Annotated in this window: 54 protein-coding genes and 2 pseudogenes (2 of these 56 cut by a window edge); 34 read left to right on the top strand and 22 right to left on the bottom strand. The window is 69.6% G+C overall.

Going from position 1 to position 56597, the window contains the following annotated elements; all coding sequences use genetic code 11:
* On the bottom strand, positions 1-1165 hold the 5' portion of the coding sequence (gene aroA, locus ACWDUM_RS16465) for a 3-phosphoshikimate 1-carboxyvinyltransferase (RefSeq protein ID WP_450134796.1). 131 nt of this gene lie to the left of the window's left edge; the window shows 1165 of its 1296 coding nt (coding positions 1-1165); its start codon is at positions 1163-1165; the stop codon falls past the left edge of the window.
* Positions 1166-1263: 98 nt separating this feature from the next.
* On the opposite strand from aroA, the gene ACWDUM_RS16470 reads away from it, so the two are divergent.
* Complete coding sequence (locus ACWDUM_RS16470; protein WP_450134797.1) at positions 1264-2043, top strand: SOS response-associated peptidase; 780 nt, start codon at positions 1264-1266, stop codon at positions 2041-2043.
* 141 nt (positions 2044-2184) lie between these two features.
* On the opposite strand, the gene ACWDUM_RS16475 is transcribed toward ACWDUM_RS16470, so the two are convergent.
* The gene (locus ACWDUM_RS16475) at positions 2185-3180 is read right to left on the bottom strand and encodes an LLM class flavin-dependent oxidoreductase (RefSeq protein ID WP_450134798.1); all 996 of its coding nucleotides are present in this window, start codon (positions 3178-3180) and stop codon (positions 2185-2187) included.
* Positions 3181-3260: 80 nt separating this feature from the next.
* Positions 3261-3755: a Cys-tRNA(Pro) deacylase gene (gene ybaK / locus ACWDUM_RS16480; RefSeq protein ID WP_450134799.1), complete on the bottom strand. Its 495-nt coding sequence runs from the start codon at positions 3753-3755 to the stop codon at positions 3261-3263.
* Positions 3756-3985: 230 nt separating this feature from the next.
* Here ybaK and ACWDUM_RS16485 point away from each other — a divergent pair, with 230 nt between their 5' ends.
* Complete coding sequence (locus ACWDUM_RS16485) at positions 3986-4636, top strand: sigma-70 family RNA polymerase sigma factor (RefSeq protein WP_450115756.1); 651 nt, start codon at positions 3986-3988, stop codon at positions 4634-4636.
* Positions 4633-4914: a mycothiol system anti-sigma-R factor gene (gene rsrA, locus ACWDUM_RS16490; protein WP_450115714.1), complete on the top strand. Its 282-nt coding sequence runs from the start codon at positions 4633-4635 to the stop codon at positions 4912-4914. Before ACWDUM_RS16485 ends, rsrA begins: the two co-directional genes overlap by 4 nt.
* A gap of 129 nt (positions 4915-5043) precedes the next feature.
* Here rsrA and ACWDUM_RS16495 read toward each other — a convergent pair whose 3' ends face one another.
* Positions 5044-5961: a hypothetical protein gene (locus ACWDUM_RS16495; RefSeq protein ID WP_450134800.1), complete on the bottom strand. Its 918-nt coding sequence runs from the start codon at positions 5959-5961 to the stop codon at positions 5044-5046.
* A gap of 244 nt (positions 5962-6205) precedes the next feature.
* On the bottom strand, positions 6206-6280 hold the full coding sequence (locus ACWDUM_RS16500; protein WP_095887907.1) for a 50S ribosomal protein bL37: 75 nt from the start codon (positions 6278-6280) through the stop codon (positions 6206-6208).
* A gap of 98 nt (positions 6281-6378) precedes the next feature.
* Here ACWDUM_RS16500 and ACWDUM_RS16505 point away from each other — a divergent pair, with 98 nt between their 5' ends.
* Both ACWDUM_RS16505 and ACWDUM_RS16510 read left to right on the top strand, forming a co-directional pair.
* Positions 6379-6594, top strand: coding sequence for a biotin/lipoyl-binding carrier protein (locus ACWDUM_RS16505; protein ID WP_450115711.1), 216 nt, complete (start codon positions 6379-6381; stop codon positions 6592-6594).
* Positions 6595-6606: 12 nt separating this feature from the next.
* Positions 6607-8121: a sensor histidine kinase gene (locus ACWDUM_RS16510; RefSeq protein ID WP_450134801.1), complete on the top strand. Its 1515-nt coding sequence runs from the start codon at positions 6607-6609 to the stop codon at positions 8119-8121.
* A gap of 66 nt (positions 8122-8187) precedes the next feature.
* On the opposite strand, the gene ACWDUM_RS16515 is transcribed toward ACWDUM_RS16510, so the two are convergent.
* Together ACWDUM_RS16515 and ACWDUM_RS16520 are read right to left on the bottom strand one after the other, a co-directional pair.
* Complete coding sequence (locus ACWDUM_RS16515; RefSeq protein ID WP_007537924.1) at positions 8188-8442, bottom strand: WhiB family transcriptional regulator; 255 nt, start codon at positions 8440-8442, stop codon at positions 8188-8190.
* 352 nt (positions 8443-8794) lie between these two features.
* The gene (locus ACWDUM_RS16520) at positions 8795-9751 is read right to left on the bottom strand and encodes a diacylglycerol/lipid kinase family protein (RefSeq protein ID WP_450134802.1); all 957 of its coding nucleotides are present in this window, start codon (positions 9749-9751) and stop codon (positions 8795-8797) included.
* Positions 9752-9827: 76 nt separating this feature from the next.
* Between ACWDUM_RS16520 and ACWDUM_RS16525 the strand changes: the two genes are divergently transcribed.
* The gene (locus tag ACWDUM_RS16525) at positions 9828-10253 is read left to right on the top strand and encodes a hypothetical protein (protein WP_450115708.1); all 426 of its coding nucleotides are present in this window, start codon (positions 9828-9830) and stop codon (positions 10251-10253) included.
* 9 nt (positions 10254-10262) lie between these two features.
* Here the strand turns inward: ACWDUM_RS16525 and ACWDUM_RS16530 are convergent, their stop codons facing one another.
* Both ACWDUM_RS16530 and ACWDUM_RS16535 read right to left on the bottom strand, forming a co-directional pair.
* Positions 10263-10736: an N-acetyltransferase family protein gene (locus ACWDUM_RS16530; protein ID WP_450134803.1), complete on the bottom strand. Its 474-nt coding sequence runs from the start codon at positions 10734-10736 to the stop codon at positions 10263-10265.
* A 48-nt stretch (positions 10737-10784) separates the two neighbouring features.
* A complete protein-coding gene (locus ACWDUM_RS16535) occupies positions 10785-11396 on the bottom strand; it encodes an acid phosphatase (RefSeq protein ID WP_450134804.1) in 612 nt (203 codons plus the stop codon).
* Between the two features lie 61 nt (positions 11397-11457).
* Here ACWDUM_RS16535 and ACWDUM_RS16540 point away from each other — a divergent pair, with 61 nt between their 5' ends.
* The gene (locus ACWDUM_RS16540; RefSeq protein ID WP_450134805.1) at positions 11458-12246 is read left to right on the top strand and encodes a ParA family protein; all 789 of its coding nucleotides are present in this window, start codon (positions 11458-11460) and stop codon (positions 12244-12246) included.
* A gap of 3 nt (positions 12247-12249) precedes the next feature.
* Here ACWDUM_RS16540 and ACWDUM_RS16545 read toward each other — a convergent pair whose 3' ends face one another.
* Both ACWDUM_RS16545 and ACWDUM_RS16550 read right to left on the bottom strand, forming a co-directional pair.
* Positions 12250-13482, bottom strand: coding sequence for an Rv3212 family protein (locus tag ACWDUM_RS16545; RefSeq protein WP_450134806.1), 1233 nt, complete (start codon positions 13480-13482; stop codon positions 12250-12252).
* Positions 13483-13491: 9 nt separating this feature from the next.
* Positions 13492-15075, bottom strand: a complete 1584-nt coding sequence (locus tag ACWDUM_RS16550; protein WP_450134807.1) for a DEAD/DEAH box helicase — start codon at positions 15073-15075, stop codon at positions 13492-13494.
* A 357-nt stretch (positions 15076-15432) separates the two neighbouring features.
* Between ACWDUM_RS16550 and ACWDUM_RS16555 the strand changes: the two genes are divergently transcribed.
* Positions 15433-16113 carry a ferritin-like fold-containing protein gene (locus tag ACWDUM_RS16555; protein WP_450115702.1) on the top strand — a complete coding sequence of 227 codons (681 nt, stop codon included), beginning with the start codon at positions 15433-15435 and terminating at the stop codon, positions 16111-16113.
* Between the two features lie 135 nt (positions 16114-16248).
* Complete coding sequence (locus ACWDUM_RS16560; protein WP_450115701.1) at positions 16249-16476, top strand: DUF3107 domain-containing protein; 228 nt, start codon at positions 16249-16251, stop codon at positions 16474-16476.
* 65 nt (positions 16477-16541) lie between these two features.
* Here ACWDUM_RS16560 and ACWDUM_RS16565 read toward each other — a convergent pair whose 3' ends face one another.
* Positions 16542-17189 carry a TetR/AcrR family transcriptional regulator gene (locus tag ACWDUM_RS16565; RefSeq protein WP_450115700.1) on the bottom strand — a complete coding sequence of 216 codons (648 nt, stop codon included), beginning with the start codon at positions 17187-17189 and terminating at the stop codon, positions 16542-16544.
* A 483-nt stretch (positions 17190-17672) separates the two neighbouring features.
* Between ACWDUM_RS16565 and ACWDUM_RS16570 the strand changes: the two genes are divergently transcribed.
* On the top strand, positions 17673-18614 hold the full coding sequence (locus ACWDUM_RS16570) for a DUF3152 domain-containing protein (protein WP_450135188.1): 942 nt from the start codon (positions 17673-17675) through the stop codon (positions 18612-18614).
* A 47-nt stretch (positions 18615-18661) separates the two neighbouring features.
* Here the strand turns inward: ACWDUM_RS16570 and ACWDUM_RS16575 are convergent, their stop codons facing one another.
* Positions 18662-19105, bottom strand: a complete 444-nt coding sequence (locus ACWDUM_RS16575) for an acyl-CoA thioesterase (RefSeq protein ID WP_450115698.1) — start codon at positions 19103-19105, stop codon at positions 18662-18664.
* Between the two features lie 121 nt (positions 19106-19226).
* Between ACWDUM_RS16575 and moeZ the strand changes: the two genes are divergently transcribed.
* Both moeZ and ACWDUM_RS16585 read left to right on the top strand, forming a co-directional pair.
* Positions 19227-20465, top strand: coding sequence for an adenylyltransferase/sulfurtransferase MoeZ (moeZ, locus tag ACWDUM_RS16580; RefSeq protein ID WP_450134808.1), 1239 nt, complete (start codon positions 19227-19229; stop codon positions 20463-20465).
* A gap of 106 nt (positions 20466-20571) precedes the next feature.
* The gene (locus ACWDUM_RS16585; protein ID WP_450115696.1) at positions 20572-21420 is read left to right on the top strand and encodes a TIGR02569 family protein; all 849 of its coding nucleotides are present in this window, start codon (positions 20572-20574) and stop codon (positions 21418-21420) included.
* 144 nt (positions 21421-21564) lie between these two features.
* Here the strand turns inward: ACWDUM_RS16585 and ACWDUM_RS16590 are convergent, their stop codons facing one another.
* Positions 21565-22185, bottom strand: a complete 621-nt coding sequence (locus ACWDUM_RS16590) for a TetR/AcrR family transcriptional regulator (RefSeq protein ID WP_450134809.1) — start codon at positions 22183-22185, stop codon at positions 21565-21567.
* A 368-nt stretch (positions 22186-22553) separates the two neighbouring features.
* On the opposite strand from ACWDUM_RS16590, the gene ACWDUM_RS16595 reads away from it, so the two are divergent.
* From ACWDUM_RS16595 to ACWDUM_RS16645, 11 genes and pseudogenes are all read left to right on the top strand, one after another.
* Positions 22554-23777: a DegT/DnrJ/EryC1/StrS family aminotransferase gene (locus tag ACWDUM_RS16595; RefSeq protein WP_450115809.1), complete on the top strand. Its 1224-nt coding sequence runs from the start codon at positions 22554-22556 to the stop codon at positions 23775-23777.
* A 236-nt stretch (positions 23778-24013) separates the two neighbouring features.
* Positions 24014-25249: an amidohydrolase family protein gene (locus tag ACWDUM_RS16600; protein WP_450134810.1), complete on the top strand. Its 1236-nt coding sequence runs from the start codon at positions 24014-24016 to the stop codon at positions 25247-25249.
* On the top strand, positions 25246-26106 hold the full coding sequence (locus ACWDUM_RS16605; protein ID WP_450134811.1) for an SDR family NAD(P)-dependent oxidoreductase: 861 nt from the start codon (positions 25246-25248) through the stop codon (positions 26104-26106). The genes ACWDUM_RS16600 and ACWDUM_RS16605 overlap by 4 nt, the downstream gene beginning before the upstream one ends.
* Positions 26103-26966 (top strand): amidohydrolase family protein, encoded by an 864-nt coding sequence (locus tag ACWDUM_RS16610; RefSeq protein WP_450115806.1) that lies wholly within the window; start codon positions 26103-26105, stop codon positions 26964-26966. Before ACWDUM_RS16605 ends, ACWDUM_RS16610 begins: the two co-directional genes overlap by 4 nt.
* 7 nt (positions 26967-26973) lie before the next feature.
* Positions 26974-29175: an acyl-CoA dehydrogenase gene (locus ACWDUM_RS16615; protein ID WP_450134812.1), complete on the top strand. Its 2202-nt coding sequence runs from the start codon at positions 26974-26976 to the stop codon at positions 29173-29175.
* Positions 29172-29961: pseudogene (locus ACWDUM_RS16620) on the top strand (SDR family NAD(P)-dependent oxidoreductase). Before ACWDUM_RS16615 ends, ACWDUM_RS16620 begins: the two are co-directional and overlap by 4 nt.
* The gene (locus ACWDUM_RS16625) at positions 29958-30578 is read left to right on the top strand and encodes a TetR family transcriptional regulator (protein ID WP_450134813.1); all 621 of its coding nucleotides are present in this window, start codon (positions 29958-29960) and stop codon (positions 30576-30578) included. The pseudogene ACWDUM_RS16620 and the gene ACWDUM_RS16625 overlap by 4 nt, the downstream one beginning before the upstream one ends.
* A 162-nt stretch (positions 30579-30740) precedes the next feature.
* The gene (locus ACWDUM_RS16630; protein ID WP_450135189.1) at positions 30741-30920 is read left to right on the top strand and encodes an alpha-hydroxy-acid oxidizing protein; all 180 of its coding nucleotides are present in this window, start codon (positions 30741-30743) and stop codon (positions 30918-30920) included.
* Between the two features lie 82 nt (positions 30921-31002).
* Positions 31003-32151, top strand: a complete 1149-nt coding sequence (locus tag ACWDUM_RS16635) for a steroid 3-ketoacyl-CoA thiolase (RefSeq protein WP_450134814.1) — start codon at positions 31003-31005, stop codon at positions 32149-32151.
* A gap of 31 nt (positions 32152-32182) precedes the next feature.
* Positions 32183-33829: a class I adenylate-forming enzyme family protein gene (locus tag ACWDUM_RS16640; RefSeq protein WP_450134815.1), complete on the top strand. Its 1647-nt coding sequence runs from the start codon at positions 32183-32185 to the stop codon at positions 33827-33829.
* A 180-nt stretch (positions 33830-34009) separates the two neighbouring features.
* Positions 34010-34636, top strand: coding sequence for a malonic semialdehyde reductase (locus tag ACWDUM_RS16645; protein WP_450134816.1), 627 nt, complete (start codon positions 34010-34012; stop codon positions 34634-34636).
* 71 nt (positions 34637-34707) lie between these two features.
* Here the strand turns inward: ACWDUM_RS16645 and ACWDUM_RS16650 are convergent, their stop codons facing one another.
* Genes ACWDUM_RS16650 through ACWDUM_RS16660 form a run of 3 tightly spaced genes read right to left on the bottom strand, consistent with a single transcriptional unit; the run spans position 34708 to position 36926 of the window.
* On the bottom strand, positions 34708-35730 hold the full coding sequence (locus tag ACWDUM_RS16650) for a pirin family protein (RefSeq protein WP_450134817.1): 1023 nt from the start codon (positions 35728-35730) through the stop codon (positions 34708-34710).
* 7 nt (positions 35731-35737) lie between these two features.
* Complete coding sequence (locus ACWDUM_RS16655; protein WP_450134818.1) at positions 35738-36208, bottom strand: GNAT family N-acetyltransferase; 471 nt, start codon at positions 36206-36208, stop codon at positions 35738-35740.
* Between the two features lie 19 nt (positions 36209-36227).
* Positions 36228-36926: a FadR/GntR family transcriptional regulator gene (locus ACWDUM_RS16660; protein WP_450134819.1), complete on the bottom strand. Its 699-nt coding sequence runs from the start codon at positions 36924-36926 to the stop codon at positions 36228-36230.
* 123 nt (positions 36927-37049) lie between these two features.
* On the opposite strand from ACWDUM_RS16660, the gene ACWDUM_RS16665 reads away from it, so the two are divergent.
* From ACWDUM_RS16665 to ACWDUM_RS16700, 8 genes are all read left to right on the top strand, one after another.
* A complete protein-coding gene (locus ACWDUM_RS16665; protein ID WP_450135190.1) occupies positions 37050-38336 on the top strand; it encodes a CynX/NimT family MFS transporter in 1287 nt (428 codons plus the stop codon).
* 172 nt (positions 38337-38508) lie between these two features.
* Positions 38509-39942: an MFS transporter gene (locus tag ACWDUM_RS16670; RefSeq protein ID WP_450135191.1), complete on the top strand. Its 1434-nt coding sequence runs from the start codon at positions 38509-38511 to the stop codon at positions 39940-39942.
* A gap of 12 nt (positions 39943-39954) precedes the next feature.
* Positions 39955-42096 carry a molybdopterin oxidoreductase family protein gene (locus ACWDUM_RS16675; protein WP_450134820.1) on the top strand — a complete coding sequence of 714 codons (2142 nt, stop codon included), beginning with the start codon at positions 39955-39957 and terminating at the stop codon, positions 42094-42096.
* Positions 42093-43592 carry an NAD(P)/FAD-dependent oxidoreductase gene (locus tag ACWDUM_RS16680; protein ID WP_450134821.1) on the top strand — a complete coding sequence of 500 codons (1500 nt, stop codon included), beginning with the start codon at positions 42093-42095 and terminating at the stop codon, positions 43590-43592. Before ACWDUM_RS16675 ends, ACWDUM_RS16680 begins: the two co-directional genes overlap by 4 nt.
* The gene (gene nirB, locus ACWDUM_RS16685) at positions 43589-46123 is read left to right on the top strand and encodes a nitrite reductase large subunit NirB (RefSeq protein ID WP_450134822.1); all 2535 of its coding nucleotides are present in this window, start codon (positions 43589-43591) and stop codon (positions 46121-46123) included. Before ACWDUM_RS16680 ends, nirB begins: the two co-directional genes overlap by 4 nt.
* Positions 46124-46226: 103 nt before the next feature.
* Positions 46227-46646 carry a nitrite reductase small subunit NirD gene (nirD, locus tag ACWDUM_RS16690; RefSeq protein WP_450134823.1) on the top strand — a complete coding sequence of 140 codons (420 nt, stop codon included), beginning with the start codon at positions 46227-46229 and terminating at the stop codon, positions 46644-46646.
* An 8-nt stretch (positions 46647-46654) separates the two neighbouring features.
* The gene (locus ACWDUM_RS16695) at positions 46655-47872 is read left to right on the top strand and encodes a uroporphyrinogen-III synthase (protein ID WP_450134824.1); all 1218 of its coding nucleotides are present in this window, start codon (positions 46655-46657) and stop codon (positions 47870-47872) included.
* Entirely contained in the window at positions 47869-48651 is a 783-nt protein-coding gene (locus tag ACWDUM_RS16700) for a sirohydrochlorin chelatase (RefSeq protein ID WP_450134825.1), read from the top strand. The genes ACWDUM_RS16695 and ACWDUM_RS16700 overlap by 4 nt, the downstream gene beginning before the upstream one ends.
* On the opposite strand, the gene ACWDUM_RS16705 is transcribed toward ACWDUM_RS16700, so the two are convergent.
* The 4 genes from ACWDUM_RS16705 to ACWDUM_RS16720 form a co-directional block, all read right to left on the bottom strand.
* Positions 48593-50344 (bottom strand): NTP transferase domain-containing protein, encoded by a 1752-nt coding sequence (locus ACWDUM_RS16705; RefSeq protein ID WP_450134826.1) that lies wholly within the window; start codon positions 50342-50344, stop codon positions 48593-48595. The genes ACWDUM_RS16700 and ACWDUM_RS16705 overlap by 59 nt on opposite strands.
* A gap of 136 nt (positions 50345-50480) precedes the next feature.
* On the bottom strand, positions 50481-51134 hold the full coding sequence (locus ACWDUM_RS16710) for an LppP/LprE family lipoprotein (RefSeq protein ID WP_450134827.1): 654 nt from the start codon (positions 51132-51134) through the stop codon (positions 50481-50483).
* A 95-nt stretch (positions 51135-51229) separates the two neighbouring features.
* Positions 51230-51943 carry a transglutaminase domain-containing protein gene (locus ACWDUM_RS16715; RefSeq protein ID WP_450134828.1) on the bottom strand — a complete coding sequence of 238 codons (714 nt, stop codon included), beginning with the start codon at positions 51941-51943 and terminating at the stop codon, positions 51230-51232.
* 18 nt (positions 51944-51961) lie between these two features.
* Positions 51962-52387: a PaaI family thioesterase gene (locus tag ACWDUM_RS16720; RefSeq protein ID WP_450134829.1), complete on the bottom strand. Its 426-nt coding sequence runs from the start codon at positions 52385-52387 to the stop codon at positions 51962-51964.
* Between the two features lie 53 nt (positions 52388-52440).
* Between ACWDUM_RS16720 and ACWDUM_RS16725 the strand changes: the two genes are divergently transcribed.
* The 3 genes and pseudogenes from ACWDUM_RS16725 to ACWDUM_RS16735 form a co-directional block, all read left to right on the top strand.
* Positions 52441-52908 (top strand): winged helix-turn-helix transcriptional regulator, encoded by a 468-nt coding sequence (locus ACWDUM_RS16725; protein ID WP_450134830.1) that lies wholly within the window; start codon positions 52441-52443, stop codon positions 52906-52908.
* A 188-nt stretch (positions 52909-53096) separates the two neighbouring features.
* Positions 53097-53390, top strand: a complete 294-nt coding sequence (locus tag ACWDUM_RS16730) for a hypothetical protein (RefSeq protein WP_450115786.1) — start codon at positions 53097-53099, stop codon at positions 53388-53390.
* 327 nt (positions 53391-53717) lie between these two features.
* Positions 53718-55634 (top strand): annotated as a pseudogene (locus ACWDUM_RS16735) (thioesterase domain-containing protein); the annotation flags it as partial.
* A gap of 149 nt (positions 55635-55783) precedes the next feature.
* Here ACWDUM_RS16735 and murJ read toward each other — a convergent pair.
* Positions 55784-56597: the 3' portion of a murein biosynthesis integral membrane protein MurJ gene (gene murJ, locus ACWDUM_RS16740; RefSeq protein WP_450134831.1), read on the bottom strand. 668 nt of this gene lie beyond the right edge of the window; only the last 814 of its 1482 coding nucleotides appear in the window; its start codon lies beyond the right edge, outside the window — the gene reads right to left on this strand; its stop codon occupies positions 55784-55786.

The following is a 56597-nucleotide window of genomic DNA, read 5'->3' on the forward strand; positions in this document are numbered from 1 at the left end:
CTGTGGCCATCCGGTGGTCGGCATACGAACGCCACACGCCGCCGTGCAGGGGGCGGGGATCGATGTGCAGGCCGTCCGGGGTCTCGGTGACCGCGCCGCCGAGATTGTTGATCTCGGTGGACAGCGCCGCGAGCCGGTCGGTTTCGTGACCGCGCAGGTGCGCGATGCCCCGCAGGGTCGACGGGGAGTCGGCGAGGGCGGCCAGTGCCGCCACCGTCGGCGTCAGCTCGCCGATGTCGTGCAGGTCGATGTCGATGCCGCGCAGGCGTTCCGGCCCGGCCACCGTCAGCAACGAGTCCTGCAGGGACACGGTCGCCCCCATGTCGGTGAGGATGCCGCGGATCGCGTCGCCCGGCTGGGTGGTCACCGAAGGCCACAGCGGCACACTCACGGAGCCTCCGGTCACCGCCGCCGCGGCGAGGAACGAGGTCGCGTTCGACAGGTCCGGCTCCACGACCCAGTCGACCGCGGCGACGGGGCCCGGCTCGACCCGCCAGGTGGCCGGCTGGCCGGCGCCCGGCGTGTGCACCCGGACCCCGGCCAGGCGGAGCATCTCGACCGTCATGTCGATGTGCGGCATCGACGGCACCGACGCGCCGTCGTGGTGCACGGTCACGCCGTCGGTGAATCTGGCGGCCGACAGCAGCAGGCCCGACACGAACTGCGAGGACCCGGACGCGTCGATCGTCACCTCGCCACCGGCGACGGAACCGAGGCCGGCGACGGTGAACGGCAGGCCGTCGCCGTCGATCGTCACCCCGAGTCCGCGAAGCCCGTCGAGGATCGTGGCCAGCGGGCGGGTGCGGGCCTGCTCATCGCCGTCGAATGCGACGACGCCGTCCGCGAGGGCGGCCACCGGGGGCAGGAACCGCATCACCGTTCCCGCCAGCCCGCAGTCGACCGCCCCGCCGTGCAACGCGCCGGGAGTAACACGCAGAGTGGTGGGGGAGCCGACCTCGGTGATGTCGACGCCCAGGGACCGCAGGCCGTCGATCATCAGATCGGTGTCGCGGCTGCGCAGGGTCCCGGTGACGGTGGACGGCCCGCTCGCGAGCGCCGCGAGGATCAGGGCCCGGTTGGTGATCGACTTCGACCCGGGCAGGGTCACGGTCGCGTGCACGGGCGATTCGGCGAGGGGCGCTCTCCACAGACTCACGGGCTCCATCTTCCCGCATCGCGCCGCGAGCCGGTGCAGGGGCACACAGCGCATGTCGGTGGGCACGCCCACTGCGCATGTCGGTGGGCACGCCCACAATGGGTGGCATGTGCGGCAGATACGCGACGACCGTCGACCCGGCCCTGCTCGCGGTCGAGCTGGACGCGATCGACGAGACGGGGTCGGCGCCACCCCAACCGTCGGAGCGCTACAACGTCGCGCCGACCGACCCGGTGCTGGCCGTGGTCGCCCGCCACGATCGCGAACATCCGGAGGACTTGGCGACCCGGCGGATCCGCCGGATGCGGTGGGGACTGCTGCCGCCGTGGACGAAGGCCGGCGACGACGGTGCGCCGGTGCGGTCGGCGCCGCTGTTCAATGCCCGCGCCGACACCGCCGCCACGAAGCCGGCGTTCCGGGCCGCGCTCAAGACCAAGCGCGCACTGGTGCCGATGGACGGCTGGTACGAGTGGACCAGCGAACCACGCCCCGGCGGCAAGGTCGCCAAGGTGCCGCACTTCATGACGCCCGCGGACGGGTCGCGGTTCTTCATGGCCGGCCTGTGGTCGGTGTGGCGCGCGCCCGGCTCCCGCGCCGCGCCGCTGCTGAGCTGCACGATCCTGACGACCGATGCGGTCGGGGACCTCCAGTCGGTGCACGACCGGATGCCGCTGATCGTGACTCCGGAGCACTGGGACCGGTGGCTCGATCCCGATGGCGACGTCCCGGTCGAGCTGCTCGCCGGCGTTGACGAGCACCTCGCCTCGGGTATCGAGATCCGACTCGTCTCGGATCGCGTGAACAGCGTCCGCAACGACGGCCCCGACCTGATCGCTCCTGCCGGGCCGCCCGGCTCGGCGGTCGGGGAGCAGATCAGCCTGCTCTGACCGCGGGCCGCCCGGTGCCAACCCGAGCCCCTGTCCGACCCTGCCCGTTGTCCCGAATGGCCCATTCGGTCGGTTGAACCGACCGAATGGGCCATTCGGGAAGAAGACGAGGGAAGGACAGGGGCGGGCCTCCGAGCAGGGTCAGCGGGCGAGGGCGGCGAGGTCGCTGACCTCGGCGACCAGCTCCAGGGACCGCAGCCAGGCCGCACGCTCCGTCGCGGAGGAGACGACCATCAGCTCGTCGGCGCCGGTTCGTTCGGTGAAGGTGTCCAGATACTCGCGCACCCGTGTAGGTGTGCCGACGGCGGTGAAGCGCAACATCTGCTGCACCTGCTGACCGGCGGGGGACTCGAGCACCAGGTCCGTCTCCTCGGGCGTGAAGGTTCGGCCGCGACCGACGAACAACTGGACCCGCTTGCGCTTCGTCGCGGTGAACAGTCGCTGCGCCTCGTCCTCGGTGTCGGCGGCGATGACGTTGACGGCGGCGATCACGTACGGCTCCGCGAGCTGCGCGGAGGGCCGGAACTCGCGACGGTAGATCGCGATCGCGTCGTCGAGGGCGTTCGGCGCGAAGTGTGAGGCGAACGCGTACGGCAGGCCGAGCATCGCGGCCAGCTTCGCGCCGAACAGTGACGAGCCGAGGATGTACAGCGGCACGTTCGTGCCCTTACCGGGGGTGGCCTCGATCCCCGGGATGCGGGAGGGCCCGGTCAGGTAGCCCTGCAGTTCGAGCACGTCCTGGGGGAACGAGTCGGCGGACGCCGGGTCGCGGCGCAGCGCCCGCATCGTCTGCTGGTCGCTACCCGGGGCGCGGCCGAGGCCGAGGTCGATGCGGCCCGGGTGCAGTTCGGCCAGGGTGCCGAACTGTTCGGCGATGGTCAGCGGGGAGTGGTTCGGCAGCATCACGCCGCCGGAACCGAGGCGGATGGTCTCGGTGTTCGCGGCGATGTGCGCGATCAGCACACTCGTCGCGGACGACGCGATGGACGGCATGTTGTGGTGCTCGGCGTACCAGATCCGTTGGTAGCCCTGCCGTTCCGCGGCCTGCGCCATCTGCACGCTGGCGCGGAAGCTGTCCCGGGCGCTCTCGCCCTCGCCGATCTGGGCGAGGTCGAGGATGGAGAGGGGGACGGTCACGAGGCACCCGCTTTCTGACACGAACAGACTTTGTTGTGAGGTGCAACAGTCCTCGCGGAGCGGATTGTTCCCCGGGTGCCTCAGCCTGCGGTGATCGGGGCGAGAACCGCACCCGTCAGTCGCACCAGGTCCCGCGGATCGAGGTCGATCTCCAGTCCACGCCGGCCCGCGCTGCACAGCACCCGGTCCCAGTCGGTGGCCGATGCGTCGATCACCGTCGGCAACTTCTTGCGCTGGCCGAGCGGGGAGATGCCGCCCAGCACGTATCCGGTGGAGCGCTGAGCCTCGGCCTGGTCCGCCATCACGGCCTTGCCCGCGCCCAACGCCGCCGCGGCCGCCTTCAGCGAGAGCTTCGCCGGCACCGGCAGGACCGCGACCGCGAGTTTGCCGTCGGCGGTCTTGATCACCAGCGTCTTGAATATCTGCGCGGCGTCGAGACCGAGTTCGCCGGCGAGGGCGTCGACCGCCTCGGTGCCGTAGGAGGCGCTGGACGGGTCGTGGTCGTAGCTGTGGACCCGATGCGCAACCTTCGCCTTGACCAGGGCCTGTGTTGCCGGTGTCGCGGAACCTGCCATGTCTCGACACTGTAGAACTGCGCCTCGTGCCGGCTGTCGGCGGGAACACTCGGCGCCTCGTGGGTGTTGCACCGTGCACGTTGGTCCGTGTCGGAAAGGAGCCGCCCGTGTCGGTGAAGTGCCTGGAGCGTCCCGCTGGTCGCCGTGAGGGGAACCGTGTGGCGGTAGCCTGGATCTCTGACAAGAGCGAAGGGATCACCGTGCCCAACGACCTGAGCGAACCCCACGACATCGACCCGCCGGAGCCCTTGGCCTCCGATCCGGTCGTCGAGTCCGAGGCAGAGCTGACGCAGCGCTTCGAGCGCGATGCCCTGCCGCTGATCGATCAGCTGTACGGCGCCGCACTGCGGATGACGCGCAACCCGGCCGATGCCGAGGACCTCGTGCAGGAGACGTATGTCAAGGCGTACTCCGCGTTCCGGTCCTTCAAAGAGGGCACCAACCTCAAGGCGTGGCTGTACCGGATCCTGACGAACACCTACATCAACTCGTACCGCAAGAAGCAGCGGCAGCCGGCGCAGTACCCGACGGACGAGATCACCGACTGGCAGCTCGCCGCGACCGCCGAGCACACCTCGCAGGGTCTGCGCTCCGCGGAGGTCGAGGCGCTCGACGCGCTGCCCGACGACGACATCAAGAACGCGCTGCAGCAACTGCCGGAGGAGTTCCGGATGGCGGTGTACTACGCGGACGTCGAGGGCTTCCCGTACAAGGAGATCGCCGAGATCATGGGCACCCCGATCGGGACCGTGATGTCGCGGCTGCACCGCGGCCGCAAGCAACTGCGTGGACTGCTCGCCGACGTGGCCCGCGAACGAGGATTCAATCGAGGGGCCGCCGCCGCGGCCGCGACAGGCCAGGAGCAGGAGGCGTCCCGGTGAGCGAGCAGAACGAATTCGAGCGGCTCGACTGCTCCGCCGTGATCGCCGATGTATGGCTGATGCTCGACAACGAATGCGACGACCGGACCCGCGCCCGGCTGCAGCAGCACATGGAGGACTGCGGCTCCTGCTTCGAGGCGTACGGCATCGAGGCGAAGGTGAAGTCGTTGCTCGCCCGCAAGTGCGGTGGGGAGCACGCGCCGGACAGCCTGCGCCAGCGCCTGCGCATCCAGCTGAGCCAGACCACGATCATCACCCGGGTCGACCCGGGACAGTAGGCCCGACACAGCGAGCGACCCCGAGGAAGCCTCGGGGTCGCTCCCTGCCTGTTCGGGACGGGACCTGTCGACGGTTGTCGGAAAGCGTTCGAGCGGGTGTCGTCGAGCTGCACGAACGACCCGGACGGGTCAGCTGCCCAGCATCATTGAAACGAGATTGAGTGTCTCGTTGTCTCCCCGCCCGAGGTCGGCGCTACCGAAGCCCCAGAAGCCGTTGTCCCAGTCACCGCCACCGTAGTCGACGCAGAGGAAGCAGGGCTCGGCCTCGTAGCTGCGGATGTGAAACTGCAGCCCGATCGGATTCCAGGTCTGTTTGCCGAGTCCGTCGATGTCGACCGTCAGCCCGCTGTCGACGGACGAGCCGATTTCGTAGCTGTCCGGCGGGATGAAGAAGGACACCGAGACCGAGAGATGGCCGTGTTCGGTAGCGGGTATGTAGAAGCCGGGATCGGCGAAAGTGACGGTGTTGGCCGCTGCGTCGAACACAGGGGTGAGCTTCCAGTGCTCCTCGACATAGGGCTGGGTGAACCGCGTCACCGCCGCGCTGTCCGTGAAGTACTGGAGTTCGGGTGGCACATGGAAGGCGACGAGGGCCCAACCTGGGCCCACCCAGATGTCGCCCGGGCGGAAACTCACGTGTGGGGTGTCGCCTTCGGGTGAGACGTACGGGGAGGTGTCGAGCGCGGTCTTCGTGCCGTTCGTGTCGGACAGGTAAAGGGTGCCCGTGACGAAGGTGAGACCGGGAGCGTACTCATCACTCACCCAGTTGAAGTACTCGGGCGCGTCGGTGGGTGAGAAGCTCGTCCGATACGTGACAGTCGATCCGGGGACTTTCTCGTTGCTGCCGACGACCTCCTTGTCGACGCGGTATTCGTCGGTCGTGACGGTGACGCTGCGATCGTCCTCGAGCGGTGCCGCGGCCGCGGCACCGGTGACGAACGCGCCCGCGATCAGGGTGGTGGCCGTTGCTGCGGTGGCGAGGCGGGCGAGTGTGCGGTTGTGAGTGTGCCGGAAGGCTGTCCGGAGTGGCGTGCGGGTGTGGGGCATGTGCCGCCTGTCGGGGCGGCATCGGCGGGTGTCCCTCGTGCCGCTGGGTGAGTGTCCGCGGCGGAGGTCGAGCTGCGCCGGTGCCCGACGAAGCCGAAACATACCGAGTGGTCCCCCGACCGCGTGCGCGCAATCGTAGGGGCGAAGGGCATGTCGTGGGGGCGAACCGTGGAAATGGTCCGCGTACGACACAGGGCCGGACTCCCGAAGGAATCCGGCCCTGTGTGAGGCTTCGTCTACGCGCTCAGGCGTTGGGACGCTTGCCGTGGTTGGCGGCACTGCCCTTACGGCTGCGCTTCTTGCGACCACGCTTACCCATGGTTGTCTCCCTTCTATCCGATCTCGCTCGGGGACATTCTTCCACGTGTGGTTGGCTGTACTTCCACTGGTAGGTCTCCAACACAAGCGAGGTGCTCGATGGCCGAAGACGTGCGCGCCGAGATGGTCTCCACCGTCTTCCAGGTGGTGGTGTCAGCAGGCGACGAGGTGAAGGAGGGGGACACCCTCGTGATCCTGGAGTCGATGAAGATGGAGATTCCGGTGATCGCGGAGATCGACGGCACCGTCACCTCGGTCGACGTCACCGTCGGCGACGTCATCCAGCAGGGCGACCTGATCGCCGTCATCGCCTGACCCGACCGTCCGATGTCGACGCTCAGCGATCTGCTCGCCGAACACACCGACCTGCCCGGGGAGGGCGTCGACCACCTGCAGCGGGTGGTCGGGGAGTGGCAGTTGCTGGCGGACCTGTCGTTCGCCGACGTCCTGCTGTGGGTGCCGACCGACGCCGGCGTCGCAGAGCCGGCCGACGGTCCCCAGTTGGTGTGCGTCGCGCAGTGCCGGCCGACGACCGCGCCGACAGCCTTCGCGGAGGACGCGGTCGGCTGGGTCGCCTCGGACGTCGAACACCCGCACGTGCGCCAGGCACTGGCCGAGTGGCGGATCGTGCGGGTTCCGGACGGCCCGCCCGCCGAGGGAGCCCCGGTGCGGCGGGAGGCGATTCCGGTGCGTTGCAGCGGGGATGTGATCGCGGTGCTCAGCCGGGACACCAACCCGACGCAGCAGCGGCAGTCGAGCCCGCTGGAGGTCGCGTACCTGGACTGCGCCGCCGAGCTGTGCCAGATGATCAGCGAGGGCACCTTCCCGACCCCCGAGGAGCACAGCGAGATCCTGTCCAGCCCGCGTGCGGGGGACGGCTTCATCCGGCTCGACTCCGACGGCACCGTCGTCTACGCCAGCCCGAACGCCCTGTCGGCGTATCACCGGATGGGTCTGACCACGACGACGCTCAAGGGGCGGGACCTGGCGTCGGTGACCCGCACCCTGATCACCGACCCGTTCGACGCGCAGGACGTGGCCACCGACATCCGCGCGGCCCTGGCGGGCAAGGCAGGCAAGCGGATGGAGGTCGAGGCGCGCGGGGCGACGGTGCTGATGCGCACGCTGGTCCTGCGGCCGGGTGGTCAGCCCGCCGGCGCGGTGGTGCTCATCCGGGACGTCACCGAGGTCAAGCGCCGCGACCGGGCCCTGCTGAGCAAGGACGCGACGATCCGGGAGATCCATCACCGGGTGAAGAACAACCTGCAGACGGTGGCGGCGCTGCTGCGGTTGCAGGCCCGGCGTACCCAGCACGACGAGGCGCGGCAGGCCCTGGCCGAGTCGGTGCGCCGGGTCACGTCGATCGCGCTTGTGCACGACATCCTGTCGATGTCCGTCGACGAGGAGGTCAACCTCGACGAGGTCGTGGACCGGCTGGTGCCGATCATGGCGGACGTCGCGGTGGTCAACAGCACCGTCCAGATCCGCCGTGAGGGCAGTTTCGGGGTGTTCCCCGCCGAGCGTGCCACGCCGCTGGTCATGGTCCTGACGGAGCTGGTGCAGAACGCCATCGAGCACGGCTACGAGCCCGGCCAGGGCGGAACGGTGACGTTGCGCGCGACCCGGTCCGCGCGATGGCTGGACGTGGTGATCCACGACGACGGTGCGGGCCTGCCGGACGGGTTCAGCCTCGAGCGGTCGGACAGCCTCGGTCTGCAGATCGTCCGCACCCTGGTGTCCGCGGAACTGAACGGCTCGCTGGGTCTGCGGCCCGCCCTGGGTGGGGGCACGGAGGCCGCGCTGCGGGTTCCGCTGGGCCGGCGCGCCGCGTCCCGCGTGTGATCGGTGCCGAATACGCGTGAGGCCCGGCACCTTTCGGTGCCGGGCCTCACGAGAAGTATTACGGTGTCAGACCGCGCTGCGGGCACGGGTGCGCGCGTTCCGACGCTTGAGCGCGCGCCGCTCGTCCTCGCTCATGCCGCCCCAGACGCCCGCGTCCTGGCCCGACTCGAGGGCCCACGACAGGCAGTCGGCGGTCACGGGGCAGCGGTTGCACACCAGCTTGGCGTCCGCGATCTGCGCGATGGCCGGTCCACTGTTTCCCACCGGGAAGAACAACTCCGGGTCCTCGTCCCGACAGATTGCCTTGTGGCGCCAGTCCATCCTTCTACTCCTTCACCGGGTGCGTCGCACCGTGTCGTATTTTCGGTGCGAATGCACCGCGTCGTATCGCGTCGTTCATGCGCGGGGAGCGAATTGTTTCCTCGCTGTTGCTTGTGAATGCTTTCACGAACGCGCAGGAAGTCAATAGAAAATGGCCCGTCCGTGGGGTAACTCACTCTTTCGAATCACCCGGTGTGGTCTGCATTACTTTGTACCCCGCTCGCGGCACTTATGCACTATGGGTGTACGGTTCTGTTCTGAACTGACCCTCGGCAGGTGCCGAAACGGTGTATAAGCCATTAGCCGCCGGTTCGCCCGCCGCCCCTCGCCGGTCCTCGCTCGATCGGGGCCGTCAACCGCGGCTCGGCGCCACCAGTGTCAGCGCGTCGCGCACCGCGACGAACTCCACCTCGGTGCGCTTGCCGAGGTAGTCGCCATCCACCTGCAGTCCGATCGGTGCGCTCGACGTGATTCGCACCTTGGATGCGTCGTCGACTCGAAAAAGCTTGCGCGACTTGGGGTTTGATCCGGGGGTGAGGAGTTGTCGGACGACGGGCAGGCTGGCCGCGACGCTCATCGTGCGCATCGCGAACACACCGAGACCGGTCTCGAACCCCGTCTCCGGGTTCACCGAGATCGGCCGGTGGTTCAGATAGGTCCACGGGCTCGAGTTCGACACGAACGCGTAGTGCACGCCGTCCACCGGATCGTGCCCCGGAATCTCGACGGTCAGCGTGGGCTCCAGGCGCCGGTTCCTCAGGAACGCGCGGACCGCCGTGCGGACGTAGCGGGAGGGGGTCGCTGCGTGGCCCTTCGCGCGGGCGAGGTCGATCGCCTCGCACACCTGCGCGTCCAGCCCGAGGCCGGCGTTGAAGGTGAACCAGCGGCCGTCGCAGTGCGCCAGCCCGATCCTCCGCCTCTCCCGCAGCTCCAGCAGTTCGATCAACTGGTTCGTCGCCACGACGGGGTCCGGGTCGATGCCGAGCGAGCGGGCGAAGACGTTCGCGGATCCGCCCGGCACCACGGCCACGAGGGGGGTCGGTCCGATGGGCAGCGCCTTCATCGACTCCGGCTCCGGGGCGCCGAGCAGACCGTTGACGACTTCGTTCACGGTGCCGTCGCCGCCGTGCACGATGATCAGCCCGATGCCCTCGAGGACCGCGCGACGGGCCAACTCGGCGGCGTGCCCGCGGTGCGTGGTGTGCACCACCCGTACCTGCACCCGGCTCGACAGCGCGTGCGCGAGCAGGTCGCGAGCCGCGGGGGTGGTCGAGGTCGCATTCGGGTTGACGATCAGCAGCGCACGCACGGATCGTCAGCCTAGCGGGGACCGGGCGCCGGGGAGTTCGCGCCGACCCGGGCGCGGCGTTCTATAGGCTGGCGCCGTGCCCGAGTCTGCTGCGCCCCTGTCCACCCCCGCCACGGTTCGATGGGCGGGAGGGCTGGTCACCTTCGAAGGGGCGGTCGCGGTCGTCGTCGCACTCGTCCTGGTGATCCGGGGTCTGCTCGGACACGACCAGGACGCCGCGAACCCGTACGGCACGGCGGCGTGGTTCGTCATCCTCGGCGGTGCCGTGCTCGCCGCCGGCCTCGGGCTGCTGCGCGGCCGCCGCTGGGGCCGGGCCATCGCCGTCGTCGCGCAGCTGCTGCTGTTGCCGGTGGTGTGGTCGCTGCTCACCGACTCGCACCGGCCGGTGCTCGGCGTGCTCCTCGGAGTGGTCGTGGTGCCGGCTCTGGTGTGCCTGTTCTCGGCGCCCACGTCGCGCTGGATGGCCGAGGAGTACGGCGGGGACACCGCACAGCCGGAGTGACCGCGGTCGTCAGACCGTCGCCGCCAGGTGGGCCAGAGGGTCGCCGCTGAGCCGGTAGCCGGTCCACTCGTCCTGGGCCTGCGCGTCGAGCGAGTCGTAGAACTCGATCGACGGCGTGTTCCACTTCAGCACCGACCACGCCAGTCGCGTGTACCCGTTGTCGACGCACTCGCGCGCCAGGGTCGCCAACAGGGCCTTGCCGTACCCGCGGCCGCGGAAGGCCGGCTGCACGTACAGGTCCTCCAGGTAGATCCCGTGCACCCCGTCCCAGGTGGAGAAGTTGCGGAACCACAGCGCGGTCCCCACCACGACACCGTCCTCCTCGGCGACGTGGCCGAACACGGCCGGGTTCGGGCCGAACAGTGCGGCCGTCATCTGCTCGGCGGTGACGGTGCACTCGTGGCGGGCCTTCTCGTACTCGGCCAGTTCGTACACCAGGCCGGTGACGGCCGGCACGTCCGCGGTGGTGACGCGGCGAATCATGCGATACCTCTTTCGTTTTCGTCGAACGTTGCGGGTCCGTGGGGCGGGTCAGGACGCGTTGTGGGTGACGATCAGCCGGACGCCGTGGTCGTAGCCGAGCACGGTGATCGCCCCGGGCGACAACGCGAACCGGCGGCCCTCGACGAGTGGCAGGCCGGCCCAGCGGGCGATCAGCGCCCGGGAGAAGTGCCCGTGCCCGACCAGCACCACGTCCCGCTCCGGCAGGGTGGACTCGGCGACGGCGAGCACCAGGTCCGCCCGCGACTCCACGGAGTCGGCCTCCTCGCCGCCGGGGCAGGGATGCGTCCACACCGTCCAGTGCGGCACCTGGTGGTGGATCTGCGCGCTCGTCAGACCTTCGTAGTCCCCGTAGTCCCACTCGACGAGTTCGTCCCACACGCGGGCACTCAGGCCCGCCAGTTCGGCGGTGTGGGCCGCACGGATGCGCGGGCTGGACAGGACGGCCGGGTCCCGCAGGGCCAGCGACTCGAGGCGGCGGCCCGCACCGCGGGCCTGCTCCTCGCCCTCGGGCGTCAGCGGCACGTCCGTGCGGCCGGTGTGCCTGCCGGTCGCCGCCCACTCGGTCGACCCGTGCCGCAGCAACACGATGCGTCCGGTGTCGCGAGGTGGGACGGGTATGGACGGGTCGGCGGGAGGCACCTGTGCATCATCTCAGGCCGGTCGGTCGCGGGAGCGTTCCGAGTACGCAAAGATCACCTCCGTGACGACGGTGCTCGCGGTGGCGAATCAAAAGGGTGGGGTCGCGAAGACCACGACGGTGGCCTCGCTCGGCGCGGCGCTGGCGGGGCTCGGGCGGAAGGTCCTGGTGGTCGATCTCGATCCGCAGGGCTGTCTGACGTTCTCGTTGGGGCACAATCCCGATCGGCTCGAGTCGTCGGTGCACGAGGTGCTCACCGGGCAGATGCAGATCCGGGACGTGATCCTCGACACGGAGGAGGGGCTCGCGCTGGTGCCCGCGACGATCGACCTGGCCGGGGCGGAAGCGGTGCTGCTGATGCGGCCGGGGCGCGAGTTCACGCTCAAGCGGGCGCTGGCGACGCTCGGTGACGACTTCGACGTCGTGATGGTCGACTGCCCGCCGTCGCTGGGCGTGCTGACCCTCAACGGGCTCACCGCGGCCGACTCCGTGCTGGTGCCACTGCAGTGCGAGACACTCGCGCACCGAGGCGTCGGGCAGTTGCTGCGTACCGTCTCCGAGGTCCGGGAGATCACCAACCCCGACCTGGCCCTGCTCGGCGCGTTGCCGACGCTGTACGACGCGCGCACCACGCACAGCCGCGACGTGCTCGCCGACGTCGCGGACCGCTACGACCTGCCGGTTCTGGCGCCGCCGATCCCGCGCACCGTCCGGTTCGCCGAGGCGAGCGCGTCGGGTGCCACCGTGCTGTCCGGTCGCGCCAACAAGGGCGCGCAGGCGTACCGCGAGTTGGCCGCGAACCTGGTCGCGCACTGGGACGAGGGTGCCGAGCTGAACACCTTCGGTGAGTGACGTCTAACGCAGGGCCACCAGTTCGTCGCCGCGCTGTTCCAGCAGGACGGAGCCGAGAACCGCGGACGTGATCGGGCGGCCGCCGAGCCGTGCGGGTGCGAGGCCCGGCCGGTCGATCGGGATGCGCCGGGTTTCGGCTCCGGTGGCCGCGTCGATCACCGCGACGCCGCCCTCGACCGGGACGAGGAACAGACCCGCCATCGCGGTGCCGGGGCCGAGTGCGCCGCCGACGGACCAGGCGGGGGCGAAATCCGTTGTCCGCAGGGCGATCACGCTCGATCCGGTCCACCAGCTCAGGAAGGATCCGGTGCGCTCCACGACGGTGGTGGGGGAGACGTCCGCGGGGGCGGGGTACCGGGACGTCTCGTTTCCGGTCCCGTCGAAAACGGCGACCGTCGCCCCCGCGGTCCCGGTGGCGGGTAGGTAGACGGCCGTCCGCTCGCCGGAGACGGCGAGCACGCGGGCGCCGGTGTCGGACGGTCCGGCCTCGTCGAGAACCCGCGACCCGTACTCCTCGGGCTCGGAGTTGTCCTTCGGCGCAGGGTTGAGGACGCTGAGCCGGACCGCGTCCTCGCCCGGGCACGACTCCAGCACCGAGACCCGGCTGCTGCTCGACGCGGAGGAGAGCAGCGTGCACCCGGTCCGGGGTTGCGCGGCGGGATTGACCGGCGCGTCGACCCGCCCGAACTCGAGGGTGCGCACCAGGTCCGAACGCCACACCTCCATCCGGGTCGCGCCGCGTGAGGTCAGGTACGTCCCGTCCTCCGACAGGGTCACGGCGGGGTCGGCGTCGCTCGCCCGCTGCGCCTTCCGGACCCCGGTGGACCCGTCCAGTTGGGTGACCTGACCGCATCCGCGGTCGTCCGGGTAGACCGCGACCGCGGTGTTCCAGGCTCCGATGACCCCGCACAGCGTCCGGTCGCGCCGGTAGTGCCAGATCGGGTCGCCGGTCGCCGGGTCGTGCCCGACGACGGTGTCGCCGTCTCCGCTGACGGCGGCGCCACCCGCGACCACAGGGGTGCGGGTGGCGTCACTGTCGGCGCGCCAGATCTCGGTGAGCGTCTCGGGAACCGCCAGTGCGGTCTCCGCGGGCGGCGCCGGCGTCGTCGCGGTCACCGACTCGGTGCCCTCGGCGTCGCTGGTCAACCAGACCGCCGCGGCTGCGACCAGCACGAGCACCGCGATCGCGCAGGCGGCCAGAACGTCGGCGCGAGTGCGCCGCTCGGGTGCGAGCACGGTGGGTGGCTACTCCGTGGTCGACGCCGTGGAGGTGGCGGTCGCGCCGGAGGCCGGACGACGGCGACGCCGACGTCGACGTGCCGGGGTCGCCTCACCGCTGGGGGAGGTGGGTTCCGGCGCAACGGTTTCCGACGACGTGTCGGCGGGTGCGGTGCTCGCCGTGTCGGCGGTCCGGCCGCCGCGGGTGCGCTTGCGGGTACGGGTGCGGCGGGGACGATCCGAGGACTGCTCGGCGTCGGCGGACACCTCGTGCGTGCGGGCGGGCTTCGGCTTGCGGATCGAGCCCTTCGCGTCGGTGGGGATGCTCAGGTCCGAGTACAGGTGCTCGGAGCTGGAGTAGGTCTCGACCGGCTCGGCGACCCCCAGGTTCAGGGCCTTGTCGATCAGCTGCCAGCGCGGCACGTCGTCCCAGTCGACGAGCGTGACCGCGGTGCCGGTGCGCCCGGCGCGGCCGGTGCGGCCGATGCGGTGCACGTAGGTCTTCTCGTCGTCCGGGCACTGGTAGTTGATCACGTGCGTGACGTCGTCGATGTCGATGCCGCGGGCGGCCACATCGGTGGCGACGAGGACGTCCACCTTGCCGGTGCGGAAGCTCTTGAGGGCCTTCTCGCGGGCGATCTGGCCGAGGTCGCCGTGCACGGCGCCCACCGAGAAGCCGCGCTCGTTCAGCTCGTCCGCGACCTTCTGCGCGGTGCGCTTGGTCCGCGTGAAGATCATCGTCGCGCCGCGGCCCTCGGCCTGCAGGATCCGCGCGACCATCTCGGCCTTGTCCAGGGCGTGCGCCCGGTAGATGTGCTGGGTGGTGCGGTCGTGCACCGCGGACGACTCCGGCTCCTCGGCGCGAATGTGCGTCGGCCGGGTCAGGAACGTGCGAGCCAGGGTGATGATCGGTCCGGGCATCGTCGCCGAGAACAGCATCGTCTGCCGGGCGTCGGGCACCATCCCCAGGATGCGTTCGATGTCGGGCAGGAAGCCCAGGTCGAGCATCTCGTCGGCCTCGTCCAGGACCAGCACGCCGACCTTGCCGAGGATCAGGTGACCCTGCTTGGCGAGGTCCAGCAGTCGTCCGGGGGTGCCGACGACGACGTCGACGCCCTTCTGCAGCGCCTCGATCTGGGTCTCGTACGGGCGGCCGCCGTAGATCGAGAGGACCTCGAGCCTGCGGTTCCCGGCCTTCAGGTGCTTGGCGGCGTTGACCAGGTCGTCGGTCACCTGGATGCACAGCTCGCGGGTCGGCACGATCACCAGCGCTCGTGGGGTGCCGTCGAGCGGCGCGGTGCCGGAATCGGTGCTCGAGACCCGGTGCAGCAGCGGCACGCCGAAGCCGAAGGTCTTGCCCATGCCCGTTCGGGCCTGGCCGATCAGGTCGTCGCCGGCCAGGGCGAGCGGCAGCGTCAACTCCTGGATGGCGAAGGTGCGTTCGATGCCGATCTCCGTCAGGGCCCGGACGATCTCGTCGCGGACGCCGAGTTCGGCGAACGTGGGGGCGGTGTGGGTCTCGTCGAGCTGGGCGGACAGGGTCGTCTCGCTTGCGTCGTCTTCGTGGTCGATCGTGATCTTGCTCAGTGCTCTGGCCTTCCTCGTCGGCACGCGCGCACGAGCTGGGCGGGGCCGGGGGTCGGCCACCGGGTGTTGCCCGTGTCCAACTCCCGGGCGGTGCCCGAGTCGAAACCCCGGGCGGTGCCCGAGTCGAACTCCGGGCGATGCCCTTTTCCGACTGACGCCGGTGCCCTTGTCCGATGGTCACTGTTCCTGCTGCCCTGCGCGCAAGACGGGTGTCTCGGCGCGGCGCGGGAGGAGGACCTGCGGATCAGGTGCGCGCACATTATCTGTGGGTCGCCGCGTCCATGCGATGTGTCCGATTGGTCGGACGATCGGGCGGCGACCCGCAACCATGGTAACTGCCGTGGCCGAGTTCGCAGGTAGGCGCGGTCTACGCTGTCCCGCATGGGAGCCAATTCTGCCGATTCGCTGTCGTCCTCGATCGCCGCCGACCACCCCGGTGTGAGCGAACTGTTCGCCGTACTGGCCTACGGTGAGATCTCCGCCTTCTACCGCCTCGCCGAGGACGCCCGGATGGCGCCGACCATGGCGGGCAGGGTGGCGCTGGCCCGCATGGCCGGCGCCGAGATGGGGCATTTCGAGACGCTGGAGTCGGCGCTCACCGACCGCGGCCTCGAGGTGTACTCCGCGATGGCGCCGTTCGTGAAGCCGCTCGACGACTACCACGCGTCGACCCACCCGGCGACGTGGCTCGAGTCCCTGGTCAAGGCGCATGTCGGCGACGGGATCGCCGCCGACTTCTACCTCGAGATCGCGGGCTCGCTGGATCCGTCCGTCGGCGCTGTGGTGCGCGAGGTGCTGGCGGAGACCGGGCACTCCGAGTTCGTGGTGCAGGAGGTCAGCGCCGCCGTGCAGGCATCGAAGAAGGAGAAGGACCGGCTCATGCTGTGGGGCCGGCGCCTGCTCGGCGAGGCGATCACGCAGGCGCAGTACGTGATGGCGCAACGGGAGGCGCTGACGGATCTGATGCTCTCGGCGAGCGGGGACCTCAACGGCGTCGCGGCGCTGTTCGACCGGATGCAGCAGCGGCACTCGGAGCGGATGGCGGTGCTCGGGCTCGTCTGAGTCCGGCGCCAACGGTCAGGGGGCGGCCGCACCGGAGGTGTTCGCTCTCAGCACACGCCGGCAGCGGGTGGGGTGGAGGCAGGCTGCATTAGCCTGGCATCAGGTAGTGATGGCACGAGAGTTCGGAGGTTGGCCGTGGAGGTCAAAATCGGCATTTCTGACAGCCCGCGCGAGCTGATCCTCAGCAGCGCGCAGACCCCGGAAGAGGTGACCGAGCTCGTCTCCGCGGCGATCGGTGGCGACGCATCGGGAGTCCTCGCCCTCACCGACGACAAGGGTCGCAAGTTCCTGATCCAGGCTTCGAAGGTCGCCTACGTGGAGATCGGTCAGCCGGACAGCCGCAAGGTCGGTTTCGCGAGCTGACATCGAAACGGAAACGGGGCGCGCGGAATGATCCGCGCGCCCCGTTTCTCTTGCGTTCGGGTCGTTCAGTTGTGCATGGGCACGTGGGAGAGGCCTCCCCAGGCGAGTTGGACGGTGATGTCCACCGCTTCCTCCTTGGGGATCGGCCGGTTCGCCTGCAGCCAGTAGCGGGCGGTGAACTGGCTGGTTCCGACGAGTCCGACGGCGAGGATGCGAGCCCGGTACGGGTCGAGTCCGGAGTCGTGGGCGACGAGGTCGAAGACGGCGTCCACGCACGCCTCGGTGGCGCGGTCGACGCGGGCGAGGACCTGAGGGTCTCCCATGAAGTCCGACTCGAACACCAGCCGGTAGCCCTGGTTGTCGTTGTCGACGAAGTCGAAGAACGCCTGCACGGCGGCGCGGACGCGCTGCCGGTTGTCGGTGGTCGAGCGCAGCGCCTGGCGGACACCGGAGATCAGGCTGTCCACGTAGCTCTGCAGCACCGCGAGGTACAGGTCGAGCTTGCCGGGAAAGTGCTGGTAGAGCACGGGCTTGCTGACTCCGGCGCACTCGGCGATCTCGTCCATGCCGGCCGAGTGGTAGCCGCGGCTGACGAACACTTCGCTGGCGGCCTGCAGCAGCTGGAGCCGGCGAGCGTCCCGGGGCAGTCGGGTGCTGCGCTTGGCGCCCTGACGTCCGGTCGACGTTGCGGAACGATCCGCGAGTTCAGTCATCGTGCTCCCAATCTTGCGTTGTCACCATCCGTGCCTCGTGCTGCGCGGGTGAGGTTGCTCACGGCACCGGGTGCACAAAGTGATCGAACGATACCGGACCTGTGCCCGGTCATCCGCGGAATGGCGAATGCTCCTTCCCCCGAGTATTCCAGGTCACTGTTGCCGATAGGTGTCCAGTATGCCTGGGGTGGTCCCGCTGCAGGTCGCAGCGGGTTCCGGTCGGCCGTGGCGGGTGATCGCCGATCGGCGTGCCCGGACGGAGGAGGCTCGCGGTTGTGAGACGCTGGACCGGTGACGGATGGAGGCGGACCGCGACTGCGGGGTGGACACCCCTGGAGTCCAGACGACTCGACGGATGCGCGTACAGGTCACCCGGACGGCACGCGCCCCGGCGGGCGCGAGGACACCACGAACCCCGATCGGGCCGAGGCGGACAGCGAGTCGGACCGGTGGAGCCGCACCCAGGTCGGGTCACACCAGCCGCTGCGAGCGCAGTGGGATCCGATCGGCGAGGACCGCGGCCGGCCGCGTAGCTCCCGCCCCGAACGGCAGGTGCGCAAGCAGAGCCGACTCGGCAAGTTCGTCGCCACCTACGGGTGGCGTGCCTACGCCATCCCGGTCCTGGCGGTGGTCACCGTCCTCGTCCTCGTCGACGCGCTGCGGGGCGTCGGGGAACCCGAGTCCGTCTCGTACGGCGATCCCGGGTTCGGTGCGCGCAGCACCAGCGAGGGCACCGGGGTGATCGGGGTTCCGCCGCTGGCCGACGGCAACTTCGCCGAGACGATCCCGTCCGGTGCGCTGCCCGAGGGTGGGCCGTTCACCGCGACCGGTGCGGGAACGTGGCGGCTGATCCCGGGCACCGGCCCGAAGACGGGGCAGGGCACTGAGCAGGTGTTCACCTACACGGTCGAGGTCGAGGACGGCGTCGACACCGCGGGCTTCGGGGGAGACGAGTCCTTCGCCCGGATGGTCGACCAGACTCTCGCGAACCCGAAGAGCTGGACCCACGACCCGCGATTCGCGTTCCAGCGCATCGACACCGGCGACCCGACCTTCCGGATCTCACTGACCTCGCAGATGACGATCCGCGAGGCATGCGGGTACGACATCCAGCTGGAGGTCTCCTGCTACAACCCGGGCATCGACCGCGTCGTGCTGAACGAGCCGCGGTGGGTGCGCGGTGCCGTCGCGTATCAGGGCGACATCGGGTCGTACCGGCAGTACCAGATCAACCACGAGGTCGGACACGCCATCGGATACCAGGCGCACCAGCCGTGCGAGGCGGACGGCGGGCTGGCACCCGTGATGATGCAGCAGACCTTCGGAACGGCGAACAACGACATCGCCAAGCTCGACCCGGAGGGCGTCGTGCCGATGGACGGCAAGACCTGCCGGTTCAACCCCTGGCCGTACCCGCGTGGCTGAGGCGCCGCCGGCGCCGCGCGGCTGAGCCGGCACGGGCTGCCCGGTCGTCAGTCCGGGCGCACCCACGGTGCCAGCTGTGCGCGCTGCTCTGCCGTCAGCCGGCGCAACGTCTGCGTGTACGGGTCGCCGAGTGCCAGCTGCGTCGAGGCCTCCACCGCGGGCCGGGACCCGGGATCCGCGTCGGCCGCCCGGACCTCGTAGCGCACGGTGAGGTCCGCGCTGCGCAGCCGCTCGAGCCACATCGACACCTGCAGCGGCGTGTCCGCGTGGGTGAGCGGAGTGCGGTAACGGACCTCCAGGTGGGCCACGACCGAGTTCTGCAGCAGCGCCGACACCTCCGGGTCCACGGACGCCAGCCAGTCGATCCGGGACTCCTCGAGAAGCGTCACCATCCGGGCGTGGTTGATGTGTTTGAACGCGTCCATGTCGGACCATCGGACGGAGATCCGCGTCCGGTGGACGGCGTCGTCGGGCGTGGCGGACGTGGTCATCGTGCTCCTGGAGGTCGGCGTCGAGATGTTGAGGGACCGGCGACCAGGACCGTAGCCGACGGCGGCCGTGCGGTGCCGGGTCCTCGACACCCGTTCGGCACCGACGGGGAGAATGGGAGGCATGTCGACATCCGTACAGCCCTCCGCCACGCCGACTGGTGCGCTGCCGCCGCTGGTGGAGCCGGCCGCCGAGTTGAGCCGTGAGGAGGTGGCGCGCTACAGCCGCCACCTGATCATCCCGAACGTCGGCATGGTCGGGCAGAAGCGGATCAAGAACGCGAAGGTTCTGGTGATCGGCGCCGGTGGCCTCGGGTCGCCGACCCTGCTGTACCTCGCGGCCGCCGGGGTCGGGACGATCGGCATCGTCGAGTTCGATGACGTCGAGGAGTCGAACCTGCAGCGTCAGGTCATCCACGGCCGTTCCGATGTCGGCAGGCCGAAGGCGCACAGCGCCCGCGACTCCGTCCTCGAGATCAACGACCGCATCGACGTGCGGCTGCACGAGTACCGGCTCGACAACACCAACGCGGTGGATCTGTTCGCGCAGTACGACCTGATCCTCGACGGCACCGACAACTTCGCCACCCGCTACCTCGTCAACGACGCGGCGATCCTGGCAGGCAAGCCGTACGTGTGGGGATCGATCTACCGGTTCGAGGGGCAGGTGTCGGTGTTCTGGGAGGCGGCACCCGACGGGCGCGGACTGAACTACCGGGACCTGTACCCGGAGGCGCCGCCACCGGGCATGGTGCCGTCCTGCGCGGAGGGCGGCGTGCTCGGAGTGCTGTGCGCGTCGATCGGCTCGATCATGGCGACCGAGGCGATCAAACTGATCACCGGCATCGGGGAGCCGCTGCTCGGGCGGCTGATGATCTACGACGCCCTCGCCATGAACTACCGCACCATTCGGCTGCGGCGCGATCCCGGCCGGGAGCCGGTCACCGAACTGATCGACTACGACGCGTTCTGCGGCGTCGTCTCCGAGGATCCGGTCGACCCGTCCCGGGCCGATGGGGACGCGCAGAACGCCGCGGCCGGGTCGACGGTCACCGCAAGGGAACTCGCCGACCTGCTGGACGCGGGCAAGGACGTCGCGCTGATCGATGTCCGGGAGCCCGTCGAGTGGGACATCGTGCACCTGCCCGGCGCGACGCTGATTCCCAAGGATCGCATCCTGTCCGGCGACGCCCTCGCGGAGCTGCCGCAGGACCGCCCGATCACGCTCTACTGCAAGACCGGTATCCGCTCCGCCGAGGTGCTCGCCGCGCTCAAGCGCGCCGGGTTCGCCGACGCGACCCACCTGCAGGGCGGCATCATCGCCTGGGCGAACCAGGTCGATCCGAGCCTTCCGACCTACTAGCGCCTGGAGCGCCTGTGGGTGATCCGCACCTCTACCGGGGTAAAGAGATCACCCTCAGGGCGCGTCAGCGCCGGTCGGGACCGGCCTCGGCGGTAGCGTGACGAGCGTGAGCTCCGTCGAACCTCCCGCCCACGTGCGGTCCACTTTCGGTCTGCGCGAGACCAGCCCCGTCGCGCTCGGTCCGGACTGGGAGGGTGGCTGGCGTTGCGGCGACGTCGTGCTCTCGCCGGTCGCGGATCACGCGCGCGCGGCGTGGTCGGCGAAGGTGCGCGAGACCCTCAACCCCGACAGCGTCCGGTTGGCGCGTCCGGTGCGAGCGACGGACGGGCGGTACGTGGTCTCCGGGTGGCGCGCCGACACCTACATCGAGGGTTCGCCGGAACCGCGGCACGACGAGGTGGTGTCGCTGTCGCTGCGGCTGCATGCGGCGACCGCTGCGCTGGAGCGGCCCCGGTTCCTGGTGCAGCCACCGGTGCCGCCGTGGCAGGACGTCGACGTGTTCGTCGCGGCCGACCGGGCCGCGTGGGAGCAGGTCCCGCTTCGTGGCGTCAAGGGGCAGTTCGAGCCGGCATCGACGGACGGACGCACCAGTGTGGAGCTGATCGGGCAGCTCGCGACCCTGCGCAAGCCGGTGCACGGCCCCGACCAGTTGGTGCACGGCGACCTGTTCGGCACCGTGCTGTTCTCGGGGTCGGAAGCGCCAGGCATCACCGACATCACCCCCTACTGGAGACCGGCGGCGTGGGCGGCTGGTGTGGTCGTCGTCGACGCGCTCTCCTGGGGCGGGGCGGACGAGGAACTGATCGGGCGCTGGGAGGAACTGCCCGAATGGCCGCAGATGTTGTTGCGGGCGTTGATGTTCCGGCTCGCCGTGCACGCCCTGCATCCCCGGTCCACGGCGGAGGCGCTGCCCGGACTTGTGCGTACGGCCGACCTGATCAGGCTGATGCTCTGAGCCGGACCCGGCGTGCGATGCAGCCGGGTCACCAACCAGGCTCGGCGAGCCGGTGCGGCGGGGTCACGGGCCGCACGCGGCGCACGATGCAGTCAGGTGCTCACGGCAGATTTCTTCCTTCGCGGTACAGGGTTGGGGTGGTGGCTAGGGTGCTGGTCGCAGGGCCATGCCGTCCAGGAACACCGAAATGCAGTCCTCGGAGAGTTCGTCGAGGGTGTACGGGTCGTCGGGCTTGCGCCAGTACACGCTGAACCACACGGAGTCCCGCAGGAATCGGTGAAAAACTTTGGAAGGGACGTCTTTTCGAAGGACTCCGGCGTCCTTGCCTGCCTCGATCGCGTCGAGCCAGATGCCCTGGATCGAGTCGGCGAGTTGTCGGGCCTCGGCGTAGTCCCGGAGGTTACGCAGGTTCGCGAATTCCGCGTGGTAGACCTTGGTGGCGTCGGGTCGCGCGGCGCCGGTGGCGAGCGAGACGTCGACAATGGCCTTCAGGCGGGCACGTGGATCGAGGGCGTCGAGGTTCATTGCCCGATAGTCGGCGAGCAGATCCGACAGGTAGCCGGTGACAAGCTCGTTGACGATGGCGTTCTTCGATCGGAAGTAGTGGTACAGCGCACCGGCGTTGAGTCCGACCGCGTCACCGATCTCGCGCATCGACGTACCCGCGATGCCGTTCGTCGCGAACGCGGCGGATGCGGCGCCGAGGATCTCGGACCTGCGGTCCTGAGTTCCGGACGCGCCGACACCTTCCGATTGAACAATCATTCAAACACCATAGTGGGCGGGTTTTCTCGGGTCAAACGAGTGGTCACGGACTCGAGATGCGGCGTTCAATAATGATGCACTGCAACATGGTTCGTGTGAACGTGCGACCGGAGCGGGGTCGTGTCGCGGTCCTTGACGTCCCGATCGCTCCGATCTATATTGCGTTTGAATGAACGTTCAATACGTCATTCAGTCACGAGGGTGGGCGGCCTGAAACGGCGCGTCCACAACCACCGGCCCATTCGGGCACACACGTTCCTGGAGTGCGACCGGGCTGCCTTCCTCATCGACTCGATGCGGGGTCCGACGCGACCGCAGCGCGGATCGGCACTGCAGCCTCCCTCCCGAACCTTTGATGAGGAGATCTCATGACCAGAGTTGTCTACGCCCGCAGTGTCCACGACGACGCCGAGATCGACGCGTGCATGGAGGTGCTGCGCGGCGGCCCGTTCGCATTGAAGATCGGCAAGAACGTCGCCGAGATGGAGCGCCGGGTCGCCGACATCTACGGCAAGAAGCTGGGTCTGATGTGCAACTCGGGGTCGTCGGCGCTGTACCTGGCGCTCGAACTGCTCGATCTGCCCAAGGGGTCCGAGGTCATCACCTCGCCGCTGACCTTCTCCACCGACGTCTCGCCGATCGTCCGTGGTGGCTGGATCCCCGTGTTCGTCGACGTCGAGCCGGACACGTACAACGTCGATGCGTCCAAGATCGAGGCGCTGATCACCGACAGGACCAGGGCGATCCTGGTTCCGAACCTGGCCGGTAACGCACCCGACTGGGACGCCATCCGCGAGATCGCAGACCGTCACGACCTCAAGGTCATCGAGGACTCGTGCGACTGCATCGGAACGACCCTGCGCGGCACCAAGACCGGATCGCGGTCGGACATCACCGTCACCAGCTTCGCGATGTCGCACATCATCACGTGCGCCGGCAATGGCGGCATGGTCTGCCTCGACGACGAGAAGCTCCGCGACAAGGGTCTGATGCTCCGGCGGTGGGGTCGTCGATCCGAGCCGCACCTGTTCGGCTCCGAGCAGGCGCGGACCGGGCGGGTGTTCCGCGAGAGTCTCGACGGCGTCGCGTACGACAACGACTTCATCTTCGACGTCTTGCCCTGGAATTTCGAGCCGTCCGAGTTGGGTGCCGCGTTCGGGCTGGTCCAGCTGAGCAAGCTCGGCGTCAACTACAAGCGTCGCCACGAGATCTTCGATGCGTTCACCGCGGCCTTCGGCGCCTACCCGTCACTGTTCCGTCTCCCGAGGCCGCTCGAGGGGTTCTACACCGCGTGGTTGTGCTACCCCGTCACGATCCGAGAGGACGCCGGATTCGAGCGGTCGGATCTGCAGGAGTCGCTCGAAGGTGCCGGAATCGACACCCGAACGGTATGGAGCGGCAACGTCACTCGCCACCCGATGATGCGCAATGTCGAGTACCGCACACCCGAGGACGGCCTGCCGTTCGCGGACGAGGTGTTCGAGCGCGGCATGTCCCTCGGGATGAGTCACGGCATGAGCGACGAGGAGCTCGATCACGTCGTTGCCAGCATTCACGCCTTTGCATCCAAGTTCGTCGCGTCGCTGTCGTAGCGCGCACGCAAGCGGCGTTGCCGCCGGCACCGAGTCCGCTCGTGCCCGAGCCCCCGGCCTCCGGTCGGGGGCTCGTTGCGTTCTCTCCGGTTCGGCGCTCCTCGCGGAAGAGAGATGGAACGACGTTCTACTATGGAATGGGACTTGCACTTGACATGTGGCGCTACCTGGCTAATGTCAACGACAGTTGTGTAGAACACGATTTCATATTGAGTCGCCGATCAGGAGCGCCCACAGTGACGAACGAAACGCCCTACATCCTCATCTCCGCGGACAGCCACGCCGGCGCCGATCACGCGACCTACCGCAGCTACCTCGAGTCCACGTGGCACGAGGAGTTCGACGCGTGGCGCGGAAAGTACAAGAACCCCTACCGAGACCTGGTCGACGACGGCCGAACCCGCAACTGGGACAACGAACGTCGGCAGCGGGAGACGCAGCAGGACGGCACGGTCGGTGAGGTGCTCTTCCCCAACACGGTGCCGCCGTTCTTCCCCAGCGCCGCGGTACTGGCCGGCCCGCCGCGCGCCGAGGACTTCGAGAAGCGCCTCGCCGGCATCCGCGCACACAACCGCTGGCTCGTCGACTTCTGCAACGACGCTCCCGCACAGCGCGCCGGTGTCGCACAGGTGTTCCTCAACGACGTCGACGAGGCGATCAGGGACGTCGAGTGGATCAAGGAGAACGGCCTGCGGGGTGGCATCCTGCTGCCCAATCTCGCGCCCGACATCAAGTGGGTCAAGCCACTGTACGACCCCGAGTACGACCGACTCTGGGAGGTCTGCGAGGACCTCGGCGTCCCGGTGAACAGTCATGCAGGCACGGGTCTGCCGGACTACGGCCGCTACAAGACCTCGTCGCTGCTCTACATCAACGAGGTCGGCTTCTACTCGATGCGTCCGCTCGTGCAGATGATCCTGTCCGGCGTGTTCGAGCGATTCCCGAAGCTCAAGTTCGCGGTGTCCGAGCAGGGCTGCGCATGGGCGCCTGACCTGATGCGTCAGCTCGACACCGTCGACCTGCGGGTCAAGCGGACCGGACGGATCGGTGAGCTGTTCTACAGCGAGGACGAGCAGTTGCCGCTGCGTCCGAGCGAGTACTTCCGGCGCAACGTGTGGGTCGGTGCCACGATGCCCTCGGCCCAGGACATGGCCTCGCGCGACACCCTCGGCGAGGGCAAGTTCATGTGGGGCAGCGACTACCCGCACAACGAGGGCACCTACCCGTTCACGCGCGAGTGCATCCGCCAGGTCATGCACGACGTGGACGAGGCGGAGCTGCGGAAGCTGTTCGCGGCGAACGCCGCCGAGCTCTACGACTTCGACCTGGATGCGCTGGCCCCGCTGGCAGCGAAGCACGGACCCACGCCGTCCGAGGTCGCGCAGCCGCTCACCGAGCTGCCCGACGATCCGAACGACGTCCTGTTGCGCGAGTCCTTCGCCGAGCAGCTCGAGGCGGAGCTGAGCGCGTGACGGGCAGGCTGCACGGACGTCGTGCGATCGTCACCGGCGCCAGCCGGGGGATCGGTGCCGGTATCGCGCAGCGGCTTGCCGCGGAAGGCGCTTCCGTCGCGATCGTCGCGCGCACGGTCGACGAGCCCGATCGCGGCTTCGACGGCACCCTGGCCCGGACGGCCGAGGTGATCCGCTCGGCCGGTGGCACGGCAGTGATCGTGCCCGCGGCGCTCGAGGACGCCGACGCACGTGCGGGGATCGTCCCGGAGGCGCAGGAGGCGCTCGGCGGGCCGATCGACATCCTCGTCAACAACGCAGCGGCTGCGATCTTCCAGCCGCTGCGAGACTACCCGTCCACGCGCGCGCACCTGACGTTCGAGGTGAACGTGCATGCGCCGCTGGACCTGGCGCAGCGGGTGATCCCCGGCATGCGGGAGCGTGGCGAGGGCTGGATCGTCAACATCACCAGTGGCACGGCACGGATCAGGCCGGTGGAGGCGCTGCCTCCGGGCGAGACCGACCTGGACGCCGCCATCCACGGCACGACCCTCTACGGCATGAGCAAGGTCGCGCTGGACCGGATGACCGCGGGCCTGGCCGCGGAACTGGTCGGCACCGGGATCCGGGTGAACGCGGTGCGTCCGCGCTCGGCTGTCGCGACGGCGGGTGCGTTGTCGGTCGCGTCGAACATGGTCGGGTCCCGGTGGTTCGTGCCGGAATCGCTCGAGGAGATGGTGGAGGCGGTGACGTGGTTGTGCGACGCCGCACCGCACCACACCGGCCACGTCGAGGCGAGCCTCGACATTCTCGAACGTGAGAAGGTCACGGTGCACGGCCTCGACGGCAGGCCGATCGTGAAGGAGCAGAACGCATGACGCCCTACGACGGCATTCCGATCGTCGACACACACATCGGCTTCCGGGAGGCCGGGTACGACGAGTACGCGTTCATCACGCGTCAGACGAAGGATCGGCAGAGCCGCGACGAGTTCCACATGCCTGCGCAGTACATGTTCAAGGGTGTGCCGGATCTCGCGACCGACGATCCGATCTCGGTGACGCTGCACGAGATGGACAAGCACGGCATCGAGATCGGCATGGTCAGCATGGCCAAGGAATCCGGGCAGCGGGCGGTTCGGGCGTTCCCGGACCGATTCGTGCCGCAGGGTTCCGCGGTGGACCCCAACGACATCATGGGAACCCTGAACCGGATGACTCGGGAGTACGAGGAGTTCGGCATCCGCTCGGTCAGCTCGTTTGCCGCGGGCACGTTCCCACAGGTGGCGCTCAACGCGCCGCAGATGTACCCGATCTACGCCAAGTGCGTCGAGCTGGACATCCCGATCTTCGCGTGCGCCGGGATCGCGGGGCCGCGGGTGAAGTCCGCCGTGCAGCACGTCGAACTCATCGACGACGTGATGTTCGACTTCCCGGATCTGGTGTTCGTCACCCGGCACGGCTGCGAACCGTGGGAGGACCTGGCGATCAAGCTGATGCTCAAGTGGCCCAACCTGTACTACTCGACGTCGGCGTTCGCGCCCAAGCACTACCCGAAGGCGATCGTCGACTACGCGAACACGCGTGGTGCCGACAAGATCATCTATGCGGGCTACTTCCCGGCCGGGTTGACGCTCGACCGGATCTTCACCGACATGCCGCACGTGCCGTTCAAGGACGAAGTGTGGCCCAAGTTCCTGCACGAGAACGCCCGCAAGGTGCTCAAACTGAAAGGTTGATTCGGACATGCCGATCGGTATCGGAGCAGATCACGAGGCGCTCGCCGACACGCTCGCCCGATTCGCTGCGCGGGAGACACCCGTGGAGCGGACCCGGACCCGGTTCACGGAACTCGGTCGAGGGGAGCTGCCGGACCACTGGAGACAACTTGTGGACATGGGGATTCCGTCGCTGTACATCCCCGAGGTGTTCGACGGTGCCGGCGCGGGATTGCTGGAATTGGCGGTCGCGCTGGAACAGTCGGGGCACGGGTTGGTGCCGGGTCCGCTGCTCGCGACGGTGACGGCGAGTGCGGTGGTCGAGACGCACGGCACGGATGCCGCGCACAAGATGCTGTTGCCGCGCTTCGCGGCGGGTGCGACCGGTGCGTGTGCGCTCGGACCCGGGACGGTCACGCTCGACGGCGACGGCGACGAGGTCGTCGCGTCGGGCACCACGGTTCCCGTCCTCGGCGCCGTCGGTGCGGACATCCTCGTGCTCGCGGGCCGGTGCGACGAGAAGCCGGTGTGGTTCGTCGTTCCCTCCGGTGCGGGCGGCGTCAGTCGCGTCGCCGAGGAAGGGGTCGACCTGACCCGGGACATCGGACGGATTCACCTGTCGGAAACGAGAATTCCGGCGGACCACATCCTCGGGGCGTCGCCCGGGGAAGTGGGCGCGCTCGCGACCGTTCTCCAGTGCGCCGAGGCGGTCGGCATCGCCCGCTGGGCGCAGGAGACCAGCCTCGCCTACACCAAGATCCGGGAGCAGTTCGGGAAGCCGATCGGCTCATTCCAGGCGATCAAGCACAAGTGCGCGCAGCTGTTCATCCGGGTCGAGATGATGACCAGCGCGGTGTGGGATGCCGCGACGGCCGCGGACAGTGGGGACCGAGAACAGGCGGCTCTGACCGCGGCCCGCGCGGCGACCGTGTGCCGGCGTGAGGCCGTGGATGTGGTCCTGGACTGCTTGACGCTGCTCGGTGGCATCGGCAACACCTGGGAGCACGACATCCACCTGTACTGGCGGCGGGCGGTGAGCCTGCTCGCACTGGGTGGATCACAGGACGAGTGGGCCAGGAGCGCAGGCGAGTTGGCACTGACCGTCGAGCGGCACGCGGCACCCGGGGTCGAGGATCGCCCCGAGTTCCGGGCGCGTGTCGCCGCGACCGTCGCGGAGGCCGCTCGGCTCGATGCGCAGGCGGCACGCGTGCTGCTCGCCGATCGGGGACTGGTGTCGCCGCACTATCCCGAACCGTACGGCGTGGGTGCGGACACTGCCGGTCAGCTCATCATCGCCGAGGAGTTCGATCGCGTCGGGATGCCGCAACCCACGACGGTCATCGGAGAGTGGGCGTTGCCGTCGATCCTCCAGTACGGCACGCAGGAGCAGATGGAACGTCTGGTCGCCCCGACCCTGCGCGGCGAGATCGTCTGGTGCCAGTTGTTCTCCGAACCCGGCGCGGGCTCGGACCTCGCGGCGCTGACGACCTTCGCCAGCAGGGTCGACGGCGGCTGGCGGATCGACGGCAGCAAGGTGTGGACTTCCAAGGCACACGAGGCGCACTGGGGAATCTGTCTGGCCCGCACCGACCGCGAGGCGCCCAAGCATCGCGGCATCAGCTTCTTCCTCCTCGACATGACCGCACCGGGCGTCGAGGTCCGGCCCCTGCGGGAGGCCAACGGCGACCGGATGTTCAACGAGGTCGTCCTCGGAGGGGTGTTCGTGCCGGACGCCGATCTGGTGGGCGCGCCGGGGGAGGGCTGGAAGGTGGCCCGGACGACACTCGCGAACGAGCGGGTCGCGATGGGGACGACGCCCGTCGCGGGACGGCATCGCTTCGATCCGATCGAGGTCGTGCGTGGTCTCGACCCGGCCGACCGGCACAACGCGCTGCCTGCGCTCGGCCGGATCACCGCCGCCACAGGTGCACTGGACGCGCTCGCCCATCGCAGCGTTCTCAAACGCCTGTCCGGACTGAACCCGGGAGTCGAGGCGAGCGCGCTCAAGGCCGCGTCGGCGCGCCACATCACCGACGCGACCGCACAGGTGCTCGAGTGGTTCGGGCCGGAAGCAGCCGTGGGCAGCCTGGGCGCGGACGTGTCAGGGGGCGGCCGTGCGGCCAAGGCCTATCTGTCGACGCCGTCGCTGCTCATCGGCGGCGGCACGCTCGAGATCCAGCTGAACGTCATCTCCGAGCAGATCCTCGGGCTGCCACGGGAACCGCGATGACGGGTGGTCTCCTCGACGGCCGCACCGCGGTCGTCACGGGGGCCGGCGAGGGACTCGGCAGGGCCGAGGCCCTCGCACTCGCGGCGGCGGGCGCGAACCTCGTGATCAATGCGCGCAGTGAACGGATCGACGAGGTCGCCGCGGAGATCCGCGGCGGCGGTGGGAGCGTGGTCACGTGCGTCGGCGACGTGGGCGAGCAGTCCACCGCGGATCGGCTGATCGCGCTCGCGGTCGAGCGGTTCGGGGGACTCGACATCCTCGTGAACAATGCGGGCATCATCCGGGATCGCATGGTGTTCAACATGTCTGCGGACGAATGGGATGCGGTGCTGCGGGTCGGAGGCATATGCCTCCGGCCCGCCGGGTGCGGCCAACTATGCGGCGTCGAAGGCCGGGGTCGTCGCCTTGACGACGTCGACGGCGCGGGGCTGCGGTGCATTCGGTGTGCGCGCCAACGCAATCTGCCCGCGTGCCCGGACCGCGATGACAAGCGAGGTGTTCGGCCCGGGTCCGGACGCGGGGGAGGATCCGCTGTCGGCCGATCACGTGACGCCGCTCGTTGTCTACCTCGCGTCGCCCGCGGCCGATCCGATCACCGGTCGCGTCCTGGTGGCGTACGGCGACCGGATCGACGTCATGGCGGCGCCCACCGTGGAGACGCGCCTGCGGTCGGCGTCGCGATGGAATCAGGACGAGTTGCACGACGTGCTGGGCGGGCATCTCATCTCGTCAGCCGACAACGGGCCAGGTGGTGGCGGTTTGACGGCCGCTAAGCTGGACGCGTGACCGAATCCGTTGCCGCGCCACTGAGCCCCGACGACATGACCGACGCCCAGCGGGAACGTCGAGGCCACCTGCTCGACACCGTGATCGGGATGCTCGGCGAGACGAGCCCGGACCGCATCCAGATGCGCGAGGTGTCGGAGCGGTCGGGTGTCGCGCTCGGCACGCTGTACCGGTACTTCCCGGCCAAGCAGCACCTGCTGGCCGCATCGATGGCGGCGTGGAACGACATTCTCGCGGAGCGGCTCGCCGAGGAGCGGGCCACGGGCACACGCGGGCGGGCGCACGGTTCGGTCCTGGAACGGGTCGTCGACCTGTACACGCGGCAGATGAAGGCCTTTCAGCGCGGCCCGAACTTCGCGCGTCTCGAGGTGGAACTGCAGACCTCGGACGACCCGTACGTGCGTGACATTCTCGACGAGCGATCCGCTCTCAACAGGACGGCACTCTTCGACCTGATGGACGGTGTACCCGCCGAACGTGCGAGGCTCGCGTCGTTGTCGATCGGTAGCACCATGCTGAACTCGCTGATGCTGTGGACCACGGGTCGGATCGGGTTCCCCGAGGCACTCCGCAACGTCCAGGATGTGGCGCGGTTGATCCTCGGGGACTACGCGTGAGCGCCTGGGAGATTCCGGGGTGGAAACCCGGATTCCTCACGAGCAGGCGGCATCGTGTTGCCGCGAGGGTCAGTGGCTCTCGGATGCGACCCAGCCGTTGAAGAGAAGGTCGACGAAGTCGTCGGCAAGCTTGACGCCGTCGACAGGCCGGTGTTGTCCGGGATGGCGGTTGCCGGTGACCGCGGCGTCGAGCACGTCCTGACGATCCTGCGGTCGGAGATCGAGCGCGGCATGACCCTGCTCGGTGTGCGCGACATCCGGGATCTCAACCGATCGCGGGCGCGTGCGGCCACCGGTCGGAACGAGAACGAAATTCTGATGGTTCCTTCTTCCATCCAGTGAGACCGGAAGGTGATTCGTGCAATATTCCTGTGTATCAAGAATCACATTCTAGTTGTGCTCGCGACGCTCGAGGAGGACTGCAATGGGCAAACCGGTGATCGTGGATGCGGCTAGGTCGCCGATCGGCCGACGCGGCGGTTGGCTGTCCGGCCTGCACGCAGCCGAACTGCTCGGTGCCGTCCAGTCGGGGCTGCTCGAGCGGCTGAACCTCGACCCGGCGGTCGTCGAGCAGGTGATCGGCGGCTGCGTCACCCAGGCGGGGGAGCAGGCGTCGAACGTCAGTCGCAACGCATGGCTGCACGCGGGTCTGCCGGAGCGGACGGGCGTGACGACCATCGACGCCCAGTGCGGCTCCGGACAGCAGTCCGTGCACCTGATCGCCGCCCAGATCGCCGCCGGCGTCATCGATGCGGGAATGGCATGCGGTGTCGAGGCGATGTCCCGGGTGCCTCTGCTGTCCAACATCAGCGGCGATTTCGGCAGCCCCAAGCCCGCGGGCTGGACCGTGGACATCCCGGCCCAGTTCGAGGGCGCCGATCGGATCGCGCGCCGCAGGGGATTCACGCGCGAGGACCTCGACGCGTTCGGGCTCAGGTCCCAGCAGCGCGCGGCAACAGCGTGGGACGACGGCCGGTTCGATCGCCAGATCATTCCGGTGAAGGCGCCAGGGGCGGACGGGGCGGCGCCCGCCGTGGTGTCCCGCGACCAGGGCCTGCGGGAGACGTCGATGGAGGCGCTCGCGCGCCTGAAGCCCGTCCTCGACGGGGGCCTGCACACCGCGGGTACCTCCTCCCAGATCTCCGACGGCGCCGCCGCCGCGGTGCTCATGGACGAGGCACGTGCGCGCGAACTCTGTCTGCCACCGCGGGCCAGAATTGTCGCGCAGTGCCTCATCGGCGCCGAGACGCACTTCCTCCTCGACGGCCCGGTACAGGCGACCGAGTACCTGCTCGAGCGAACCGGCCTGTCGGTCGGGGACATCGACCTGTTCGAGGTCAACGAGGCGTTCGCGGCCGTCCCGATGTCGATGGCCCGCGTACACGGCGTGGACGAGGACCGGCTGAACGTGGGCGGTGGCGCCATCGCACTCGGCCACCCGGTCGGGTCGTCGGGTGTGCGGCTGATCGCGGCGGTGGTCGACGAACTCGAACGTCGCGACGCCGAACGTGCCCTCGTCGCGGTCTGTGCGGGTGGTGCCATGGCGACCGGCGCGATCATCGAGCGCGTGTGACCGGATCGACCGTCTTCCGAAGGGTGTAGAGATGTCCGACCTTCGTCGCGCGTCGGATGCGCGTACGGAAGCCATCGCGCGACTCACCGCGCCGGGTGCCGCCTTCGAGATCGTCGAGGAGCAGGTGCGTGGCGCCACGATGCCGGTGTTTCGCAACAGGTGCGGGTCCCTGCATCGATTGCTCGTCGATTCCGCCCGCTACGGTGATGCCGAGTACCTGGTGTGCGACGACCTCCGGCTGACCTTCGCCGAGCACCTCGACCGGGTCGCGTCGCTCGCTCACGAGTTGCGTTCCCGATACGCCCTCGCGAAGGGCGATCGCATTGCGATCCTGTCCGCCAACAATGCCGAATGGATCACGACTTTCTGGGCCGCGACCGCGCTCGGTGCCGTCACGGTGGGAATGAACTCCCTGTGGTCGGCCCGCGAGATCTCGTACGGGGTGCAGCTTTCCGAGCCGAGGCTTGTCGTCACGGACGCTCCTCGCCGGAAGTTGCTCGGTGCGGTGAACAACATCCCGGTTCTGTCCGTCGAGGACGACATCCCGGCGCTGTCGGCGGCCTGTCCGGGCGCCGAGTTGCCTGCACTCGAGGTGGACGAGGACGATCCAGCGGTCATCCTCTTCACCAGCGGTACGACCGGTCGGCCCAAGGGCGCCACGCACTCGCAGCGGAACATGGTGGCCGCGGTGGATTTCCACCGGTTCAACGATTCGCTCGCCGCCGAACTGGGCCGAGTTCCGACCAGCCGGCGATTTCTGCTCGCGACACCGCTCTTCCACATCGCCGCCCTGCACAACCTCGCCGTTCCCCGCCTCGCCTTCGGCGACACCGCGGTGATCACCACCGGTCGGTTCGACATCGACCGGGTCCTGCGACTGGTCGAGCGTGAGCGTCTCACCAACTGGGGCGCCGTCCCCACCATGGTGAGCCGGCTCGTCGAGCACGGGGATCTCTCCGCGTACGATCTCTCGTCGCTCCAGACGATCTCGATCAGTTCCGCGCCGTCTTCCACCATGCTGAAGGACAGACTTCGGGAGATGCTGCCCGCGGCGGGACCATCCCTCGGAACGTCCTACGGCCTGACCGAGTCGTCCTCGGCGGCGACCTCGGCGACGGCCGCAGACCTGGTGGAGCGTCCGGGCACCGTCGGCACCGCCGTGCCCACGATGCGGGTCGAGGTTCGGGACGAGCACGGTGGCCGGGTCCCGGACGGTGTCGAGGGCGAGATCCACGTGCGGGGTCCGCTCGTCATGCTCGGTTACTGGAACAACCCGGACGCGACCGCGGCGGCGATCGACGACGCCGGCTGGATGCGCACCGGCGACCTGGGCATCATGGAGGACGAATACCTCCGGATCAGCAGTCGCCGTTCCGATCTGATTCTCCGTGGCGGTGAGAACGTCTACCCGGCCGAGGTCGAGGACGTGCTCGCGGAGCATCCGCGGGTGCGTGAGTGCATCGTTCTGGGTACCGAGCATCACGACTACGGCGAGGAGGTCTGTGCCGTGGTGGTCCGGTCGCCGGACGCGGAGGTGACGGAAGAGGACCTGATCGGGTACATGTCCGAGCGGATTGCGCGATACAAGATCCCCACCAGGTGGATCTTCCGGACCGACGAACTGCCGCGCAACGCCACCGGCAAGGTCAAGCGTGCGGACGTCCTGGCTGCGCTTTAGTGGTCCGACTGCGAAATCTGTTGTAGCAAAGCATATCCGGACGGTGCATACCGTGTGGGTGTGTGCCGGCTCGGTGCTGCCCGGTATTTCGGGAACCTTCCCGTGTTGCCGAAGCCCACGAGCTGCTACCTTTCGACTAGGTACTAGTTTTTTCCTAGAAGCATCGGAGTTGAAAGTCTCATGACCGATCTCATCGAAGGCGCCGCGGACCAGGTTGTCGATCGCCTCGACGACGCGGGCCGTGCGCTGCTGTTCACGCAGGCCCGCACCGCGAACACCTTCTCCTCGGCTCCCGTGACCGACGAGGAGCTCGCCGGGATCTGGGAGCTCGCCCGCTGGGCGCCGACTGCCGCGAACACCCAGCCCCTGCGTGTCGTGTACGTCCGCACCGAGGAGGGCAAGGCTCGCCTGCTGCCGCACATGGCCGAGGGCAACCGCGCCAAGACGGAGTCGGCGCCCGCGGTCGCCGTGCTCGCCGTCGACACCGAGTTCCACGAGCACATTCCGGCCCTGCTGCCGTTCCGGCCGGAGATGAAGGACTACTACGCCGCCGACGAGGCCGCACGCACCGGCGCGGGTCGTTTCAACTCCGCGATGCAGGCCGCGTACTTCATCCTCGCCGTCCGCGCCCAGGGTCTCGCAGCCGGACCGATGGCCGGATTCGACGCCTCCGGTGTCGACGCGGAGTTCTTCGCCGACGGCCGGTTCAAGTCGATCCTCGTGGTCAACATCGGTCACCCGGGCGTCGACCCCTGGTTCGACCGGTTGCCGCGGCTGGACCACGACGACGTGATCACCTGGGCCTGACGCCCTCCCGCCCTGAAGCAGCGGCCCCCACGCCGATCCGGTGTGGGGGCCGCTGCGTTGCGAGGCCGAGGTCAGGGGGTGTCGACGTGGCCACCCGGGTGCCGGGCGAAGCGGCCTGCGTCGGCGGGGTGGACCGGATCGTCCGCCGGCCACGGCCAGCCGCCGAACCCGGTGCGGCGGTAGTCGTCGAACGCCTGCTGCAGTCCGGCGGCGTCGTTCATCACGAACGGACCGTGCTGGGCGACGGGTTCGCCGATCGGCCGGCCCTGCAGCAGCAGGATCTTGATGCCGCCGTCACCCGCGGTGAGGGTCACCGGTGCGGCGGCGTCGACGAGCGCCCCTGATCCGCTGTCCACGTGAGTGTCGCCGATCCGTACCGCGGAGCCCTCGTAGACGTACAGCACCCGGTGGGTCTCGGGTCCCGATGCGGCGGGGAGCTCGAAACGTGCGCCGGGCGCCAGGTCGAGATGCCAGATCGCCAGGTCGGAGTCGGTGTTCGACGCCCACGACTCGGGCGGAGGCGCGAGCGGGTCGACCTCGTCGAGGCTTCCGGCGATCACGGTGACCTCGGTGGCCCGGCCGGCGTCGTCGGTCCGCACCACGCGCGGGGTCTGTTCGCTCCAGAACATCGAGAAGTGCGGGTCGGCGGTCTTCGACGACGCGGGCAGGTTCAGCCAGATCTGGAACAGTTCGAGGGGGTTCGGCCGGTCCCGCTTCAGGAGCGGGAACATCTCCGAGTGCGAGACGCCGCTGCCGGTGGTCAGCCACTGCGTGTCGCCGTCGCCGTAGCGTGCGGTGGCGCCGAGGGAGTCGGCGTGGTCGACGGTGCCCTGCCGCACGTATGTGACGGTCTCGAAGCCGCGATGCGGATGCTGGGGGAAGCCGGGGATGTGCCGCCCGTGGTACATGTTCCAGCCCGACGGGTGGCCGAAGTCCTGGCCGAGCGGACGTCCCGCGAGGGAGGCGTCCGGTGCGAGGTCGGCGGTGCCCTCCGGGTAGGCGTCGTGGTGGTACGCGACGAACAGGAAGGGGTCCACGGCCTGCCACGGACTGCCGAGGCGGAACTGCTGAAGCACGGGATCGCTGGTGTTCATGCAACCTTCAACTATCTGTGCGGTTGAGTTGATTCCCGCCCGCGCCGGGCGGGACGCGCCGCATCGGCACGTGGTCGATGCCGGCCTCGATGTGGCCCGGGCCGGTACGGACGAACCCGAAACGGCCGTACCAGGATTCGAGGTACGCCTGCGCGGAGATCTCGACCACGCCCCGGCAGGTGGCCAGCGCCGCCTCGATCAGCTCGCCCGCGAGACCGCGTCCGCGCGCGGTCGCGGCGGTCGCGACCCGGCCGAGGTGGGCGACGGGACCGTCGGTCAGAACCCGCAGGGTCGCGAGAATCTCGCCGTCCTCCTCCGTCCAGTACAGCGTGGTGCTCGGCTCGAGGTCGCGGCCGTCGAGTTCGGGCTCGGAGACGATGCCCTGCTCGTGGACGAACACCTCGACGCGCAACCTGATGATCCGGTACAGCGTCGCCGGCGCGATGCGGTCGAGCGGTGCGTGGTGGATGGTCGGCACCGCCTCATCGTAGGAAGTGTCAGGCCGGTTCAGGGGGTCGGCGCAGCTCGATCAGATCGGTGAGGAAGCGGCTCGCCGCGGTCGCGGCGCGCTCGGGGTCGCCGTCGATCACGGACTGCACCAGTTCGCCGTGCTCGGACTCGAACGAGTTCGCCGCGTCGACGGGGTGCCCGGTGACGATCTGCTCGATCGTGGGGAGAAGGGAGTCGTAGAACTCGAGGTAGACCTCGTTGTGGCTGGCCGCGACGATCGCCCGGTGCAGTGCGACGTCGGCGGTGACCGCGGCCCGCCGGTCGTCCGGGGTCATCGGTTCGGTGCTGCGCCAGAGGAGGTTTCGCTTCTCCAGCAGCGCCCGGAGGTTCTCGACGTCGCCCTCGTCGCGGCGGCGGGCGGCGAGTGCGGCGGCGGTGACGTCGAGGGCCTGGCGCAGCTCGAGCACGTCCCTCTCGTGGGCCGACGCGAAGTACTTGCCGAGTGTGCAGCCGAGGTCGCTGGTCGCGATCACATAGGTGCCGGATCCCTGTCGTCGCTCGAGCATGCCGGCGTGCGCGAGGGCCTGAACCGCCTCGCGAATGGTGTTGCGGCCGGTTCCGGTCAACTCGGCGAGCTCGGGTTCGGTGGGGATCCGGCTGCCGACGGGCCAGCGCCCGGATGTGATCTCGGCGCGGAGTTGCTCTGTGACCTGCGCGATCAGACTGGTACGGCGAACGGGTTGCACGGTGGCCTTTTCTCCGGGCGGGTGGGACGGCGCCGAGTTTAGTCGTTTGCCCGGATTCATCCAGTCATCCTATGATTTCTGGATTCCGCGTGAGTTCGACGACATGTGAGGTGAGTGGTGGCGGTGCAGGACACGAGACGGTCCGACTCGGAACCGTCGACGCAGGGGCTGTCGACGCGATCCCTGGTCGCCGGACGGCTCACCGTTCTCGTCGCGATCGTGCTCTCCGCCCTCACCCTGCGTATCGCGGTCACCTCGCTGACCCCGCTGCTCGACGAGATCGGGGCCGAGATCGGCTTCGACTCCACGGTCATCGGTGTCTTCGGCATGCTGCCGACCGCGATGTTCGCGGTGTTCGGCCTGCTCACCCCGCGCCTGACCGTGCGGTTCGGGCTCGAACGGGTCGCGTTGACGGCGATGGTGATGACCGCCGTCGGACTGGGAACCCGCGCGGTGATGTCCGGGACGGCCGGGTTGCTGGTGTTCTCCGCGCTCGCGCTCGGCGGCATGGGTATCGGCAATGTCGTGATCCCGCCGCTGGTCAAGCGGTACTTCTCCGACCGGCTCGGGGCGGTGAGCACCGTCTACATCCTGTGCGTGCAGATCGGCACCATGGTGCCGGCCGCGGTCGCGGTCCCGCTCGCCGACGCGTTCGACTGGCGGGTCTCGCTCGGCGTGTGGACCCTGCTTCCGGTCGCCGCCGCGCTGCCCTGGATCTCGGTGGTCGCCTCCCGCCGCGGCCGGGATGCCCGGGACGTCACCGCGGGGCCTTCCGCCGCGGACGAGGAGCCGCGGGGACAGGTGTGGCGTTCGCCGGTGGCGTGGGGCATGGCCGGGATGTTCGGCATGACGTCGCTGATCACCTACTCGATGTTCACCTGGATCCCGAAGATCCTCGCCGAGGCCGGCGCGAGTGCCGGATTCGGCGGATCCATGGTTGCCCTGTTCAGCGCGGTCGGGTTCATCGCCGCGGTCGGGGCCCCGTCGCTGTGCATTCGCATCGCCAACCCGTACCCGGTGGTGCTCGCCTGTGGGGTCGCCTACCTGATCGGGTTCGCCGGACTGCTGTGGGCGCCGATGACCGCGCCGCTGCTGTGGATCGTGGCCGTCGGCCTCGGTCCGAGCACGTTCCCGATGTCGTTGACGCTGATCAACCTGCGCACCCGCACCGGCGCCGGTTCCGCCGCCCTGTCCGGATTCACGCAGGGTCTCGGTTACACGGTGGCCTGCATCGGACCGCTGATGTTCGGTGTCCTGCACGACCTCACCGGCGGCTGGACGTGGCCGTTCGCCCTGCTCCTGGTCGCGGTCGGGGTGGTCATGGTCGCCGGGTACGTGGCGTGCAAGCCGCGGTTCCTCGAGGACAGCTGGGCCCCCGATGCGGGCCGAGGCGTGGATCACACCGCGTAACACGCCGTTCACCTGCGCAAATGTTCTCACACCGGGCCTGAACGTGGGGTGAGAGCAAGTTCATTGCGGGGTCACCGACGGCAGCACCGGGGCAACATCGCGCTCGTAGTTTCTGGGTCATCCAATCCAACGAGGAGGCCCGGTGACCACACGTTCGGACGACGCCACGGCAATGACCGTCGGCGTCGACGCGCCCGCGTCGACGCCCAAGCACCACATCGCGTACTGGGACGCGGAGGACGTCGAGGCATGGGAGGCCGGCGGCAAGGACGTCGCCAAGCGCAACCTGATCTGGTCGGTGGTCGCCGAACACGTCGGGTTCTCGGTCTGGTCGATCTGGTCGGTGATGGTGCTGTTCATGCCGACCGACGTCTACGGCATCGACGCGGCGGGCAAGTTCTTCCTCGTCGCGGTGCCGACACTGGTCGGGGCGGTCCTGCGCATCCCGTACACCGTCGCAACCGCGCGGTTCGGTGGCCGTAACTGGACGGTCTTCAGCGCGCTGGTGCTGATGGTGCCGCTGCTCGCGACGCTGTACCTGATGCTCAATCCCGGCTTCTCGTACACGACGTTCCTGCTGGTGGCCGCGCTCGCCGGCGTCGGCGGCGGCAACTTCGCCTCCTCGATGACCAACATCAACGCGTTCTACCCGCAGCGACTGAAGGGCTGGGCGCTCGGGCTCAACGCCGGCGGCGGCAACATCGGTGTGCCCGTGGTCCAGCTCATCGGCCTGCTGGTGATCGCGACGGTCGGCAACACCGAGGCGTGGATCGTCTGTGCGATCTACCTCGCCCTGTGCGGTGTCGCGGCGGTCGGTGCCGCACTGTTCATGGACAACCTGGGCAACCAGAAGGCCGACCTCCGGGCGATGGGGCAGACGCTGCGATTCGGCGACTCGTGGGTCATCGCCTTCCTCTACATCGGCACCTTCGGCTCGTTCATCGGATACAGCTTCGCGTTCGGCCAGGTCATGCAGATCAACTTCCTCGCGGGCGGCGACACCCCGGCGCAGGCCGCACTGCACACCGCGCAGATCGCGTTCATCGGCCCGCTGCTCGGCTCGATCGCGCGCCCGTACGGCGGCAAGCTCGCCGACCGCATCGGCGGCGGCAAGATCACCCTGTACACGTTCGCCGCGATGACCCTGGCCGCCGGACTCCTGGTCACCGCGAGCACGCTCGACGATCGGACCGCCGGCGCGGCGAGCACCGGTGTGCTGGTGACCCTGGTGCTCGGCTTCATCGCCCTGTTCCTGCTCTCCGGCCTCGGCAACGGGTCCGTCTACAAGATCATTCCGTCGATCTTCGAGGCCAAGGCCCAGGGGCTCGACCACCTGGACGCCGAGCAGAAGGCGACCTGGTCGCGGAACATGTCCGGCGCGCTGATCGGCTTCGCCGGCGCCATCGGCGGTCTCGGCGGTGTTGGCATCAACCTGGTGCTCCGCGCGTCCTACAACAGCGACGCCAAGTCGGCGACCATGGCGTTCTGGGTGTTCCTCGCCTTCTACGTGGCCTGCATGGTCGTCACCTGGGCGGTGTTCATGCGGCGCCCGTCCGAGCGCACGCACGCCGCCGGCGCCAAGTCCCCGGCACTGGTCACCGACTGAGGCGGTTCGCACATGCTGGTTTCCACCCCCACCCACTGTCCCTACTGCGGGCTGCAGTGCGCGATGACGATCTCGCGTGATTCTGCCTCCGCGACTCCCGGAGCCACGGCGGCCGTCACCGGCCGCAGCTTTCCCACCAACCGGGGTGGGCTGTGCCAGAAGGGCTGGACCAGCGCGGAACTGCTGCGCAACCCGAATCGGCTGACCGCCCCGCTGGTGCGGCGGGGCGGTCGGCTGCGGCCCACCACGTGGGAGCATGCCCTCGACGTCGTCGCCGACGGCTTCGCCGCCGCGCAGGCCGCGGCGGGCAGGGATGCGGTCGCGATCTTCGGCGGCGGGGGGCTGACCAACGAAAAGGCCTATCTCCTGGGCAAGTTCGCTCGTGTCGCACTCGGTACCTCGAACATCGACTACAACGGGCGGTTCTGTATGTCTTCCGCGGCCGCGGCGGCGGGCAAGGCCTTCGGCCTCGACCGCGGCCTGCCGTTCCCGGTGCGCGATCTCACCTCCGCTCGCGCCATCCTGGTGCTCGGGGGGAATGTCGCGGAGACGATGCCGCCCTTCCTCGGACACCTCGCGGCGGCCGCCGAGGCCGGCGGCCTGATCGTCGCGGATCCGCGACGGACCGCGACCGTGGAGCGGGCGCTCGCCGGCGGGGGCATCCACCTGCAGTTGCGGCCCGGCACCGATCTGCCCCTCGCGTTGGGTCTGCTGCACATCGCCGTTCTCGACGGCCGGATCGACCGCGGCTACATCGCCGAGCGCACGGAGGGTTTCGACGACGCCTGGCTCGCGGCCGCGCAGTGGTGGCCGGAGCGGACCGAGCGGGTCACCGGGGTGTCCGTCGCGCTGCTGCGCAGGACGGTCGAGATTCTCTGGCGGGCACGGCAATCCGACTCGGGCTCGTACATCCTCACCGCCCGCGGGGCCGAGCAGCACGCGACCGGCACGGACACCGTTTCCGCGGTGATCAACCTGGCGCTCGCGTTGGGGCTGCCCGGCCGGCGCGGCAGCGGGTACGGCCCGATCACCGGGCAGGGCAACGGGCAGGGCGGCCGCGAACACGGCCAGAAGGCGGACCAACTGCCCGGCTACCGCAAGATCACCGACCCCGCCGCGCGCGCCCACGTCGCCGGGGTGTGGGGCGTGGACCCCGACTCGCTGCCCGGTCCCGGCCGCAGCGCCTACGAACTGCTGGACTCGCTCGGCACGCCCGAGGGTCCGCGGGCGCTGATGGTGCACGGCGCCAACCTCGCCGTGTCCGCGCCGCGCGCGGGACACGTCACCGACCGGCTCGCTGCGCTGGACCTGTTGGTGGTGAGCGACTTCCTGCTCTCCGAGACCGCGGCGATGGCGGACGTGGTGCTCCCGGTGCTGCAGTGGGCGGAGGAGGAGGGCACCATGACCAGCCTCGAGGGCCGGGTCCTGCGTCGCCGAGCCGCCGTTCCCGCCCCCGCCGGACCCCGTTCGGAACTCGAGGTGTGGGCGGAGCTGGCGCGCCGCCTCGGCCAGCCCGAGGGGCGATTCCCCACCGACCCCGGTGTCGTGTTCGAGGAGCTGCGCGCCGCGTCCGCCGGCGGCATCGCCGACTACTCCGGTGTCAGCTACGAACGGCTGGACGCCGACGAAGCACTGCACTGGCCGTGCCCGGCAGGCACCGACGCGGACGGCGCCCACCCCGGCACGCCGCGAGTGTTCCTGGACCGCTTCGCCACCGACGACGGCCGGGCCCGGTTCGTGGCCGTCGAACACGACGGACCCGCCGAGTCCGTCGACCCCGACTACCCGCTCGTTGCGACCACCGGCCGGGTGCTCGCGCACTACCAGTCCGGTGCGCAGACCCGCCGGATCGCCGAACTCTCGGCCGCCGCGGGCCCGATGTTCGTGCAGATGCACCCGGACACCGCCACCCGGATGGGCCTGGTCGACGGTCGGATGGCGGCGGTGCGCAGCCGCCGCGGCCGGGTGCTCGCGACGGTCCGCTGCGACGACGGGATGCGCCTGGACACGGTGTTCCTGCCGTTCCACTTCGCGGGCGACGAGCGGGCGAACCTGCTGACCAACCCGGCGCTGGACCCGACCAGCCGGATGCCGGAGTTCAAGGCGTGCGCGGTGACGCTCGAGCCGGCAGCCGAAAAGGAGGCGGTGGCATGAGCACGGACCGGAAGCGAATCGTGGTGGTGGGCAACGGGATGGCCGGTTCCCGTGTCGCCGAGGAGCTGCGGCGACGCGACCCCGAGCATGCCCGGCTGGAGATCGTGGTGATCGGCGGCGAGCCGCACCCCGCCTACAACCGGATCCTGCTGTCGAACGTGCTCGCCGGATCGATCACCGCCCGCGACACGCGGCTCAAGCCGGACGGCTGGTGGGACCGGCACGGCATCGAGGTGCGCTCGGGCGTCCACGTCACCGGCGTCGACACCGAGACCCGCACCGTCGGGTGCGACGACGGCAGCGAGCTCGGCTACGACGAACTGATTCTCGCGACCGGCAGCCGATCCTTCCTGCCGCCGATCGAGGGTGCGGTGCTCCCGGACGGAACCCTCGCCGACGGTGTGGCGGCGTTCCGCACCATCGGCGACTGCGAGCAGATCGCGGCCGCCGCCGAGAGCGGCGGGAAGGCGGTCGTGCTCGGCGCCGGGCTGCTCGGCCTCGAGGCCGCGCGCGGGCTCCTGCTGCGCGGCATGGACGTGACCGTGGTGCACCCCAAGGATTTTCCGATGGAACGCCAGCTCGATGCAGGGGCGGGTGCCGTGCTGGTGCGGGTACTCACCGAGCTCGGCATGGCCGTGGTCCTCGGCAGGCGGGCCGTTGCCCGCGACGTCGACGCGGTGATCCTCGACGACGGCACCCGGCTGCCCGCCGACCTGCTGGTGCTCTCCGCAGGGATCCGGCCCGAGGTCGAGTTGGCCCGGAGCGCCGGGATCGACGTCGATCAGGCGATCGTGGTCGACGACCACCTGCGCACCAGCGCGCCGCACATCTCCGCGATCGGCGAGTGCGCGCAGCACCGCGGCGAGGTCTACGGCCTCGTGCAACCGGGATGGGAACAGGCCGGGGTCGTCGCGGAGCGCCTGGCGGGCAAGGACGCCGCGGCCCGCTACGACGGCACCGCGAACGTCACCCGGCTCAAGGCCCACGACATCGACCTGGCGTCGATGGGGGAGATCGACGCCGACCTGCACTCCGCGCACAGCGAGGTGCTCACCGTCGCCGACCCCACCCGCGGCCGCTACGCGAAGCTCGTCGTCCGCGACGACCGGGTCGTCGGAGCGGTACTGCTGGGCAACCCGGACGTCGTGGGCACACTGACCCAGTTGTTCGACGCCCGGCTGCCGGTCCCGGCGGACCGGATGTCGCTGCTGATCGGCCGCGGCTCCGGCACGGGCGGCGAGATCGCCAGCCCCGCAGGCATGCCCGGATCCGCGGTGATCTGCCGATGCAACTCGGTCACCAAGGCACAGCTGACCGGCTCGTGGAAGCAGGGCGCGCGGACGGTTGCCGCGATGGCGACCGCGACCCGCGCGACCACCGGCTGCGGCGGCTGCAGCTCGGCGGTGCAGGGCATCTGCGAATGGCTGCGCAACTCGGACCCGCAGGACACCGAAGACAGCGTCACAGGATCGATCGAGGAAGAAGGTGCGGCATGAGCCCCCAGTCTGTTGCGAGTGCCAGGTCTGTTACGAGTGCTCGGTCCGTCGTGGTGGTTGGCCACGGAATGGTCGGACACCGGTTCGTGGAGGCGTTGCGGGCGCGCGACGAGTCGGGGCAGTGGAACGTCACCGTCCTGTGCGAGGAAGCGCTACCCGCCTACGACCGGGTCGGCCTGTCCTCGTACGTCGGAACCTGGGACCCCAAGGAACTCGCACTCGCAGGCAACGACTACGCCGGCGACAACCTGGTCGACCTGCGGACCGGCGTCCGCGCCGACACCATCGACCGCGCGGCCCGCACGATCACCACCTCGGCAGGCGACACCCTGGCCTACGACGCCCTGGTGATGGCCACCGGCTCGTACGCGTTCGTGCCGCCGGTCCCCGGGCACGACCGGCCCGAGTGCTTCGTGTACCGCACCCTGGACGACCTGGACGGCATCCGCGCCCGCGCCGAGGCGGCCGGTCCCGGTGCGGTCGGTGTCGTGGTCGGCGGCGGCCTGCTCGGTCTCGAGGCCGCGAACGCGTTGCGGCTCATGGGGATGACCCCGCACGTGGTGGAGTTCGCGCCGCGGCTGATGCCGTTGCAGGTCGACGAGGGCGGCGGCGCGCTGCTGGCCCGACTTGTCGAGAGCCTCGGGGTGGCCGTGCACACCGGTGTCGGTACCGCGGCGATCACCGAGGGGCCGGCGGGCCTGAGCGTTGAGCTCTCCGACGGGTCGGTCATCGACGCGGCGCTGCTCGTGTTCTCCGCCGGCGTCCGCCCGCGGGACCAGCTCGCGCGGGACGCCGGCCTCGATGTCGGGGAGCGCGGCGGCATCCTCACCGACCTCGGCTGCCGCACCTCCGACGAGTCGATCTACGCGGTCGGCGAGTGCGCGGCCGTCGAGGGCACCTGTTACGGCCTGGTCGCTCCCGGCTACACCACCGCCGAGGTCGTGGCGGACCGGATGCTCGGCGGTGCAGCGGAATTCCCGGGCGCCGACCTGTCGACCAAGCTGAAGCTGATGGGAGTCGACGTCGCGAGTTTCGGCGACGCGCACGCCCGGACCGCCGGTGCACTCGAGGTGGTGCTCTCCGATGCGGCGAAGGGCACCTACGCCAAGCTCGTGGTCTCCGACGACGCGAAGACACTGCTCGGCGGCGTTCTCGTGGGTGACGCGTCGGCCTACGCCTCGTTGCGGCCGTTGGTCGGTCGTGAGCTGCCGGGCGACCCGGCCGCGCTGATCTCGCCGGCAGGCGAGAAGCCGGGCGCCGGGGCACTGCCCGACGACGCCGAGGTCTGCTCGTGCAACGGCGTCACCAAGGGCTCGATCTGCGGTGCCATCGCCGAAGGCGCCTGCGACATCGCCGCGGTCAAGTCCTGCACCAACGCCGGCACCACCTGCGGTGGCTGCCTGCCGACGATCAAGCAGCTGCTCGCGTCGTCGGGTGTGGTGATGAGCAAGGCGCTGTGCGAGCACTTCGAACAGTCGCGGGCGGAACTGTTCGAGATCGTGCAGGCCACCGGCACCCGCACCTTCTCCGCGCTGATCACCAAGTACGGAAAAGGATCCGGCTGCGACATCTGCAAGCCGGTGGTGGCGTCGATCCTCGCCTCCACGGACTCGGATCACATCCTGCACCGCCAGCAGGCGGGCCTGCAGGACACCAATGACCACTTCCTTGCCAACATCCAGAAGAACGGCACCTACTCGGTGGTGCCGCGGATGCCCGGTGGGGAGTGCACCCCGGAGCAACTGATCGTGATCGGCGAGGTGGCCCGCGACTTCGGGCTGTACACCAAGGTCACCGGCGGCCAGCGGATCGACCTGTTCGGCGCCCGGGTCGAGCAGTTGCCGGCGATCTGGAAGCGGCTGGTCGACGCGGGCATGGAATCCGGTCAGGCGTACGGCAAGTCGTTGCGCACCGTGAAGAGCTGCGTCGGCTCCACCTGGTGCCGCTACGGCGTGCAGGACTCGGTGGGGATGGCGGTGAACCTGGAGAACCGGTACCGCGGCCTGCGGTCACCGCACAAGATCAAGTTCGGTGTCTCCGGCTGCGCCCGCGAGTGCGCGGAGGCCCGGGGCAAGGACGTCGGCGTCATCGCCACCGAGAACGGCTGGAACCTCTACGTCGGCGGCAACGGCGGCCAGTCGCCCAAGCACGCGCAGCTGCTCGCCGGTGGCCTCGACGACGAGACGCTGGTCAAGTACATCGACCGGTACCTGATGTTCTACATCCGCACCGCGGACCGGTTGCAGCGCACCGCGCCGTGGGTGGAGGCGATGGACGGGGGACTGGACCACCTCAGGGAGGTGGTCTGCGAGGACAGCCTCGGCATCGCCGAGGAGCTGGAGGCGGCCATGGCCAAGCACGTCGACGGCTACCGGGACGAGTGGGCGGGCGTACTCGACGACCCGGAGAAGCTGTCGCGGTTCGTCTCCTTCGTCAACGCGCCCGAGGAAGCCGACCCGACGGTCGCGTTCGACGAATCCGGAGTCCGCAAGGTCCCGGTGCTGATGGGTCTGCCCGCGATGCCCCGGTAGCCGCAACCCCGCCCGCTGCTTACCGCGAGGGAATCGTGCCTTAACGCCGGGGTAACACCAGCTCCGTAGAAATGAAGACCTGCTGTTACAGGGAGGACGGCCGATGACCGTTATCGATTCACATGCGCAGACCGTCACCGGATCGGGACGCGACAGCGTCGCCGACGGACGACTCGAATGGACCTCGGCGTGCCCGCTGAGCCGCCTCATCCCGGGGCTGGGCGTGGCGGTGCTGCTTCGCGGAGGCGAGCAGGTGGCGCTGTTCCTGCTCGACGACGGCACGCTGCGCGCGGTCGGCAACATCGACCCGTTCGGCCGCGCCGCGGTGATGTCGCGCGGACTGGTGGGGGACCGGGCCGGGGAACCGACGGTCGCGTCACCGCTGCTCAAACAGGTTTTCTCGCTCGTCGACGGCCGCTGCCTCGACGATGAAGAGATGCGGCTGCCCGTCTACGACGTGCGGGTCTGGGGCGGTGTCGTGCAGGTGCACAGCCCGCTGCAGGCCGGTGTGGGCACCGCGTGACGACGGCGATGGCACAGGCACAGGCTTCCCGCGGCGAGCCGCTCGGTGTTTCCGGTGGCGAACCGCTCCGGGGCCCCGGCGGTGACCCGCTGAAGGGGTTCACGATCGGGGTGACCGCGGCCCGGCGTTCCGAAGAGTTCACCACCCTGCTCACCCGGCGGGGCGCAACGGTCGTACAGGCCGCGGCGATCCGCATCATCCCGCTCGTCGACGACGCCGAGCTGGAACGGGTGAGCAGGGAGTTGATCGCGCGGCCCGCGGAGATCACGGTGGCGACCACCGGGATCGGTTTCCGCGGATGGATGGAGGCGGCCGACGGCTGGGGTCTGGCCGAGGACCTGGGACAGGCGCTCGGCCGGTCCAGGATTCTCGCCCGCGGCCCCAAGGCCAAGGGCGCCATCCGTGCCGCTGACCTGCGCGAGGAATGGTCGCCGGCGTCGGAGTCCTCGGCAGAGGTGCTCGACCACCTGCTCGGTGAGGGGGTGGAGGGCAAGCGGATCGCCGTGCAGCTGCACGGTGCCACAACGGAGTGGGAGCCGCTGCCCGACTTCTGCGAGGTGCTCCGACTGGCCGGCGCCGAGGTCGTCCCCGTCCCCGTCTACCGGTGGACCCCGCCGGACGACCAGAGCGCGATGGATCGGTTGATCGAGCTGACCGTCGGTGGCGGTCTGGATGCGGTCAGCTTCACCAGTGCGCCCGCAGTCGCGGCGATGTTGATGCGCGCCAAGGAGATCGGTCTCGTCGACCCGCTGTTGGCCGCGTTCGGAGGTCGGGTGATCGCGGTGTGTGTCGGTCCGGTGACCGCCGCTCCGCTCGAGGCACTCGGCGTGCGCACCACGATGCCGGGGCGGGCCAGGCTCGGCTCCCTGGCCCGGCACATCGCCGAGGAACTGCCCCGTCGTGCGATGAGGGTGAACGCCGCCGGGCACGAGTTGAGTGTGCGCGGCGGGTGCGTCGTCGTGGACGGCGAGGTACGTCAGCTCGCGCCCGCTGCGATGGCGCTGATGCGCACGCTCGCGCGGCGCCCCGGTCGGGTCGTCTCCCGTGAGGAACTCCTCGCGGTGCTGCCCGGCGGCGGGGGCGACACCCATGCCGTGGAGACGGCGATCGCGCGGCTGCGGTCCTGCCTCGGGGCGCCGAAAATCGTGCAGACCGTCGTGAAACGCGGCTACCGGCTCGCGATCGATCCCGCCGACTGCGGCGACGACGACGGGAAGCGGTCGTGAGCCGGCGCGACCGGTGCCGGCCGGCGCTGGTGCTCGTCGCTCACGGCACCCGCTCGACCCGTGGCGTCGACCTGGTCGCGGCGCTCGCGGAGGAGGTCTCGGCATCGGTCGGCATCACCCGGGTGGCGTTCGTCGACGTGCTTGGCCCGTCTCCGGCGGAGGTGCTGCGTGATCTGGGTGGGCCCGCCGTCGTGGTGCCCGCCTTCCTGGCGTCCGGGTACCACGTGCACAGCGATGTCCCGCGCGAGGTCACCGAGTCGGGGCACCCGGCCGCCCACGTCACCCCGGCGCTCGGACCGGACCCGGTGCTGGCGCTGGTGTTGCGTGAGCGGCTCCGCGAGACCGGGTGGCGACGCGGCGACGCGGTGGTGCTCGCCGCGGCCGGCTCGTCGGATCCCCGCGCGCTCGCGGACGTGCAGCGGGCGGCGGCGATGCTCGCCGAGCTGACCGGTGACCGGGTCGAGATCGGCTATGCCGCAACCGCACAACCGCGGGTCCCCGACGTGGTCCGCCGGGTGCGCGAGGCGTCGGGGCGCCGGGTGTTCGTCGCGTCGTACCTGTTGGCGCACGGGCTGTTCCACACCAGGCTCGGGGAGGCCGGCGCGGACGGGGTCGCCGAACCGCTCGGCGTGCACCCGGCGTTGGTGCGCCTGCTGGTGGCGCGCTATCGGGCGGGAGTCGCGGCCGTCGAAGGTGCTGCGCCGCAGCCGCGTTCCACGGTCAGCGAGGCAGCGGAAGCAGTTCCACGACTCCTCCGTCGGGTGTTGCCGGTTCGATGACGGCGAGGGCCTCGGCCCCGACGAGCGCCCCCAGGTGTGCGGTGCGCACCTGATTGACGCCGCGCCAGCTGCCGTCGGGCCGCCGGGTGACCGGCACGATCCGGGGGGTGTCCCCGCGACTTCCGGCGGGCGCGAGTTCTGCGCCGTTGGCGATCACCCCGGTGACCGGCACCGGCCGCGGAGCTCCGGTCAGGGCGGCGGCCACGGCCGGCGCGGTGAGCAGGACCGTCGCCACCGCGGCGAAGGGGTTGCCAGGTAGTCCGAGGACGACCCGGTCGTCCGGCAGCGACGCGACGATCTGTGAGCCCCCGGGCCGGCACCGCACCCGGCTCACCACCGTCCGGGCGCCCGACCGGTCCAGTGCCCGGCGCAGGTGGTCTGCGGCGCCACCGCCGGTGGCGCCGACGATGACGATGACATCGGTGTCGGTCGACCCCGCGGCGAGCAGTTCGTCGAAACCGCCGACGGTGTCCCGGAGGTGGGTGTCGGTGGCAGTGTGCAGTCCGCACCACGAAAGATAATGGGGCAGAACGGGTCCGAGGGAGTCGCGGGTCTGCCCGTCGCGCAGGGGTCCGTCGCGGCGGATCTCGTCACCGGTGACGACGACGTGCGCGCGCACCGGACCCCGAACCAGCAGTTCGGTGACCTCCGCGCTACGGGCGAGTGAGGCGAGCGCGGCGGTGATGGGGGTGCCGCCCACGGCCAGTGACGTTCCGGGTGCCCAGTCCTCACCGCGGCGCCGGGTGTCGTCCCGGTCGGGGGCGTCGGCGGAGCGCGAGAGGGTCTGTCCGTCGAGATCGACGTGCTCGTCACGGATCACGGCGGTGGCGCCGGTCGGCAGGTGCGCACCGGTGGCGATCCGCACCGCGTGCCGGGGGTCGAGGACCACCTCGTCCGCGGAGCCCGCGTAGCGCACGGCGTCGTCGAGACGCCACGGTCCGGGCCCGGACACCGCATACCCGTCCATCGCCGACACGTCGACCCGGGGCAGCGCGTCGGCGGCGATCAGTGGTTGCGCGAGGACGCCCCCGATCGCGTCCAGCGGCGGCAGTTCGAGCGCGGGCAGTGTCTCGATCCGGCGGCGGACGGCCTCGCGGGCCTCGGCGATCGACACCGGTGCGTCGGCGGCCCGCGCGCGTGCGGCGAGGAGATCGGCTTCGGTGTCGCAGTCGGAGATGTCCGTCATTGCCACTGTCGTCACGTTGTCGGGTACGAGCGACTTCATCGGCTGGTTGGGCAGCCCGTCGAGTGCGGCGAGCCGCGAGGTCAGCGCGGCGGTCCGCCACACCCCGAGAAGGAATTGCACGCGGCCGGCCTCGTCCACGGCGAAGGCGGCGTCGGCGCTCGAGGTGTCGACGGCCTCACACAGACGGTCGACCGCCTCCGCGGTCAGTGCCGGAAGGTCGGCGGCCAGCACCACGACGATCGGGCTGTTCCCGACCTCACGCAGTCCGGCGGCGAGGGCCGCCACCGGTCCCGCGCCGCGCGGAGATTCCTGGACCTGGACGACGGCCGAATCGAGTTCGGTGCGAGGCGGTCCGACGACGACGGTGACCCCTGCGTCCTCGACGGCCGCGAGCGCGGTGGCCAGCATGCTGCGGCCACCGACCTCGATCGCGGGCTTGTCCACGCCGCCCATCCGGGTGCCGGACCCGCCGGCGAGGACAATGGCGTCAAACCTTTCGGCGCTCATCGGTCCATCGTCGCACGGTCGCTCCCGGTGCACCTTCTCGCCGCCCACGCACCGGTGAACGTCGGCGAGACGGTGACCGCGAGTTCGGCGCGACGGTCGCCGACGCGACCACGCCGCGGTCGCCGCAGCCCTGGATTCAGCGGCCGTACGAGTCGAGCATCGCCTGCGGAAGAGGTTGCTGCATCACGACCGTGCCACCGTCCCACCGGTAGTCGACCGTCGCCGGACCGCCGGACGGGCAGCAGTTCGCGTCGCCCGGTCCCAACCACCTGTACTGCACGGTCACCGTGTCCGCGGTGGACCCGGCGACGGAGGTGTAGGAGTACGGCTCCGACGTCGCGGTGCCGAGGAACCGGCCGTCGTGGAAGAACACGACGTGTTCCGGGGTACTCGCGGTGGCGCCGGCGGGTGTCGCGATCAGCCAGAGCAGTTCGGGGCAGTTCCCGATCGCGGCGGGGTCGGCCCGGTCGACGATCCACGAGGTGTCGTCGGGGCCGAGGGAGGCCAGCGCGGCGGTGACACCGGACGAGGTCGGGTCCAGACACAGGCCGTTGCCGCTGATCGGGCTCGCGGCCGCGGGCGGTGCGGTGGTGGGCGGCGCGGAGGGCTGCGGCGGCGCGGTTTGCTCGCTCGCCTCCTCGACACTCGTCTCGGCCGGGATGGTCGTGGCTGTCGGGCTCGTCGTGACCGGGTGTGTCGTCACCGTGCCCGAACCGACGTCGTCGCCGCAACCGGCGACCGCCGCGAGGAGGAGGGCAGCGCCCGCGACCGCGGCGAGGGTGGGTTTCATACCGGCTCCCGTGTGTCCGTTGGTCTGCCCGACGATATGCCGGGCCGGGGACGGCGTCGGGTAGGCGGACGTGGGAACGCGTGTCGCCGCCGAGGTCAGCGTGCACCGCGACGGCGGAACACCGGGTCGATCGTGGCCCGGACGAGCGGGCGCAGCGTCTGTCCGTACGTCGCGAACAGCTCGTCGCGGGAGTCGAAGGTGCCGAGTGACTGCAGTACTGCGCCTGAAAGGTCCAGACACGAAGCGGAATCAGTGGCGGTCCAGCTGACGGGGGACCGCGCGGCGGCGTCGAACAGGGTTTCCTCGCCGCTGTTGGTGAACGGCAGCGGTGCCGCGCACCCGGAGTCGGAGAACACGACCGACGCGTCGGTCCACTCGCCGTCGACCAGGAAACTCGGCCACGCGAGCAGCACCCGGTCCGGCACGAACGGCCTCAGGTACCCGAAGCGCGGATACCAGAACTCACCGTGCAGCACGAGGCCCTCGACACGGGTGGCGATGCCCGCCCGCCGGGCGCAGGCCTCCGCCACCGCCAGGCGCTGGCTGCAGGACCCGGCGGTGCGGGCGAGGGTGACGGACGACGGCTGGGTGTCGTCGAGTCCGTACACCGCGGCAACCCGGGCGCCGACGCCCCGGTGCACGGCGCGCAGGAGAGCGGACTCGGATTCGCCGGCCGTGCGTCGCGGGAGGGCGTCGAAGGCAGGGTGACGCCAGTCGAGAATGGCGGTCGGGTCGACGCCGCCGCGCGCGGCCGTCCCGCGGGCGGTCAGGTCCCGGCCCCGCCAGGGCGTCACCAGAGTGCACGTCACATCGAGACGCTATCCCCGTCAGCCCGGGAGCGGCACGTTCTGCAGTCGAACCTGGCCACGGGCGAGGGTCTTTCCGGTCTGCTCGCTCGTGATCGTGACCAGCCACAGCTGTTGCACACGGCCCTGCTGCAGCGGCTCGGCGACGACGAGGGCGCGCTCGCCGCCGGTCGAGGACCGCAGGAAGTCGGTGCCGTTGTGGACACCGACCGCGAACTGGCCGCGGTCGGCGACGGCGGCGCTGGCGCCGATGCTCGCCGCGGATTCGACGGCGGTCGCGTACAGGCCGCCGTGCACGACGCCCCACGGGGTGTGGTGGTCCGCGGACAGGTCGATGTGGCCGGTGACGCGGGTGCCGGTGGCCTCGTCGACGATGAGGCCTGCCGCGGCGACGAACCTGCTCTCGGGGCGGGACGCGACGTCCGCGACGAAATCGGTGGAAGACATACCCTCGAAGCTAACTGCTGAATTCGAAGTTAGCAACCACTAGTATGGCGACCATGGAGTGGCTGGAGATGAGCACCGAGAACTGCTCGGTGCAGCGCACCCTCGACGTGATCGGCGAGAAGTGGACGATGGTGATCCTGCGCGAGGCCTTCAACGGCGTCCGCCGCTTCGACGACATGCGCCGCCACATCGGGATGTCCGAGTCCGTCCTGGCCGACCGGCTCAGGAAATTGGTGGCCGCCGGGGTGCTGCGGGTGGAGTCCTACCGTGAGGAGGGCAGCCGCGCCCGCAACGAGTACCGGCTCACCGAGAAGGGCATGGACCTGCTGCCCGTGCTGATCTCGCTGTTGCAGTGGGGCGACCGTTACTGCGCCGACGACCGCGGCCCCGGCATCGAGGTCCGCGAACGTGCGACCGGTCTGCCCGTGCACGCGGTGGTTCGGCCGGTCCGGGAGGAGGGGCTCACGGCGCGCGAGACGATCGGCGTTCCCGGTCCGGGCGCGCGCCCGCTTGCGGGGTGACGTCGGCGCCCGGAGAGGGCGGTTGCCGGGCCTCCGGCCGACCCGGAAAGCCGAAAGGATCACGGTCGGCGACCACTTCAGGAAACGGCCGTGGGTAACGCTCCCGATTCCAGGGCCGAAAAACAGACCAACTACTACGTACTCGGGGGTTGGGCTGGATGAGGTACTCAGGGTTTGTCGCAGCTTCCGTGCTGGCCGTCGGCTTGGGTGGCGCTCTCGCTCAGCCGGCGGCCGCTCAGGATTTCGGCAGCTTCGGGCAGTACCGGCCGTGCAGCAACCAGTTCCGACTTCCGTGGGAGCCGGCTTCGCGCACGACGAACGTCGTACTCAGCCCGTTCGGCACGGCGAACATGCACTGCGCGTCATGGCACGGCGTCACCGAGATCTATCAGGTCGATCCCTGGGGCAACAAACACCGAATCAACCGGGCGCAGGTTGTCGTGCCCCTACCGTTCTTCGTCTGGGATCCGGCAACGTTCTGAGGGCTCGGTCGAGGTTGGGGCTGCCCGGGCGAGCCTTGGTCGAACGGACCCGGCCGGCGGACGCAGTGCATGTCGCTCGGGATGCGAGGTGCGCAGCGGCGGAAAGGGGTTCGCCGCCGCCGGTCGCGGCGGTGAACACCTCGGCGATTGCGGCGATTCACCGGTCATGGCGTCGAGGACGCATTAATCTCTTTGCGCAGCAATACTTTTGGAATCTGACGGACCGCGAGGTCGGTGGGTGTGTCATGATCGTCGCCTTCGAATCCGAGGCGGGGAGTGTTCGGATTCTGTTGCCGGCACTGGAATTGGCTGACGCTGCACCCCGGTCGGGTGGGCGCCACGGGAGGGAATGACAGGATGACGGGTACGCAGCTTGCGGCGGAGGACCGGGACGGTCAGGGGCATTCCTGGGCGCGGGTTGCACTGCCGGATGGACGTCACGCGTGGGAGGTGCCGGGATCAGCCGGTTCCAGCTTCGAGGACCTTGTCACAACCGCTGCGGCGCAGGTGCTTCCACAGGTCAACCTGGTAACGATCGTGGCTCACGCCGATGTGCCGTCCAGTGGTGCCCTCAGTGTGATCATGCTGCGGCACCCGGGTGGGGCGGCAGTCCAGGTGCACTGCAACGCCGAGAACACCACCTCGAGCATCGTCAATGCGGCGGGATTCGCACTGCTGTGTGAGGCCGTCGTCTCCTCGGGCGAAGTGGTTCCGAAGCCGATCTCGGCTGTGTCGGCGCCGGCAGTGCCGGTGGAGGAGCTTCCCGAGGTGGTCGAGAGCTTCGGTGGACGGTGGGACCCGGAGGGGACGCAGCCCCTCGAGGGCCGGCTGTCGCTCATCGTTGCCGAGGCGATGGGCTACGCACTCGAGGACCTGCCCACCGAGATTCCCCTCATCGAGCTGGGTTTGGACTCGCTGATGGCGGTGCGGATCAAGAACCGCGTCGAGTACGAGTTCGACATCCCACAGTTGCAACTGTCGGCGGTGAAGGACGCAAGCTTGCGCGACGTCGCGACCTACCTGCGCTACGCAGTCGAGAACCGGGAGGAGGTGAAAGCGCTCGCGGCGCAGCAGCAGTCCGAACGCGAAGCCGCACAGGCCTCCGAGGCGGTCGCGGTCCCCGAGGAGTGTGTGGTCGGGGCGCCACCCGAGTCCGGCGACATCGACGTGCCGCCGCGTGACGCAGCCGAACGGCTGGCGTTCGCGACCTGGGCCGTCGTCACCGGAAAGTCCGCGAGGAGCATCTTCGCGACCCTGCCGATCCTCGACGCCGACACCGCCGAGAAGATGGCCGCCCGCCTCACCGAACGTGCCGGCGGCGAGATCGGCGTCGACGACGTCCTCGACTCCGAGACCATCGAGCAGCTAGCCGAAACCGTGCGCCTGCACCTCGAAGACGGCCTCGAGATCGACGGACTCGTCCGCACGCTGCGCCCCCGCGTCGAGGGCTCGAACGCCTTGCCGGTGTTCGTCTTCCACCCCGCCGGCGGCTCGACTGTCGCATACGAGCCGCTGCTCAAGCGGCTCCCCGACCACACCCCGATGTTCGGCCTCGAACGCGTCGAGGGCCCGCTCGAGGAGCGCGCGAAGGAGTATGTTCCGTTGCTGCGCGCGATCCAAGGTGACGGCCCGTATGTGCTGTGCGGCTGGTCCTTCGGTGGCGCCCTCGCGTACGCGGTCGCGAAGCAACTCCGCCGGGAAGGCGCCGACGTGCGGCTTGTCGGCCTGATCGACACCGTCCTGCCCGGGGTGAAGGTCGAGAACACCCCGGAGGAGATCCGGGCGCGTTGGCAGAGGTATGGCGCGTTCGCGAAGAAGACCTACAACTTCGATGCACCGCTGCCGTACGACCAACTCGCTGCCGCCGGTAGCGACGAAGAGCAGATCAAGATCCTGATGGACCTGCTCAAGCTGAGCGGGGCGAAGATCCCGAGCGGCATCATCGAACACCAGCGCACGTCCTGGCTCGACAACCGGGCGGTCCCGTCCACCGACCTCGAAAGCTACGACCGCGACGTCGTGCTCTACATGGCCGAGACCTACCTCGACGACCAGATCGCTCTCGAACCGGCATTCGCGATCCGTCAGCCCGACGGCGGGTGGGGCGAGGCCGTGGAGAACCTGGAGATCGTCCACGTCGGCTGCGATCACATCCAGATCATCGACGAGCCGTACATCAGGAAGGTGGGGGCCGACCTGACGAACAAGTTGGCCGCCATCGAAGGCACGCTGCCCAGTCCATGATCCTCGCGGAGTTGCACACCATGTGCCGTGGGAGACCGGAATCGTCAAGTGGTGATGCGCCTTGTGCGAGTGCTGTGCGAGTTGAACTGCGCTTGTTTCGGACTCGACGAGCAGATTGTGTTCACGATCTGTCCAGCAGTGTTCGTTGATCAACTGGACAAGAGAGCCGCAGCGTTGCGCACCTCTGGGATGCCGATCTTCTTTGCCGCAATGAGGAATGTGGGAACCCCGAAGACGACCACCGCCGTCAGGGCTGCAGCAGCGGCCTGCCGTGGGTTACCGAGCAGGTGGTGCGACAGCCCGACAAGAAGGAGGCAGACCACTCCGGTGGCGATCGACGCCCAAAGCACCCGCGCGAATGTCCCGAGCACGATGTGGAAGCCGAGCAGCCCGTAACGGCGACGTAGGACCAGGTGTCCGCTGATGGCACCCACGAGGTAGGACAGTGAACTCGCGACCGGGAGCATCACCACGATCGCCTTGTCCGGGAGCATTGCGACGGCGAGGGCGACGACTGCGATCTTCGCGGCCACCATGCCGGCGTTGATCACTGCGGGTGCGCGCATGTCACCGCCCGCGTAGAAGACACGCAGTTGCAGCATGACCAACGCGAACGGGGGCAATCCGAATGCCGACAGTGCGAGCGCGACACCGATGAGGCGTGCGGCGTTCACATCGACGCGGCCGACGAAAATCACCGTGGTCAGCATCGGACCGAGGAGGGTCATCGCGACCGCGGCGGGGACGAGCGCGACCACCGAGTACCGGGCAGCGCGGCCCATGTCGGCGACCACCGCGTCGCGGTCCCCGACAGCTACCGCTTGGGAAATGCGTGGCATGAGCACGGTCAGCAGGGACACTCCGAGGATCCCGTACGGCACCTGGAACAGCAGGTCGGCGTACGTGTAGGTGGAGACACCGCCGTGACTGAACGCCACACCGAGCACGAGCGCGACCCCCGCC

Source organism: Rhodococcus sp. NPDC003322 (assembly GCF_053589555.1).

Bases quoted from the DNA above. Each gene is read 5' to 3' on its own strand.
- ACWDUM_RS16615 (WP_450134812.1), top strand. From the start codon at position 26,974: ATGCCGATCGGTATCGGAGCAGATCACGAGGCGCTCGCCGACACGCTC.
- ACWDUM_RS16495 (WP_450134800.1), bottom strand. From the start codon at position 5,961: ATGCCCCACACCCGCACGCCACTCCGGACAGCCTTCCGGCACACTCAC.
- ACWDUM_RS16635 (WP_450134814.1), top strand. From the start codon at position 31,003: ATGGGCAAACCGGTGATCGTGGATGCGGCTAGGTCGCCGATCGGCCGA.
- ACWDUM_RS16720 (WP_450134829.1), bottom strand. From the start codon at position 52,387: ATGTCTTCCACCGATTTCGTCGCGGACGTCGCGTCCCGCCCCGAGAGC.
- ACWDUM_RS16645 (WP_450134816.1), top strand. From the start codon at position 34,010: ATGACCGATCTCATCGAAGGCGCCGCGGACCAGGTTGTCGATCGCCTC.
- ACWDUM_RS16610 (WP_450115806.1), top strand. From the start codon at position 26,103: ATGACGCCCTACGACGGCATTCCGATCGTCGACACACACATCGGCTTC.
- nirB (WP_450134822.1), top strand. From the start codon at position 43,589: ATGAGCCCCCAGTCTGTTGCGAGTGCCAGGTCTGTTACGAGTGCTCGG.
- ACWDUM_RS16530 (WP_450134803.1), bottom strand. From the start codon at position 10,736: ATGATTCGCCGCGTCACCACCGCGGACGTGCCGGCCGTCACCGGCCTG.
- ACWDUM_RS16505 (WP_450115711.1), top strand. From the start codon at position 6,379: ATGGCCGAAGACGTGCGCGCCGAGATGGTCTCCACCGTCTTCCAGGTG.
- ACWDUM_RS16670 (WP_450135191.1), top strand. From the start codon at position 38,509: ATGACCGTCGGCGTCGACGCGCCCGCGTCGACGCCCAAGCACCACATC.
- ACWDUM_RS16640 (WP_450134815.1), top strand. From the start codon at position 32,183: ATGTCCGACCTTCGTCGCGCGTCGGATGCGCGTACGGAAGCCATCGCG.
- ACWDUM_RS16595 (WP_450115809.1), top strand. From the start codon at position 22,554: ATGACCAGAGTTGTCTACGCCCGCAGTGTCCACGACGACGCCGAGATC.
- nirD (WP_450134823.1), top strand. From the start codon at position 46,227: ATGACCGTTATCGATTCACATGCGCAGACCGTCACCGGATCGGGACGC.
- ACWDUM_RS16705 (WP_450134826.1), bottom strand. From the start codon at position 50,344: ATGAGCGCCGAAAGGTTTGACGCCATTGTCCTCGCCGGCGGGTCCGGC.
- ACWDUM_RS16710 (WP_450134827.1), bottom strand. From the start codon at position 51,134: ATGAAACCCACCCTCGCCGCGGTCGCGGGCGCTGCCCTCCTCCTCGCG.
- ACWDUM_RS16470 (WP_450134797.1), top strand. From the start codon at position 1,264: ATGTGCGGCAGATACGCGACGACCGTCGACCCGGCCCTGCTCGCGGTC.
- ACWDUM_RS16590 (WP_450134809.1), bottom strand. From the start codon at position 22,185: ATGATTGTTCAATCGGAAGGTGTCGGCGCGTCCGGAACTCAGGACCGC.
- ybaK (WP_450134799.1), bottom strand. From the start codon at position 3,755: ATGGCAGGTTCCGCGACACCGGCAACACAGGCCCTGGTCAAGGCGAAG.
- ACWDUM_RS16555 (WP_450115702.1), top strand. From the start codon at position 15,433: ATGGGAGCCAATTCTGCCGATTCGCTGTCGTCCTCGATCGCCGCCGAC.
- ACWDUM_RS16630 (WP_450135189.1), top strand. From the start codon at position 30,741: ATGGCGGTTGCCGGTGACCGCGGCGTCGAGCACGTCCTGACGATCCTG.
- ACWDUM_RS16725 (WP_450134830.1), top strand. From the start codon at position 52,441: ATGGAGTGGCTGGAGATGAGCACCGAGAACTGCTCGGTGCAGCGCACC.
- ACWDUM_RS16515 (WP_007537924.1), bottom strand. From the start codon at position 8,442: ATGGACTGGCGCCACAAGGCAATCTGTCGGGACGAGGACCCGGAGTTG.
- ACWDUM_RS16675 (WP_450134820.1), top strand. From the start codon at position 39,955: ATGCTGGTTTCCACCCCCACCCACTGTCCCTACTGCGGGCTGCAGTGC.
- ACWDUM_RS16510 (WP_450134801.1), top strand. From the start codon at position 6,607: ATGTCGACGCTCAGCGATCTGCTCGCCGAACACACCGACCTGCCCGGG.
- ACWDUM_RS16575 (WP_450115698.1), bottom strand. From the start codon at position 19,105: ATGACCACGTCCGCCACGCCCGACGACGCCGTCCACCGGACGCGGATC.
- moeZ (WP_450134808.1), top strand. From the start codon at position 19,227: ATGTCGACATCCGTACAGCCCTCCGCCACGCCGACTGGTGCGCTGCCG.
- ACWDUM_RS16565 (WP_450115700.1), bottom strand. From the start codon at position 17,189: ATGACTGAACTCGCGGATCGTTCCGCAACGTCGACCGGACGTCAGGGC.
- ACWDUM_RS16650 (WP_450134817.1), bottom strand. From the start codon at position 35,730: ATGAACACCAGCGATCCCGTGCTTCAGCAGTTCCGCCTCGGCAGTCCG.
- ACWDUM_RS16680 (WP_450134821.1), top strand. From the start codon at position 42,093: ATGAGCACGGACCGGAAGCGAATCGTGGTGGTGGGCAACGGGATGGCC.
- ACWDUM_RS16695 (WP_450134824.1), top strand. From the start codon at position 46,655: ATGGCACAGGCACAGGCTTCCCGCGGCGAGCCGCTCGGTGTTTCCGGT.